This window comes from Arcanobacterium sp. S3PF19, from assembly GCF_000758825.1.
Classification (GTDB): domain Bacteria; phylum Actinomycetota; class Actinomycetes; order Actinomycetales; family Actinomycetaceae; genus Arcanobacterium_A.
The window spans coordinates 1-57,671 of the sequence record NZ_JRMX01000007.1 but is presented as its reverse complement, the minus strand read 5'-3'; the positions used below and the strand labels follow the sequence as shown (position 1 = coordinate 57,671).

Genomic DNA, 57,671 nt, shown 5'->3' with positions numbered 1-57,671 from the left:
TTTTTCGGCGCGGCACGGAATATCGAAAACGGCGGTTCGCTTACGATTATCGCTTCGGCGCTGGTGGAAACCGGATCGAAGATGGATGAGGTTATTTTCGAGGAGTTTAAGGGCACCGGCAACATGGAACTGCGCCTTTCGCGCGAGCTTGCGGACCGCCGGATCTTCCCCGCCGTGGATGTGAACGCCTCCGGTACGCGCCGCGAAGAGCAGCTTTTCAGTCCCGAAGAGCTGAAGATCGTCTGGCATATGCGCCGGGCTCTGGGCACTCTTGACGATGTACAGGATGCGTCGGACTTCCTGCTGGGCAGACTGCGCAAAACAGAGTCCAATAAAGAGTTCCTGATGGCGATCGTGAAGGGAATGCGCGGCGCCGGAGAATAAAATCCGTCGTATATGTGCCGGCGTGAAAATTATCACGTCGCCGGCACGGAAAAGACGATAAGTGGTTAAATGAATCATCGGCTTTTGGTTCACCGGCATGCCGCGGAAACGGCATCTCCCGCGTACCGCGCGGATATCCGCCGCAGACTGTGTTCCGTCCGTACGGAGGCAGACGTGTGCCGGACCCAGGGCATAAAACGATCCAAGGAGTAATTATGAAACAGGGAATCCACCCTGACTACCACAACATTCATGTCAGCTGCACCTGCGGCGCGGAGTTTGATACCCGTTCCACAATCCCGGGCGGGGAGCTGCGTGTGGATGTCTGCTCGGCATGTCATCCGTTCTACACCGGTAAGCAGAAGATTCTTGATACCGGCGGGCGTGTGGCACGCTTCGAAGCACGTTTCGGCAAGCGCACCAAATAGTTTGGTTTCGGACGCCGGCACCCGACGGTGCCGGCGTCTGCCGTATTATTCGTGAAAACCGGTATAAGGGCAAATTGTGAACAATAAAGACGTTTCCGCAGATACTGAAAAATATCCCGTGGCAGCGCAGATGCTGGAGGAATACAAACAGATAGAGGCGCAGATGGCCACGCCTAAGGTGCTCGCCGACGCGGGCAGGCTGCGTTCTCTTTCCCGCAGATATGCACAGCTGGGACGGGTGGTAGGCAAATACACGCACTGGCTGGATGCGGCGCGGGATCTGCGCGAAGCGCGGGAAATAGTGGACATGGGAGGCGAGGACGCACAGCTGTTTGCGCCCGAGGTTCCCCGTTTGGAACAGACCGAGCGGGAGGCCGCCGCTTCGCTCAGAGACGCTCTGATCCCCCGCGACCCGGACGATCTGCGGGATGTGATTTTGGAAGTGAAGGCAGGCGAAGGCGGGGAAGAATCGGCGCTGTTCGCCGGAGATCTGCTCCGAATGTATCAGCGTTACGCCGAATCAAAAGGATGGAGCACGCAGATTCTTTCGGCCACGCCCACGGATCTGGGCGGATACAAAGACGTGCAGATAGCGGTAAAGGCAAAAAACGTGCCCGAAGACCCTGCGGACGGCGTATGGGCATATCTGAAATTCGAAGCCGGAGTACACCGCGTGCAGCGTGTGCCGGTAACGGAAACACAGGGACGGATTCACACTTCGGCCGCGGGCGTGCTCGTTTTTGCGGAAGTGGACGACCCGCAGGAAATCGAAATCAACGACAGCGATCTGCGGATTGATGTTTTCCGTTCCTCCGGCCCCGGCGGGCAGTCGGTGAACACAACGGATTCCGCCGTGCGTATTACGCATCTGCCCACGGGAATCACGGTTTCGATGCAGGACGAAAAATCACAGATCAAAAACCGCGAATCGGCAATGCGTGTGCTCAGGGCGAGACTGCGCCGGATGCAGCTTGAGGAACAGGCGGCGAAAGAGGCCGATCAGCGCCGTTCCCAGGTGCGCACGGTGGACCGCTCGGAGAGAGTGCGCACATACAATTTCCCGGAAAACAGAATTTCCGACCACCGCACCGGTTTCAAAGCGCACAATCTGGATTCGGTGCTTAACGGCAGCCTGGATGACGTGATCGCTTCCCTGCGCGCGGCCGATGAGGCCGAACGTCTGCGGCATGCGGGCGAATCGCACTGATGCTGTGGAGAGAATCGGTAAACGCGGCGGCAGCCCGTCTTGACGCCGCCGGCGCGGACAGTGCGTTTCACGACGCCCTTGCTTTGGCCGAATTCTGCGGGGCGGACCGTCACGGTTTGGGTGCCCCGGTTTCTTCCCCGGCTGCCGCGCGTTACGCCCGGCTTGTGAAACGCAGGGAAAACCGTGAGCCTTTACAGCATATTTTGGGCAAAATGTGGTTTCGCTACCTGGAACTTTCCGTGCGCCCCGGCACATTTATCGTCCGTCCGGAGACCGAACTTCTGGCACAGGAGGCAATCGACGAACTGAAACGGCTGGTGCAAAACGGGCGGGAAACGCCGCTGGCGGCAGATCTGTGCGCCGGGTCGGGAGCTGTGGGAATTTCCCTTGCCACCGAAGTGCCGCAGGCGAAAGTAGTCGGTATCGAACTCAGTCCCCTGGCTTTCGCCGTGGCGCAGGAGAATAATCTGCGTTACGGAAACAGGGTACGGCTGTGGGAGGGCGATATTTTCACTCTCGGTCCGCGCCTGCGGGGCAAATGCGATGTTGTGGCGGCAAACCCGCCCTATGTGCCCCTCTCCCACAGGCTTTCTCCCGAGGTACTCTGCGATCCGCCGATGGCTCTCTACGGCGGCGGCAGGGACGGCCTGGCCTTTCCCAAAAAAACATTGGCTTTGGCTGCCGATCTGCTGCGCCCGGGCGGGCTGGCGGTGATGGAACACGCCGACGGGCAGGAACGGGAGCTGTGCGCATACGCGCAGAGTCTGGGTCTGTTTTCCGACGTGCGCACGGAATGCGATTATACGGGCCGGCCGCGCCGGATCAGTGTCCGAAAGTGCTAATGTGTAATAAGTGTCGGATAGATGTGAAAATGGAGGAAAGACCGTGCCGGTTTACAGGTGTGACGGACAGAATTCGGATGCCGGGGCTCTGAAAGCCGCGCAGGCGGCGATTGCCGGCGGGGAAGTGGTCTGTATCCCTACGGATACCGTTTACGGAATCGGCGCCGACCCGTTTAACGCGCAGGCAGTTACCCGGCTGCTGACGGCAAAATCCCGCACCAGGGCGATGCCGCCGCCGGTGCTGGTGGCGGATCTGCCGACGGCGCAGACGCTGGCGGCCCGGATTCCCGGGCAGGCACAGGAAATGATGCGTTCGTATTGGCCGGGTGCCCTGACCCTGATTTTCCCGGCGAAAGATACTTTGGGATGGGATCTGGGGGAGACCAACGGCACGGTTGCGCTGCGGATGCCGGATCACGCGGTTGCGCTGGAGCTGCTGCGCCAATGCGGTCCGCTGGCAGTGACGTCGGCAAACCTTACGGGACGTCCTCCCGCGCTGAGCGTCTCGCAGGCAGTTGCGCAGCTGGGAGAGAAAGTATCGGTATATTTGGATGCCGGACAGGCCCCCGGAGGCGTGCCGTCAACCATTTTGAAATTTTTCTCCGAAGATCCGCTGCGCGTGCAGGTAATCAGAGAGGGCGCGCTCCCAAGTGACCGGCTGCTTTCCGAATTTGGATTGGAGCGGCGCGTGTGAGGGTTTATCTCCTGATTATGGTGCTTTCCGCGGCCGTTACGTATCTGACGGTTCCCGCGGTGCTGCATTTCGCTTTGGCCACGGGTGCGATTTCCCGTGTCCGCGGCCGGGATGTGCACGTGGTGCCGATTGCCAGATTCGGGGGCGTGGCAATGTTTTTGGGCCTGCTGACGGCTTTTCTTGCCGCTGCGCATATCCCTTTTCTTGCCGATATTTTCGCCGCCGGCTCTTCCGCGTGGGGAATTCTTTACGGCGCCGGACTCATGTGCGCGGTGGGCGCACTGGACGATCTTTGGGAGCTGACCTGGTATGCGAAACTTGCCGGCGAAGTGCTGGCGGCGGGAGTCATGGCCTGGTTCGGCGTGCAGCTGCTGAGCCTGCCTCTGCTCGGCCTGACCGTAGGCTCGCAGAAACTGGCTTTGGTCGGCACGGTCATTGTGGTTGTGGCAGTGGTAAATGCGGTTAATTTTATCGACGGTCTGGACGGTCTGGCGGCCGGGGTAATCGGTATTTCGGCGCTCGCTTTTTTCGTCTACACCTATTTTCTGATCCGCGAGTCTTCCCCCGGCGATTATGCGTCTGTGGCAAGCGTGGCCGCGTCGGCACTGGTCGGAATGTGCGCCGGTTTTCTGCCGCATAATTTTCATCCCGCAAAAATTTTTATGGGGGATTCGGGGGCGCTTACTCTGGGGACGATTATCTCCGGGGCGGCGATCGTGGTCACCGGGCAGATTGATCCGGCGAATCTTACTGCCGATTATGCCATTCCGGCCGTAATGCCTCTGCTTGTGCCGGTTCTGATTCTTTTTATTCCGCTGTTTGACATGACGTGGGCCGTGGTGCGCCGGCTGGCACGGGGGCAGTCCCCTTTTGCCGCGGATGCCGGACATCTGCACCACCGTCTGCTGCGCCGGGGGCATTCACACCGTAAAGCAGTGCTTATTCTGTATCTGTGGGCGGGTGTTTTTTCTTTCACCGCGGTGTCTTTCGTAATTTTCCCCGCCCGGTACGTTGTTTTCCCCGCGCTTGCGGTCCTGGCGGTCTCGCTGCTGGTGAGCATGAAAGCACTGGAAGTGAAAAATGGCGTCGCGGGCAGATGAGATTCTTTTCCGGGTGTTCGCTTTTAATACGGTTATTTGTTTGGCGCTCGCGGTATTGGCGGCTGTTTTCGGCTATCTGTGCGGATTTCGCTCTGCGGGCCGGGCGATTGCCTGCGGGCTTGCCGCAGTGGCGGCGGGAAACGTGATCTCTTGGGCATGGGATTTTTGTGTGTGGCGTTTTTTCCCCCGCTACCGGGCGGTGGGAGCATTTGGCGGGTATGTGCTGAAATTCCTGCTGCTGCTCGCATTTTTCGTTTTTCTCCGCCTGCGGGGAGCTCCCGATATCCGCTTTGCCGCAGGAGGTTTTATATTGGGCACGGTTGTCTGTCTTGCGCTCAGCTGCCTTCTGATTCTTGGAAGTAGTACCAAAGACCCTGTTTAGTGATGTTACAGATTCATGTTTTTCATAACTTTGCTGCCATTATCGGCCTGTTGTAATATGACAGTGGACTTCGGAAGTCCGAAATTTTATTACAGTGCCGTGAGAATAGGATGATTGAGAATAGTGAATGGGGTATCTTGTAACGCCGTTCTGCAGCTGTTGAGCCGATCTTCCGCCGACGGTTTTCAGGCGCCGTCGATGGGGCATGAATTCTACCCGGCTCCGATTCTGTTTGCGGGCACACCTTTTGAAATGAACCGGATCATTTTGGTGCGCATGGTAGCCGTGATTATATTGGCTGTACTGATGGTGGTATATGCAAAACGGGCAAAAGTAGTACCTGGGCGTTTTCAGAGCGGAATAGAGTCTCTGATCGATTTTTCCCGCGTGCAGATCGGCAACGAGATTCTGGGCGAAGAAAATGCGCGTAAATACCAGCCGCTGCTGCTCACGCTGTTTTTGGGAATTTTGTTCATGAATCTCACGGGCGTTGTGCCGGGGCTGCAGATCGCCGGAACGTCGCTGATCGGAATGCCGCTGGTGTTTGCCATATTTTCCTATGTCGGTTTTATCGTGGCGGGAATAATGGCACGCGGCGGGGGATTTTTCCGGGAACAGCTGATGCCGCCGGGCGTGCCCAAGCTGCTCTATATACTGATGGTGCCCCTCGAGTTCCTTTCCACGTTTATTCTGCGTCCGGTGACTTTGGCCGTGCGTCTTTTGGTGAATATGGTTTCCGGGCATTTTATTCTGGTGCTCTGCTTTTTGGGCACACATTACCTGTATTTCTCACTTTCCGGTGCCCTGGGTGCGGGGCTCGGTTCGCTTACACTTCTCGCGGGCGTCATTTTTGTTGTCTTCGAGATATTCGTAGGTGTGCTGCAGGCATATATTTTTACGATGCTTTCCGCCGCCTATATTTTATTGTCCATTTCAGAACACTGAAATCCAAACAGAAGGAAAGAAACCCATGATTGGTAATATCGCTACAATCGGTTATGGTTTGGCTACAATCGGCCCCGGTCTGGCAATCGGTCTGATCGGTGCCAAAAATCAGGAGGCAACGGCACGCCAGCCCGAAGTGAAGGGTTATCTGCGTGTGAATATGTTCCTTTCAATCGCTTTCGCCGAAGCACTGGGTCTGATCGGGTTCGCCGCCGGATTCGTATTTGGGGCATAAGCATGTTGAATACGACTGCAATTCTCGCCGCGGGCGAAGGCGGTCACGGGCATAATATTCTTCTGCCTTCACTTCCCGATCTGATCTGGGGAACTGTTGCATTCGTTGTCGTTGCCGCCGTCATTTACAAATTTGCCTGGCCCACTTTTGTGCAAATGCTCGACGAGCGCCGGGAAAAGATTGAAAAAGGGATCAATGCCGCCCGCGCCGAGCAGACTCGGATTGCCGCCGAGCGCGAGACTCTTGCCGGGGAAACGGCACAGGCGCGCCGGGAGGCTGCCGAGATTCGGGAGCAGGCCAGGGACAACGCGAAATCCATTGTTGCCGATGCGCAGCAGAAAGCGCGTGTGCAGGCGGATTCGATGGTGCATACCGCGAAAGAACGGATTGAGGCGGACACCGCGTCCGCTACCCGTGCGCTGCGCGGCGATGTCGGACTGTTGGCAACCGAGTTGGCGGGAAAGATCGTCGGCGAAGCCGTGGCGGACAAGGATCTGGCTGCCCGGGTAATCGACCGTTTCCTTGACGAACTCGAGAATACTTTGGTAACAGGGAAAGCAACGCGGGAGAACTGATATGCGGACGGGAAGCGAAGCGGCACTGAGCGAAGCCATTTCCGCGTGGGACGGTGTGCTTGCCGGATCTGCGGGCACCGAGCTTACGGCGGCGGCGGAAATTTATGCCGTTGCCGATCTGCTGCGCGGCAATCCTTCCCTGCAGACTGCCGTGCAGGATGCATCGAGGCCTTTGGCCCGGCGGGAAAAACTGCTGCGCGATATTTTTTCGGGCAGAGTTTCCGCGCAGGTTTTGGATCTGCTGGTGAGGCTGGCAGGTGTGAAGTGGGCGGAAACCGATGACCTCGCAAAGTCTTTGGAAGCACTCGGATGCCAGAGTATTCTGCACGGGGCGCAGGCCCGCGGTGCTCTCGGGGAAGTGGAAGAAGAACTGTATCAGGCCCGTATTCTGCTCAAAACCCAACGGGATCTGCGTCTGACGCTGTCAGACGGACATCTGCGCAGCGCGGCCCGGGCAGAGCTGGCGGAGAAGATATTTCACGGCTTTTCCCCCGAAACGCGTGCTCTGCTGGTTCGGGCAACGGTGACTTCGACTCAGAGCACTTTGACATCTGCCATCCGGCGCTATGTGCGTGCGGCGGCAGAGCGGGCGGATCATCTGTTTGCTTCCGTTTCGAGCGCGGTTCTTCTTTCTGCCGCGCAGAAAGAACGGCTGAAACAGATTCTGCAAAAGTATTACGGACAGACCGTGACGGTGCATAATTATCTGAATCCCAAGCTGCTGGGCGGAATGCGGATTCATGTGGGCGATGATGTGATCGACGGTACGTTGGCGTCCCGTCTGGCTGCCGTAAAAGAAGAAATAAAGAAACAGTCTTAACAATTAGAACGGTGAAATCGGCCGTTTTGAACGAAGGAAAACAAATGGCGGAATTAACGATCCGACCCGAGGAGATCCGCAGTGCGCTGGATTCTTTTGTGGACTCGTACGAGCCGGCAAAGGCAGAGAGCGAAGAAGTGGGTCATGTGGCGCTCACCGCAGACGGCATCGCCCGTGTGGAGGGACTTCCCGGGGCGATGGCGAATGAGCTGCTGGAGTTTGAAAACGGAACCCGCGGCCTGGCGATGAATTTGGAAGAACACGAGATCGGCACGGTAGTTCTGGGCGATTTTGCGGGAATCGAAGAAGGAATGGAAGTCCGCCGCACAGGCGAAGTGCTTTCGGTTCCCGTGGGCGAAGGATATTTGGGGCGCGTTGTGGACCCCCTGGGCAATCCGATTGACGGCCTGGGCGACATCGCGAAGATGGAAGGGCGCCGTGCGCTGGAACTGCAGGCACCGGGCGTGATGATGCGTAAATCGGTACATGAGCCGCTGCAGACCGGGATCAAGGCGATTGACGCAATGATTCCGATTGGGCGCGGTCAGCGTCAGCTGATTATCGGTGACCGAAAAACGGGCAAGACTGCTTTGGCCATCGATACGATTCTGAATCAGAAAGAGAACTGGCAGACGGGCGATCCGCAAAAGCAGGTGCGCTGCATCTATGTTGCGATCGGGCAGAAAGGCTCCACGATTGCTTCCGTGCGCGCCACTCTGGAGCGTTACGGAGCTTTGGAATATACCACGATTGTGGCCTCTCCCGCCTCGGATTCGGCAGGATACAAATATCTGGCCCCCTATACGGGATCCGCTATCGGGCAGCACTGGATGTATCAGGGCAAACACGTGCTGATCGTATTTGACGATCTGTCGAAGCAGGCCGAGGCATACCGCTCCGTTTCGCTGCTGCTGCGCCGTCCGCCGGGGCGTGAAGCCTACCCGGGCGACGTCTTCTATCTCCATTCGCGGCTGCTGGAACGCTGCGCAAAGCTGTCTGATGATTTGGGCGGAGGATCGATGACCGGCCTGCCGATCATCGAAACAAAGGCAAATGACGTGTCGGCTTATATCCCGACAAACGTAATTTCGATTACCGACGGCCAGATCTTCCTTCAGTCCGATTTGTTTAACTCGAATCAGCGTCCTGCGGTGGACGTCGGTATTTCCGTGTCCCGCGTGGGCGGGGACGCCCAGATTAAAGCGATGAAAAAGGTGGCGGGCACGCTGAAAATCACGCTGGCCCAATACCGGGCGCAGGCCGCATTCGCCATGTTTGCCTCCGATCTCGACGCCGCCACGCAGCGTCAGCTCAACCGCGGTGCGCGGCTGATGGAACTGCTGAAACAGCCGCAGTTCACCCCGTTCCCCGTAGCGGATCAGGTTGTGGCCGTGTGGGCGGGAACGAACGGCTATCTGGATGAAGTTCCCGTGGAAAAGGTGCACGCATACGAAGAACAGTTTGTGGAGTATGTGCGGCACAACACCGACGTGATCGCCACGATTGAAAAAACCGGTCTGCTGGAGACGGAAACGGAAGCGGAACTGAAAAAGGCGGCCGAGGAATTCGGCAGGTCTTTTGCCGCAACATTTTCCGCAGGCGGCGAAGAGGCGGAAGACGAAGCGGACGCCGAAAAGTCGCAGGAACAGATTGTGCGTAAGAAGCGGGGCTAATCGTGGGCGGAAAACAGCGCATCTATAAGCAGAAGATCAGAGCCACCGCCACGCTGGCGAAAGTCTTCCGGGCGATGGAGCTTATCGCGGCTTCGCGGATCGGCCGGGCGCGCGACCGCGCGCTTGGCGAGGATCCCTATACGCGTGCGCTTACGGCGTCTATCGCTACGGTAGCCGCCCATGCCCATGCCGACCATCCTCTTGTTTCGGAACGCAGCGATACGGACAGAGTTATTGTGTTTGTGGTGACATCCGACAGGGGCATGGCCGGTGCCTATTCGTCCTCTGTGCTGCGCGAGGCGGATAAACTGCTCGAGGAACTGCGCGAGGCCGGCAAGAAGCCCGTGCTGTACGTATTCGGGCGGCGGGGAGATTCCTATTACCGGTTCCGGGGAGCGGAAATTGCCGGCTCCTGGATCGGTGAATCGGACAAACCGGGCGATGCCACCTGCAGGGAGATTTCCGGCGAGTTTTTGCGGCGTTTTCTGGCTCCGGCCGACGAGGGAGGCGTGTGCGAGCTGCATGTGGTATCCACAAAGTTTGTTTCCATGATTACCCAGACCGTGGAAATCAGGCGGATGCTTCCCCTGAAAGTTGTGGATGCCCCCGCGGATGCGGAGGAATCCGAGGAAGAACCGCTGTATGAATTTGAGCCTTCTGCGCAGGAAGTATTTGATTCTCTGCTGCCTCTGTATGTGTCGCAGCGGATTTTCTCGGTGTTGCTGATGTCGGCGGCGGCAGAGCTGGCGGCCCGGCAGCAGGCAATGCATTCGGCAACCGACAATGCGCAGGAACTGATTGACAAATATACACGATTGGCGAATAACGCCCGCCAGTCCGAAATTACCACCGAAATTACCGAAATTATTTCCGGTGCCGATGCGTTGGAAAAGTAGTCCCGCCGGGCGGGACCGCTTGCCGGGAACGAAAAGGAAGAAACAATGACCACTGTAAACGAAAACAAAACAGCCGCAACAGGCCGAATTGTGCAGGTGGTGGGCGCTGTTGTGGATATTGAATTTCCACCCGATGCGCTGCCCGAAATCAATAATGCCCTGATTGCCGAGGTTGATTTTTCCGGCCGGGGCGAAAAAGACTCCGTGCAGAAGATGGTTTTGGAAGTCGCACAGCATTTGGGAAACAATATCGTGCGTACGATTGCGATGAAGCCGACCGACGGATTGGTGCGCGGGGCGCCGGTCACCGACACGGGGGCCCCGATTTCCGTGCCCGTGGGAGACGTAACCAAAGGCCACGTATTCAATGTGGTCGGCGACTGTCTGAATCTGAAAGACGGCGAACATCTGGAAGTGAAAGACCGGTGGCCGATTCACCGCAAGGCGCCGATTTTTGACGAGCTTGAGCCCGAAACGAAAATGTTTGAGACGGGAATTAAGGTTATCGATCTGCTTACCCCGTATGTGCAGGGCGGAAAGATCGGTCTGTTCGGCGGTGCCGGCGTGGGCAAAACCGTGCTGATTCAGGAAATGATTCAGCGCGTGGCACAGGATCACGGCGGTGTGTCCGTATTTGCCGGAGTGGGGGAAAGAACCCGTGAGGGAAACGATCTGATCCATGAAATGGAAGACGCGGGCGTGATCGACAAAACCGCCCTGGTGTTCGGACAGATGGATGAGCCGCCGGGGGTGCGTCTGCGTATTGCCCTTTCGGGACTGACGATGGCAGAGTATTTCCGCGATGTGCAGAATCAGGATGTGCTGCTGTTCATCGACAACATCTTCCGTTTCACGCAGGCAGGATCCGAAGTGTCCACACTTCTGGGAAGAATGCCTTCGGCGGTGGGATACCAGCCCACGCTGGCCGACGAGATGGGTGCCCTGCAGGAGCGCATTACCTCGACGAAGGGCCATTCGATCACTTCCCTGCAGGCTATCTATGTGCCGGCCGACGACTACACCGATCCCGCGCCGGCAACCGCATTTGCCCATTTGGACGCAACGACGGAACTGTCGCGTGAGATTGCTTCACGCGGTCTTTATCCCGCTGTGGATCCTCTGGCGTCCACGTCGCGTATCCTGGATGCGCAGTACGTCGGGCAGGCGCATTACGATACGGCGACGCACGTAAAAGCGATTCTGCAGAAAAACAAGGAACTGCAGGATATTATTTCGATTTTGGGTGTGGACGAACTGTCCGAAGAAGACAAAGTGACGGTTGCCCGGGCGCGCCGGATCGAGCAGTATCTTTCGCAGAACACGTACACGGCGAAGAAGTTTACCGGCGTGGAAGGCTCCACGGTTCCCATCGACGAAACGGTGGAAGCGTTCAGGAGGATCTGCGACGGCGAGTACGACCATATCCCGGAGCAGGCATTCTTCAATATCGGCGGAATCGAAGATATTGAACGGGCATGGCACCGGATCCGGCAGGACGAAAAATAATGGAACTGCAGATAGTAACCCGCTCCGGCGAGGTGTTCAAAGGCGCGGTTGAGGCAGTGACGGTTACGGCGGCAGACGGCGAGCTGGGTATTCTGCCCGGCCACACGCCGTTGCTGGCTGCGCTTGTACCGGGTATGGTGAAGTTCTCGAGCGCTGCCGGGGACGAAAAAACACTGCGGACTTCGGCGGGGTTCGTCACCGTGGATTCCGATACGGTAACGGTTGTGATCGAGTCCCTTGAAGAAAACTGAAACGCCGGCAAAAGCGGCAGAAAAGAGGGACGGGTGCGGGTTTTAATCGCGCGCTGCGCTGTGGATTATTCCGGGCGTCTGGACGCGCATCTGGAACCTGCCACGCGTCTGATAATGGTCAAGGCGGACGGGTCTGTGCTGATCCATGCCGACGGGGGATCATATAAGCCGCTGAATTGGATGAGTGCTCCCTGCACGTGCGAGGTGCGTCCCGCAGAAGGCGAAGAATCCGCAGCCGGAATCCGCGAAATATGGGATGTGCGCTCCGACCGCAGTGACGATAGGCTGGTAATTTCGCTTTACGGCGTGACCGAGGATTTTTCGCATCCTTTCGGTCCCGAGCCGGGGCTGGTGAAGGACGGCGTGGAAGCGCATTTGCAGGAGCTGCTGGCGGGGCAGATACATCTGCTGGGTGCGGGCGTTACGCTTTTGCGCCGGGAGTATCCCACGCCAATCGGGCCTGTGGACATTATGGCTTTGGATACCGACGGCACACACCTTGCCGTGGAGATTAAACGCCGCGGGGAGATAGACGGCGTTGAGCAGCTTACGCGGTATTTGGAGTATCTGAACCGGGACAGATCGCTGCAGGCGGTGCGCGGAATTTTCGCTGCCCGGGAGATTAAACCGCAGGCACGGGTGCTTGCCGAGGACCGCGGAATAGAATGTCTGATTCTTGATTATGATGCGATGCGCGGTTTCGACAATCCGGAAGACCGGCTGTTTTGATGCGCCGCGCGAAAAAATACCTGCGTCCCGTGAAACCCCTTGATTCATACCGTCTGATGGGCTGCACGCGTTACGAAACGGGCAGCGACGGTCTGCGCTATAAGGTGCATCATATTCGCGCGGCGGCAAAAGAATACCGCTGTCCCGGATGCAACGGAATTATTGCCGTGGGGACCGCGCACGAAGTGGCCTGGACGGAAGAGGGATGGTTCGGTGCGGCCGCGGGCCGGGACGAACGGCGCCACTGGCACACCGGGTGCTGGCGGGCACGTGGACATCGGCGTTAACCGGGTGTAATTTGGTGAGTATGAGTGAAAAGAAAACACTGAAGTTTTACCGTTCGGGTGTGAAATCCGATTTGCCGCTGGTTTTGCTGCACGCTCTTCCGCTGGATGCGTCCATGTGGAACGGAGTGCTGCGTGAAATGCCGGACATGGATGTAATTACCGTAGATGCGCCGGGATTTGGCGGATCTGCCCCGGCAGCCGAGTTTTGTGCGACGCCGGATCTGGGCGCGTATGTAGATGCGCTGAAGGCGACGCTGGATTCCCTGGGAGTGACGCAGATTCTGCTGGGCGGCCTTTCGATGGGCGGAGCCGTGGCGGCTGATTTTGTGCTGAAATATCCGCAGACGGTAAAGGCGCTGGCACTGATGGATACAAATATCGGCGCGGATTCCGATGCTTCGCGCGCCGGGCGGATCGCAATTGCCGAAAAAGCGGAGGCGGGTAAGGGCTACGAAGCCGTGCAGGGATGGACGCGGAAAATGGTTTCGCCCAATGTTACGCAATCCGTGCGCGAATCTCTTGACTGCCGTCTGCGCCGTCTGCCCAATGAGAGTCTGGCATGGATGCAAAGGGGGATGGCTGCCCGCACGGATGCCACACAGGCTGTGCAGCTGATCGACGGTCCCGTGTATTTTGTGCGCGGTGAAGACGACGTAACCTGCTCTCTTGAAACACTGCTGAAATGGTCGCTGAAGGCAAAGCATCCGCGGGTGGAGGAAATTCCGAACGCGGGGCACTTCAGTGCCGACGAGCAGCCCGCCGTACTTGCCGGGATACTGACCGATTTCGTAAAAGCGGCAAAGGGAGACGGTAAGGACTGAGTTTGCCGCCGGCCACGCTTAAATGCGTGTTTGGGAAACCGGAAAAAGACGGGCGGGACCGGAAGGTTATTCCTGCCCGTCTTTTGTTCCCTGCATTTCCTGTGTTCCTTCGGCGTGTGCCTGACCGTTTTCCACTATCGTCTGCAGCGCGATCGACTCTCCCGTATTGTCGAGCAGACGGCGTACGTCTTCCAGATAGCCGGTTAAAGCGTTCTTCTGTTCGCTGAGAGCCGCTATGTGATCGTCGGCGGACTGTTTTGCGGCGTTGGCGTCATCTTCGGCACTGCGCCGGATTGCCTGTGCCTCGGCCTGTGCCTCCGATATCAGCCGGGCAGCCTGCTCGCGTGCTTCCTGCACGGTCTGCGCCGCCTCTTTGGCTGAGTCGGTGTTGAGTTCGGTTGCCCGCCGGGTTGCCTGCGATACCCGCGCTTCGGCATCGTGAGTCTGCGTTTTGGCCTGTTGGATCAGCTCTTCCGCTTTTGCCCGGATTTCATCGGCGTACCGGGAGAGTTCTTTTTCGGTGTCTTCCTTTAACTGCGCCATCTGCGCTTCGGTTTGGGCTTTCAGCTCCGCGCTCTGCCGCTGCGTTTGTGCTTTCACTTCCGCAGCCTGCTTATCCGCCTGTGCCTTCAGTTCCGCCGCTTCCTGCCCCGCCTGCGTTTTCAGTGCCGTAATCTCGGTTTCGGCCTGCGTTTTCAGCGCCGATATTTCGGTTTCGGCTTTGGCTTTCAGTTCCGCGGTTTCCGTTTCCGTGCGCATGCGCAGTTCGGTGGTTTCCGTTTCCGCCCGTGCGCGGAGTTCCTGCGCGTATTTTTCGGCTTCGGCGCGCAGCAGAGCCGTTTCCCGCTCCGCGGCACTGCGCATGCTTTCTATACTCTGTTCGCTTTCGCTGCGGTTCATCTCAGCCTGCCGGTGTGCCGAAGAAAGCATTTCCGCGCTCTGCAGTTTTGCGTTTTCCACTTCCGCGTTTGCCTCACGCTCCGCCGTTTCGCGCAGTTCGGTAACTTCCAGGCGTGCCTTGGAGAGCATCTCCCGGCTTTCGTGTTCCGCAGAAGAGACAAGACCCTCCGCTTTTTCCCGGGCGGAGGAAACAATTTTTTCCGCTTCGTAACGCGATTTCGTCATTACCTCCAGAGCCTGTTCCTCTGTGGCGCGCAGCAGACGTTCGACGCGCGTCCCCAGACCGGAATAGGACGGGCGTTCTTCTTCGTTCAGCTCGGACTGTGCCTGTGCAAGCCGGCCCGAAAGGGAAAGGATCCGGGCATCCAATGCGGAAATTCTGGAACGCGCCTGTGAAAGCGTTTTTTCCAGATCCGCGATTTTTCCCTCTACCTGTGCCCTGTCGTATCCCCGCATTACAACCGGGAAAATAGGCTGATTTTCGCTCATCGTGACCTCCGTGCCAAACTTATGTTTTCAGTGTGCGGCTACTTATAAACAATATCCGAATATGGGGGCAAAATAGTATTTCTATGAATATGGTTACAGGCACCGGGTGCGCCTGTGGGCGGAATCGTTATAATTGTCTGCGAAAAGGATCATTCCCGGATGGTACACCGAAACACATTAACGGGTAAGATGGGGATGGAAAGACCGCCGGCAGAATGACCCGATCGGGAGTGGCACAGTGGATATGAAAGCGTTGTTGGCAAATCGGACAAAGAAGAAAACGTTGGGCGCGATTCTTAGTGTGCTGGGGATTGTGCTTGCTTTGTGCACCCTGCTTTACGGGAATCTGAGGAACAATGTCACCGTTAACGAAGCCCATTCTCCCGCCGGCACAGGCGCGCCGTTTTTTTACACCGCCCCCGGCCTGTTGGATCTGCCGGAGACGGAAACGGAAGTGGAGATATATGCCCCAAAAACAAAAATTTTTTGGGCGGTGGCAAGGTCTTCCGATGTCAGGGCTTTTTTGGGTAAAAGCGCGGCGGCGCAGATCCGCGGTATCGGCGGGGACGGACTGAAGATTGTTCTGCACAAAGGCGATCCCCGGGCAACGGCGCGGGATGCGGATGCGCTGAAGGACGGCACTTTGAAGTTTGCTAACTCCGATCTGTGGGAGAAATCGGGGTGCAGGAGCGGCCGGATAAAGCTTCGGCTCAAGCCCTCGGACGGATCTTCGCGATCTTTGGCGGTAGCCACGGCTGCGGGCACTGCGCCGAAAATAACGCTGAGACAGATCAGGACGGCCCGTGATTTTCCGACGGTAAAACTGACGCTGTGCGCGCTGGCCGCGGCTCTGATCGGGGCCTATCTTCTGTATCGGGATACCGAGGAGCGCAACCGTGCCGATTTTTACCGTGCGCGTGAAGAAAACAGAAAAATGCAGCGGGAAAATATTTCCGCGGCGCAGACCTCCGTGATTCCGATATTCCGGGCAGAGGGGGACCCGTCCGGGGGAAAACGGGAGCTTTCCGAGGGAAAGCAGGACAGTCCGGCCGAAAATCAGGATGATTCCGGCGGAGAGCAGAATGATTCGGCCGAAAATCAGGAACCGCCGGAGGATGCGGAAAAAGAGGGGGAAGAAAGAGAAGGGGAAGACGGAAAAGATTTTGCCGATGCGCAGGCTGCCGATTTGGATTTCGCGTGCGCTGCTTCCCCGGTGCAGGATACCTCTTCCCCGCAGCAGGAACAGGACAGCGCTGCTGCCCCGGCAGAGAATGACGGGCAGGGCAGAAAAGAAGACGGTGCGTCCGATGACAGCGAATGGAAGTCGCTGTGGAATTTTGAACAGCCGAAACAAGGCGGGCACTTTGTGCGAAGCGAAGAGCGGAACGAAGAAGGGGCAGAAAATGAGTGAGCGGAAGATACGTAAACTTTCCGGGCTGCTTTTGTGCGCCGCGATGTCTGCGACACTGTTCGGCTGTGCGGGAAGAGCGGCGGATTCGCCGCTGCCGAAAGCTAAATTCACCGCCGAGGAAATAGTGGGCGCGGACAGATTCGCCGCCATAGCCTCGGACACGGAAAAGAAAATTGCGGCCGCCGACAGCGCCGGCGACGGGGAAAAAGCACGGGGGCGTGCCTGCGAATCTTTCTTGGCTGTGCGCGGTGCGCACTACCGGCTGAAAAAACTGCTTGGCGACGGGTATAAAATTCCTTCTGCCGGTATTTCGCCAAAGTCCGTCCCGGTTGTTTCCGGCACCGACTTTCCGCGGACGATGGCCGCTGTTGCCCGCCCGGCGGGAAATCGGAATTTCAGTACACTGAGTATGTGGAAACAGGACAGCGCGCGTGCGGACTACAAACTTTGCGGACAGACTTTTCTTTTCCCCGGGCTGCGCATTCCCCGCCTGAAAACTGCCCTCACCGACAGGAAACGGGCGGAAAACAGGGATTCGAAATACTATGCCGCCGATGCGAAAGATGTGCTCGGCGCATATGCGCAATACCTTAACGACGGAAAGCAGGGAAAAATAAAGTTTGCGCCGCATGATCGGGTGTTTACCGAAATTACGGAGCAGCGTTCCGCGCTGAAACAGGCGGTCGGAAACCTTGCGGAAGTAAATACGCTCACTTCTCCCGGCAGCAAAGACTATATGGCTGTGCCCACGGAAAACGGCGGCCTGGTGATGCTCGGGGAGCTGTCATACAGCATTGAGGTGACGCGCAAAGCCGAAGGGGCCACGCTGCGTCTGGGAGATCAGATCGGGGCATTGGCCGCGGGCGCGGCAAATCAGGTTGCGGACGTGAAAAACAAACTGAGCGCAAATTATCTGATGTTTGTCTCTTTTTATATTCCACCCGCAAAAACAGGGCAGCCGGTGCAGGTAGTGGGCGCGGCATCTCCGGTTTTAAACAGCGTAACGAACGGACAGTGAAAATATGAATCAGGATAATTTAATAAACGCAATGCGCGGAGCGGTGGATTTATCGGTTTTTAACCGGGATTCCGGGCAGCGGGAAAAAGACAGACCCAATTCGGCGCCGGCGCAGGACGCGCTGCCCGCGCCTTTAATCGATACGGTAACGGAACAGACTCTGCCGGATGCACTGGCGCTTTCCGTGAAAGTTCCGATTGTCGCGGTAATTCACGGCGCGGATTCCGATTCTTCGCGCAAACTTACGGAGCTGATGAAAAAACTGGCGGCTGAGTTTTCCGGGCGTTTCGGTGTGCGGCTGATATCTGCCGATACACAGCCGCGGGTGGCGGCAATGCTCGGTGTGCAGGCTGTTCCGGCGGCAGTCGCTTTTCTGCAGCAGCAGCCCATTGCACTGTTTCAGGGCGTGCCGGAAGAAAATGTGCTGCGGCAGACGCTGGGCAGGCTCCTGGAAGCGGCCGCGAAGTACGGAATTACGGGTGTGCTGGCAACCGATTCCGATTCGGGGGAAGAAGCCGCGCAGGGCGAAGCCGAACTTCCTCCTTTGCACAAAGAGGGATTCGCCGCTTTGGAAGCGGGTGATCTGCGGCTTGCACATGATAAATTTGCGCAGGCGGTATCGGAAAATCCGCACGATACGGAAGCCCGGCACGAACTGCTGCGTGTAGAACTGCTGCAAAGAGTGGGGAAGATCGGCGCGGAGCAGGACGTAAAACTGTTTAGGAAAATTTTGGCCGAGTCAAAAAATGTGCCGCTGAGCGAATTTGAAACACATCTGCAGGCAGCGGATATTGAAGTTGCCTGCGGGCATCCGGAGGCAGGTTTCCGGCGTCTTACAGACGTGATTCGGGAACTTTCCGGAGACGAACGGGAAACAGTGCGCAAACGTCTGCTGGATTTATTCTGCGTGGCGGGAGAAAACACCCCGCAGGTGCGCGAAGCGCGCAAAGCGTTGGCAAACGCACTGTTTTAGCGTTATTCCGCGGGAGAGAGGTAAACGACTCCGTAAGGGGGAAGCTGGACGGGAACCGAATAGGGGCGCCCGTTCCAGGTAACTTCTTTGGCTTCCACACGTCCCATATTTCCCACGCCGGAACCGCCGAATTCCACCGCGTCGGAGTTGAAAATTTCGTTCCACGCTCCCTTCCGCGGCAGACCTACACGGTAGTCGTTGTGGGCAATGCCCGAGAAGTTGCAGATTACGGCAACAACGTCCTTTCCGTCTCTGCTCTTACGCAGATAAGACAGAACGTTGTGGTCCCCGTCGGAAACATCGATCCATTCAAATCCGGAACTGCGGAAATCGTCGGACCATAAAGCAGGGTGTTCCAGGTAGACCCGGTTCAGCGCTTTAACGCAGCTCATCACACCGTCATGGTCCTTGCGGTCGGTCAGCCACCAGTCCAGGCTGCGGGCCTCGGACCATTCGTCCGTCTGCGCAAATTCCTGCCCCATAAACAGCAGCTGCTTTCCGGGATGCGACCACTGATAGGCATAGAGCAGGCGCAGACCGGCCAGTTTCTGCCAGTGATCGCCCGGCATTTTCGCATACAGGGATCCTTTCCCGTGCACTACTTCGTCGTGGGAGAGAGGAAGCAGGAAATGCTCGGAAAAAGCGTAAACGAGGGAGAATGTAAGCTCTCCGTGGTGCCACCGGCGGTTGATCGGCTTTTCGGCGAGATACCGCAGGGTATCGTTCATCCAGCCCATATTCCATTTCAGTCCGTAGCCCAGACCGCCATGCTCGGTGAGTCCCGTAACTCCGCCCCACGAAGTGGACTCCTCGGCAATCATCATAATTCCCGGATGGCTGCGGTATGCCGTGGCGTTGGATTCCTGAATAAAGGAAATCGCTTCCAGATTCTCGCGCCCGCCGTAGATATTCGGCTGCCATTTGCCCGGTTCGCGCGAATAATCCAGATACAGCATGGAAGCTACCGCATCTACGCGGATTCCGTCGATATGGAACTCCTCGAGCCAGTAGAGGGCATTTGCCACAAGGAAATTGCGCACTTCGTTCCGGCCGAAGTTGAATACGTACGTACCCCAGTCCGGATGCTCTCCGCGAAGCGGATTCGGGTCTTCGTACAGCGCGGTACCGTCAAAGCGCGCCAGTGCCCATTCGTCTTTCGGGAAATGCGCCGGAACCCAGTCCATGATAACGCCGATTCCCGCTTTATGCAGTTCGTTTATCAGATAACGCAGATCGTCCGGGGTGCCGTAACGCGCGGTCGGCGCATAGTAGGAAGTGACCTGATATCCCCATGACGGCCCGAAAGGATGCTCGGCGAGCGGAAGAAATTCCACGTGGGTGAAACCGAGATACTTTACGTGCCCGATCAGCTGCCGGGCCAAATCGCGGTACCCGAGCCCTTTTCTCCAGGAACCGAGATGAACTTCGTAGACGGAAACCGGGCCCGCGTGAGGGTCCTTCTGCGCCCGCTGTTTCATCCACGCCGAATCGTCCCAGGTGAAATCGGAATCGGTAATGATGGAGGCCGTGGACGGGGGAACTTCTGTCCGCCGGGCGAGAGGATCGGCTTTTTGGTGCCAGCTGCCGTCCTGATACAGGATTTCAAACTTGTATCTGTCGCCCGCTTCCGCTTCGGGAACAAACAGTTCCCAGATTCCCGATGTGCCCATGGTGCGCATCGCCGAGGATATCCCGTTCCAGCCGTTGAAGTCGCCTATTACGCGCACGGCCCGCGCATTCGGTGCCCATACGCAAAATGACGTGCCCGTTACCGGGCCGAAATCGGATTCGAATGTGCGCACGTGGGCGCCGAGCACTTTCCACAGCTGTTCATGCCGTCCCTCTCCGAAGAGATACTCGTCCATTTCCCCCACTGTGGGAAGGAAACGGTAGCCGTCGTCGGAAATGTGCTCGGAACCGGTATAACGGGCACGGATCCGGTAGTCGCATATCTTTCCCGTGGGCAGGGTGCACACCCAAATTCCGTTGAATTCATGCGTGGCGGGGTATTCTCCGTCTTTGGTAATGACGGAAACGGCATCGGCAAACCTTCTGATCACCCGGATTACCACGGTGTCGCCGTCCGTGTGCGCACCGAGTATATCGTGCGGCGAATGGTAGGCTCCGTTGGAAACGGCATCAAGAATTTCAATTGCGACCGGGGCTGTGTTGTGTTCCATAGTTATAGTTTGTCACGTTTTGAGGCGTAACGCACATTTTTTCCGGATTTTAGTAAATTTAAATTGCCGCAGCCTTACCTACGGTTATCTTTGCAGAGGTCGTACGCTCATGATATGCGCCACCTGTCCGTGCGGGTCGAGACGGACATACGGACGCGCGTTCCACAGGTAGGTATTGCCCGACATTTCGTCGTACACTTCCATAACCGGTGCCGGATCCGGGCGCGGGCACAGGCCGAGAGCCTGTATGTTCAGTTCGATTACGGCCTCGCGCGAAGCATAGGGGTCGAGATTGACGGCAACAATCACCCGGTCGGCCTTACCGCCGTTTTCCTCCGGACGGCATGTTTTGGAAAAACATAAAATTTTATCGTCCGACGTGGGATGAACGGTCACATTCCGCAGCCGCCGCAACGCCGTGTGCCGGGAGCGGATATCGTTGAGCATGGTAAGGAGAGTTTCCATTCCGTTGTACTTTGCCACAAGGAAATTGCGCAGCTTAAATTCGTATTTTTCGTTGTCGATCGGTTCTTCGGCTCCCGGCCGGGCGATATTTTCAATCAGTTCGTATCCGGAATATATTCCCCATGTGGGCGAACCCGTGGCGGCAAGAACCGCCCGGATGGCGTATGCGGGAATCCCTCCCCGCTGCATATAGGGAGTGAGAATGTCGTGGGTCGTGGGCCAGAAGGCCGGGCGCATCTGCGGGGAAGTCTGATGGGAAACTTCCCACAGATAGGATTCCAGTTCGTGTTTTTCGTTCCGCCACGCAAAATACGTATATGACTGGTGAAATCCGATCTTTCCCAAAGTCTGCATCATCGGGGGCCGGGTGAAGGCTTCGGCAAGGAAGATAACATCCGGGTGCGTTTTGCGAAAATCGCCCAGCAGCCGCTGCCAGAAATTCAGCGGCTTTGTATGGGGATTGTCCACACGGAAAATCGTCACGCCGTGCTTTATCCACAGTTCCAGAATTTTTTTGATTTCCCGGTAGAGTCCCTCGGGATCGCGGTCAAAATTCAGCGGATAAATATCCTGATATTTTTTCGGCGGATTCTCCGCGTAGGCAATCGTGCCGTCGGCGCGCTGCGTGAACCACTCGGGATGCGATTTCACCCACGGATGGTCCGGCGAACACTGCAACGCCAAATCCAGGGCCACTTCCATGCCTTCTTCCCGTGCGCGGGAGACAAAGAAATCAAAATCCCCGAATGTGCCCAGTGCGGGATGAATGGCGTCGTGCCCGCCGTCTTCGGAGCCGACCGCGTAGGGTGAACCGGGATCGTCCGCCCCGGCTTTCAGGCAGTTGTTGCGTCCTTTGCGGTAGGTGGTTCCGATTGGGTGAATCGGAGTCAGATAAATGACGTCAAATCCCATTGCGCGGATTCGCGGCAGATCTTCGGCCGCGGTGCGCAGCGTTCCGGAAGTCCACTGTTTCGTCTGCGGGTTATACTTTGCGCCCACTGTCCGGGGGAAAATTTCGTACCATGAGCCGACCAGTGCACGGATCCGGTCCACATTCAGCCGGAAGCGCGGGGAAACCGACACGCCCTCGGGCAGCGGATACCGGGCCAGGGCGGCAGCTACCTGCCCGGAAGTGGCTGCCGCAAACCGGGTTTCGGCGGAGGAGCGCTTTTTGCCGACCTGCGCGGCCGCCTCACGTACGATCCGGCGTTCTTCGCTTCCGCGGGGCATTGACTTCAGGGCGCGTTTGAGAATCTGTTCCGCTTCGAGAAAGATCAGAGGCAGATCGGTGCCCGTTTCCAGTTTTATCTGTGCGTTGCGTTTCCATGTGCCGTACGGATCGAAGCGGGCGCGGACGAAAAATTCCCAGGAACCGGGCGCGGTGGGGGTAAGCCATCCTTCGTAACGGTCCAGGCCGGGGGATACATCGCGCATCTCCGCGCACTGCACTTCTTTTCCCTGCGGATTGACCAGCACGCATTCTGCGGTAAGCAGATCGTGCCCCTCGCGGAACACGGTTGCCTGCACGGGAAAGGACTCTCCCACGGTTCCCTTGGCGGGCCAGGAACCGTTTTCAATGCAGGGAGAAACATCCACAATGGGAATCCGTCCGATAGGCCTAAAAGGCGCCGCATCTGCGGCGGGAAACGATTCTTTCGCCATGTTCTGTGCTCCTTTATGCGGATTTTCTGTTTTTAAGCATAGCCGACCTGCGCGGAATTTGAAACGGGTTTTGCCGGCTCGATATGCGTGCGGGCGGCAGTTCGCAGATGAACCGCCGCCCGCACGCATATTTTCCGTCAGAATCTGTTTTCAGACAGACTGTGCTTTGATCTTCCACACCTCGCGCGCATAATCTCCGATCGTGCGGTCGGAAGAGAAGCGTCCGGACTCGGTGATGTTCTTCCAGCACATCCGGGCCCACTGCGCGCGGTCGGCAAAATAATCCTCCGCCATCCTGTCGCGCGTTTCGCGGTAAGCGGCAAAATCACCCAGCACATAGTAGACGTCGGCAGGATCCCAGCCGCCGGAATCCAGAAGCGAGTTCACAAGGTCATGGAACATTCCCGTGCCGTCGTCGCTGAGCGTGCCGTCCGTCAGGGCGTCCAGCACGCGCCCGAGACCCGGAGTCTGTGCAACCGTGCGCCGCGGATCATAGGATTTGCGCAGTTCGGGCAGCTCTGTTTCCAGCGCGCCGAAAATATAGGCATTATCTTCGCCTACCGCGTCGAGAATTTCCACATTGGCACCGTCCATGGTTCCCAGGGTAAGGGCTCCGTTCATCATGAACTTCATATTGGAAGTTCCCGAGGCTTCCTTTCCTGCCATGGAAATCTGTTCGGAAACATCGGCAGCCGGAATAATGTGCTCTGCGGGGGAAACGTTATAGTTCTCCACAAACACAACCTTAATCGTTTTCGCCGCATCCGGATCGTTGTTCACCAGGCGCGCGATCTCGTTGATCAGTTTGATGATCGCTTTTGCGCGCACATACCCGGGAGCCGCTTTTGCGCCGAAAATAAATACCCGTTTGGGGAAAACGCGCTCCGGATTATCCTTGATCCGGAAATACAGATCCAGAATATACAGCGCATTCATCAGCTGGCGCTTGTATTCGTGAAGCCGCTTGATCTGCACGTCAAAAATTGCCTCCGGATCGACCGTGATCCCCTGACGGTTTTCGATCCACTTTGCAAAATCAGCCTTGTTTGCGTGTTTGATCGCGTTTAGGCGCTCCAGCACGGCAGCGTTTTTTCCGTACTTTTTCAGTTTCTTCAGTTTCTGCAGGTCCCGCACCCAGGCATCCGATCCCAGAAGTTCGGTGAAAAGGGCGGAAAGACGGGGATTGCACTGGTTGAGCCAGCGGCGGGGCGTGACGCCGTTGGTTTTGTTGTTAAAGCGTTCCGGCCAGATATCGTACCAGTCGTGCAGGGTGTCTTTTTTGATGATCTCCGTGTGCAGCGCGGCGACACCGTTGATCGAATATGAGGCGTAGCAGGCAATCCATGCCATTTTTACGCGGTTTCCCTCGATCGGGGCCATATAGTCTATCTTCCCCGGGTGGTATCCGGCCTCGGTGAGTTCGGCGCGGAAACGGCGGTCAATTTCGCGGATAATTTCCATTACGCGGGGGAAGAGACGGTCGAAAATTGTGATTTCCCATGTTTCCAGGGCTTCGGCAAGCACGGTGTGATTCGTGTAGGCAAACGTGTGCGATACAATCTGCCACGCCTTTTCCCACGTCAGGCCGTATTCGTCGAGCAGAATCCGCATCAGTTCCGGAATTGCCAGTACCGGATGGGTGTCGTTGAGCTGAATGCAGTTGAATTTATCGAACTTTTCGATTCCGCCGCGCTGCTTCACTTCGTTTTCCACGATTGCCTGCAGTGAAGCCGAGCAGAAGAAATACTGCTGACGCACGCGCAGCACCTTTCCTTCGTAGGAGGAATCGTTGGGGTAGAGCACGCGGCAGATGTCGTTTACACGCTCGCGCTCCACGATTGCGTCCGTAAACCGCTGGGAATTAAAAGCGTTGTAGTCAAATTCTTCGATAGGTTCGGACTTCCACAGGCGAAGCGTGCCCACGTTGTCTGTGCCGTATCCCGTGATCGGCATGTCGTAGGGGATGGCGCGCACGGTCATATCGTTGTAGCGCACAAGACGCTGTTCTTCCTCACGGCGGATTACAAACGGGTAGCCCTCTTCCATCCAGGCGTCCGGTTTCTCCTGCTGATACCCGTTTTCAAAGTACTGCTTAAACAGACCGTAACGGTAGAGAATGCCGTAGCCGCGCACCGGCAGATCCAAAGTGGCGCAGGAATCCAGGAAGCAGGCGGCCAGACGGCCCAGCCCGCCGTTGCCCAAAGCGGCGTCGTTTTCCGCTTCCAGCACATCGGTAAGATTCTGCCCGTATTTGGCAAGGGCTTTTCTTGCCTGTCCGACCAGCCCAAGATTATTTAGGTTGTTGAGCAGTGCCCGTCCCATCAGGAATTCGGCGGAGAAATAGTGCTGCATACGCGAAGCGTTGTATTTCTTCTCCGTTTTTTCCCAGTTGTCGGCTATTTTGGACATGACTGCATTAGAGGATGCAGCCCAAAATTCGGCGTGGGTTGCGGATTGCGGGGTACGCCCCGAAACAGTGCGGACTTGTTCACCAATGGCTGATGTCAGTTCTGCATGTGTCATAAATCATCCTAAATGTGTAGAGGGTAAAATAACCCGCGATTCTAACACTATAAAGGATAACCGATTTTTCCGAACGTGACTATCTGCCCTGAATACGTCGGTTTTTCACCGAAAACCGACACGGGGAAATCCGGCTAAAAGACGATATCCAAAGCCCGGTGAACCTCACGCAGCGTCTCTTGGGCCTGCTCCCGTGCCTTTGCGATTCCCGCTTTCAGCACGGTATCCAGATAATCCCGGTTATCCTGCAGCTGCCTGCGGCGCTCGCGGATCGGGGCAAGATGTTCGTTCAGTGCCTCGGTGAGCATGGATTTGAGCATACCGGCTCCTCCGTTGCCGATCTCTTCGGCAATTTCTTCCGGTTTCCCGCCCGTGGCGAGAGCCGTCAGCAGCAGCAGATTTGCCACTTCGGGGCGGTTTTGCGGATCGTAGGTGATAAACCGCTGCGAGTCGGTAACGGCCCGGCGGATCAGTTTTGCGGTCTCGTCCGCGTCCATCCGCAGCTCGATTGTGTTTCCGCGGGATTTGCTCATCTTGTTTCCGTCCAGACCGAGCACGGTTTCCGCTTCCGACAAAAGCGCCTGCGGGCGGCGGAAAATGGGAGCCGGCAGGCTGCCGTGCCCGTAACGGGACTCAAAGCGGTCGGCAATCACCCGCGCCTGTTCCAGATGCGGCAGCTGGTCTTTTCCGACCGGCACGATGTTTGCCTTGCAGAATAAAATATCGGCCGCCTGATGAACCGGATACGTCAGAAGCAGGGCGGACATCGGGCGTCCGTGCGTGGCGTCCAACTCCGCCTTCACCGTCGGGTTGCGGCGCAGCTCGGCATCGGTGACCAGAGAAAGGAACGGAAGCATCAGCTCATTGAGTTCGGGCAGCTGGGAATGGGCAAAAAAAGTCGTTTTCTGCGGATCAAGTCCCACGGAAAGATAATCTGTAAGCAGGGAATAGGTGCGTTCGCGGATCGGTCCTGCCGAATCGCGGTCGGTGATCACCTGATAATCGGCGATCAGAACCCACGAATCCACTCCCGCCCGCTGCAGTTCCACACGGTTGCGCAGAGAACCGAAATAGTGCCCGATATGCAGATTTCCAGTGGGGCGGTCTCCGGTGAGCATTCTGAAATCGCCCGGGTCGGCGGCAATGGCCGCCCTGATCTTTTTGCTTACTTCCCGTGCGTGGCGCAAAGAAGCATCGGAAACCGCATTGTTCGGATTGGTGTTTACGTCAAAGGAGTGTTGTATCATCGTTTTTCTTTCCTGTGAGCCTGCCTGCAAATTTCTTTCTGTGATCCTGTGTGCCAAGCAGGTAAAATTATGGTTTTTCCGGATCGTGGGTGAGGTAAATGCGCATACTCAGGGCACTGACCGATGTGCTTGCCCCCGCCCTGTAGGAGGGGAGGTTCTGCCGCGGTCTTTCCCAGTCGCTGCACCAGACCAGACGGTAGGGGCGGTCCCCGGCGGGAAGCTTTATCGGAGTATCGTGCAGATGCCCGTTGAAAACGACCAGCGCGTCCGGGCTTTCGTCCCCGCCCGCGCGCAGCATCTGCAAAGTACGTACCGAGCTGTTAAACCATTTGTATTCCGCCATCGGCTGCCCGTCGGCGTCAAACCATCCCAGATCGGCCGGGCCGCCGTCGCGGGATTCCCCGCGGTAAAAACAATTCGGGCGGAACACGCTGTTTTCCCGCCGCAGTTTTAGCAGATATGCGGCCGTCTCGCACATACTGCGGCTGTGTCCGTCTTCATTTTCCCAGTTCAGCCAGGAAATTGGGGAGTTTTGGCAGTATGCGTTGTTGTTGCCGTGCTGTGTTTTCAGTATTTCGTCCCCGCCGCGCAGAAGGGGAGTGCCCGCCGAAATAAGCAGTGTGGCCAGCAGATTGCGCACCGATTTTCGCCGTTTTGCCTGAATTTCCTCCGACGCTTCGCCCTCGGTGCCGTGATTCCAGGAGTTGTTGAAATCGGAGCCGTCCCGGTTGTCCTCCAGGTTCGCACTGTTGTGTTTCCCGTTGTAGGCAGTCAGGTCGCAGAGGGAAAAACCGTCGTGGACGGTCACGAAATTAACCGAGGAATGGATTCCCCTGCCCTCCGGGATCCGCCCGTGGCCGAACAGATCCGCCGATCCGGCCAGACGCGTGGCAAAATCGCGCAGATCCGATCCGCTCCCCCCGGCAGCGATCTGCGCCGGCTCGGAAAGCCAGAATGCGCGCATTGCGTCGCGGAAACGGTCGTTCCAGTCTGCCATCGGAACCGGGAAATTTCCCGTCTGCCATCCGTTCGGCCCCACATCCCAGGGCTCGGCGATCAGTTTTACGCGGCTCAGAACCGGGTCGGTGGCAAAGGCCCCGAACAGGGCATGATGCGGATTGAAGCGGTCCCCTTCGCGGCCCAAAGTGGCGGCAAGATCAAATCTGAATCCGTCAACGCCCACGTTTTCCACCCAGTATCTGAGGGAGTCGAGAGTCATCCGCAGCACCGGCAGCCGGCGGAAATCGAAAGAATTCCCGCATCCGGTGGTGTTTTTCAGCTGTCCGGGCCGGGCCGGGTCGTACAGATAGTATTCGGAGCTGTCCAAACCGCGCCAGCACAGGGAGGGACCGAAGATACCGCCTTCGCAGCTGTGATTGTAGACCACGTCCATAATCACTTCGATTCCCGCTTCGTGCAGCCCGGCCACCATCTCCTTCACTTCTTTCAGCACGGCCTGCGGGCCTGCCCTGCGGCTTGCCTCGGTGGCATAGGAAGGCTCGGGCGCGAAATAGGAAAGAGTATTGTATCCCCAGTAGTTTTCCAATCCTTTTTGGACGAGAAAAGGCTCGCTCCATTTTGCCTGAATCGGCAGCAGTTCCAGGGCTGTTATTCCCAGATCCCGCAAATGGCGGATCGTTTCGGGATGTGCCAAACCGGCGTAGGTTCCCCGCAGCTGCGGGGGGATCGCGGTGAATTCGCGGGTCTGCCCGACCACGTGGGTTTCATAGAACACGGTTTTGTTCCACGGTGTATACAGCGGAGCGCTTCCGGGAGTGTCCGGCTGCGCAACCATCCCCAGTGCGGCAAACGGAGCCGAATCGGTGTGATCCTGTTTCATCTGCGCAAGAGGAATGCAAGCCGGGCGATCCGCGTCCCCGTCGCCGCGCTGCGCACTGTAAATCGCATCGCAGTGGACCGGTGCGCGGCCGATCAGACGTGCGTAGGGATCCAGCAGAACTTTCGCCGGGTTGTGGAACATCGCCAGTTTCGGATCCCAGACACCGTATACCCGATATCCGTAAAGCTGTCCGGCGCAAATACCGTCCACAAATCCGCGCCAGTAGCCGTGCAGCGAGCGGTGCAGCCGAAACCGCCGCTCATGCAGCGTTTTTCCGTCTTCTTCGAACAGGCAGACTTCCACCGATTGGGCGTGCCCGGCGAAAACAGAGAAATCACAGCCGCCGTCTGTCAGATGTGCTCCGGGGCGCATCGGGTTGCCGCGGGGCTGCCCGGCAGGAGCGCAGTCGGATATCCCAAAATCTTTCACACCGTTCATTGTCGCAGGTTTCGCCCGTTCTTTCAGCTTCGTTGCGTATTTGAGGTGAAATAGATAGAGTATTGCCGGCTTCGGCCGGAATTTGGGGTAAATTTGGTGTATCCCTTTGGGGTAGACTTTGGGTGGATCTGTGCGGAAAGGAGACGGACAATGGACGTGAACCCGGCATTTCTGCTTTCCGCACTGGACCCACATCAGCGCGAGGCGGCGACCTGCCTTTCGGGCCCGGTGCAGATCCGCGCCGGTGCGGGAACCGGCAAAACACGCGCAATTACACACCGTATTGCCTATGCGGTACACAGCGGGGCGGTGCCGGGAGAGCATATTTTGGCGCTTACGTTTACCGAACGCGCCGCGGGGGAACTGAAATCGAGACTGCGTGCCCTGGGTGTGGGAAATGTGCAGGCGCGCACTTTTCATTCGGCCGCATTGGCGCAGCTGAGATATTTTTGGCCCGAAGCCGTGGGCGGGTGTGTGCCGCAGATCAGGGAGAATAAGGTGACTTTGGCGGCGCAGGCGGCACACAGACTGAATATGCCCACGAATATCGACGCGGTACGGGATTTCTGTGCGGAAATAGAATGGGCGAAATCGGCAATGGTCGCCCCCGAAGACTATCCCCGGGCGGCCCTTGCCGCACGGCGGGAAGAACCGGCGGCCGGTTCGCACAGGGAAATTGCGCGGCTGATGAAAGCCTACGAAGAGGTAAAATGCGAACGCGGTGTGATTGATTTTGAAGACGTGCTGCTTGTGCTGGCGGGAATCATCGCGGACCGCAAAGATATCGCCGCGCGCATCCGCAGCCAATACCGGTATTTCATCGTGGACGAATATCAGGACGTCTCCGCGCTGCAGGAGTGTCTGCTGCGGCTGTGGCTGGGCCGCAGAAACGATATCTGCGTGGTGGGGGACGCGGCACAGACTATTTTTTCCTTCGCCGGGGCGGAGGCGAAATTCCTGCTGTCTTTCCCGCAGCGCTATCCTTCGGCCGCCCAAATCGTGCTTGACCGGGACTACCGTTCCACGCCGCAGATAGTGGCATTGGCAAATGCGCTGATCGGTGCCGGCGACGGCGGGAGCGTGCGGCTGCGCCCCGTGAAACCGCTCGGGAATCCCGTGGGCTTTGCCGTCTACCGGGACGACGCGCAGGAAGCCGAAAAAATAGCGGCGCATATCGGAAGAAAAATCGTAGAGGGAAGGAAGCCCGCGGACTTTGCGATTCTGTATCGGACGAATATGCAGGCAGATCTGTTTGAACGGGCACTGGCCGAAAAGGGAATTCCATGCCGGATAAACGGAAACGAAAAGTTTTTCTCCCGCCGGCAGGTGCGCGAGGTAATGGCTGCGCTGCGCGGGCAGGCCGGCAGCTGCGCAGATCTGCCGCTGACGGACGTAGTGGAGGAAACTCTGAGGCTGTGCGGCTGGCGGCCCACGCCTCCCGCGGAAAGCGGGGAAAGCTTTGCCGTGTGGCAGGCGCTGCGCGGAATTTTGGACCTCGCGCGGCAGTGGGCGCAGGAGGAAGGAAACACGCTGCGCGGATTTGCCGAAGACCTGGCGGAACGGGCCCAGACGGACAACCCGCCGCAGCCGGATGCCGTCACGCTGTGTTCCCTGCACAGCGCGAAAGGTCTGGAATGGCCGGTTGTGTTTCTGACCGGTATGAGCGAGGGCCTGATGCCTGTTTCGCGGGCAAAAACCGAGGCGCTGCTGGCAGAGGAGAAACGGCTGCTGTATGTGGGAATCACGCGTGCCCGGGAGGAACTGTATCTGTCTTATGCGCAGGGCAACGGGCAGCGTCCGCCGCGCAAAGTAAGCAGATTTCTGCGTGATCTGTGGCGGCATGAGGCCTCTGCCGCCACCCGCAAAAGGCGTGCGCAAAAGGCAGCGCAGGCCGATTTTCCCGTGCGTCACCCCAACGACACGAAACTGTTTGCGGCTCTGTGCGCGTGGCGCGGGGAAGTCTGTGCAGAATCCGGGAAAACGGAATCAGCGGTTATGCATGATTCCGTGCTGCGCAGCATTGCCGTGCTCAGACCGCGCACGCTCGAAGAACTCGGCCGGATCAGAGGTGTCGGGATGACGAAGATTGCGCGTTACGGAACCGATCTGCTGCGGATTGTAAATTCGGATCGCGGCATCCGCACTCCGGATGCGGCGCAATAGTGCAATACTGCGGAAAATCCCCGTCCGGGGAAATTTTCCGGCTGCCGGTGAGAGTGTTTTCGCCCCTGTCGAGAAAATCGAGAACCGCCCGCGCGCCGAGAGCGGCAGCGAGCGTAAGGGTGGCATATTCCTGCGGATAGGGAGGGTGCAGAAGCGTCTGCGGATAAATTTCATCCCACTGCGGGCACTCGTCGCGGCGGTAGAGAAACAGACATTGCGCGCACGCGGTTTCGTGTGCCTGGCTGAGAGGGCCGACGTATACGTCTATTTCTTCGCTCCAGCACAGCAGCACGGGAATATCCAGGCTCATCAGTTCCGCGGCGACGATCGGGTTTGGAATCTGCACGCCGCTGAGAACCGCGATATGGGCATCTTCGGTTTCGCATACCCGTATTTTTGCGTTTATCTGCCGAAACCGGTTCAGAAAATACCGCCGCCGTTTTTCTTTTTCTTTCTCCGAAGGTGCGGTGTAAAGAAGGGAATCGGCGTGTGCCGGGAGCGAAAAACGGGTGATCCCGGCCCTCATGAGAATTTCCGCAATATGCACCGACAGCGGATCCAGCTGCGCCAGATGTACCGCACACCGGGCGCGGTGTGCGGGAAGTTCGCCGCGGATTCTCAGCCATGCCGATTCTTCCGCGCACGATGCGCCGCAGTCGGTGAGTACCCGCGCATCTTCCAGCAGGGCGAGAATTTCCCCGGCCCGGGCCGCGTTTATGTGCAGTGCGCGTGCCAGCTGCAAAAATTCCGTTTTTGTGTGCTCGGCGGTTAAAGCGGAAACGAGGCGCACTTCCCTCTGCGAAAGACCGCAGAGTGAAACTCCGCGCCGGGTATCGATGCCGATCTGCGCCCGAAAGGACGGGCGCCGGTAAAACCCCAGGCCGGGAACAATCCGCATATGTTTTCCTTTCCCGTGCACGGCGGGCAGAACAGATACCGCCGTAATCCGTAAAACAGGAACAGGATAATAAATGCGGGGAATTGGGGATGGCGGATATGCACAGCTGTGGAAGAATCAGTCTTCGCTGCCGTCTTTGCGTTTATCCTCGGAGTTGAGCAGATCCTCGAGAAACGAATCCAGCTCCGCTTCCAGTTTGCCGGCGGGGGCGTTTTCGAAAGCCTTTTCCGGGGTTTCCAGGTCGCTTTCGCCCGGCAGCAGATCAGGATGCTGCCACATTGCGTCCCGTCCCTCCGGGCCCAGTTTCGTTTCCGCCAGCTGCCAGTAGCGGGCCGCGTTGCGCAGCTGGCGCGGTTCGAGACGCATTCCCAGCTGGGATTCCCAGACGTGTTTCGCCGGATTGTCCGTTGCATAACGGCGTACAAACATTTCCCGCAGCGGTACGGCGTGCGGCAGGTGGGCGGCAACGGCCCGGGCCGAGATCTCGGTTACCCACCCTTCGACCAGCGAAATCAGATGCTCCAGTCGGCTGAGAGCGTCCTGCTGGGCGTCGGTCAGTTCGAGCGTGAAAATATCGGAGAGGTCAATTTCCCTAATCTGCCGCGGATCTTCAATTTGCAGTCCGCGCAGCTGCTCTTCGATTGCCCCGGTGTCGATTTCAATTCCCTTTGCGTATTCGGAAACGGTGTCCAAAATACGCGGGCGGAGCCAGGGCACGTTGCCGTAGAGACGGGCGGCGGCAGCTTCGCGCACCGCGGCGTACGTCAGTACTTCGCCTTCTTCCGCCTCCAAATCCTGTCCGAAACCGGAGATGTTTGCGGGAACCAGGGCGACGGCGGATTCTTCCATCAGCGGCAGACCGGTGTCGGCGGTGCCGAAAGAGGAATCCGCCAATTCGGCCAGTGCGCTGCCGTACTGCATTCCCAGCATTGACCCCGAGACTGCGTGCAGAAGCTGCGTCGGGTCCGGAATAAGGGAACGTATCTCTTCCGGCATCCTGCCGGCCTGTTCGGCAAAAGCGTCGGACATCGCGCGCGTGATGTTCTCCCCGACGGGATTGAGCAGACGCCTGAATGTGGGCAGCGAACGGCTGACCCAGTCCTGCCTCGTCCAGGCCTGTGCCGCCGAGCCGGCAGGCATAAATTCGGTCACGGCGTCAAGCCACAGCGAAGCCGTGCGCAGTGCGCTCCGGGCTGCGTCTGCCTGCGCGGCGGAAAGCATCTCCGTTTTCTGCCGGCTCACTTTTTCCTGTGCTACCTGTGCGGCAATTTCCCAGTTCACCGGGTCGTTCCCGGAGGACTGAAGCATCTGCTGCATCTGCCGGCCAACCATCATAAAGTTTTTTCCGTGCAAAATTCCTTCGAAAATTTCGCCCGTCTGCCCCCCGCCCATCTGCCGGAGAATTTCTTCGGCAGCTTCGTCTCCCAACACGGAGCGCAGCATTTCTTCCCAATTTTCCGGCTGGTGTGCCTCGTCTTCGGCCATTGTTTCCTCCTTGCCCGTATCTCTAGCGTAATGTCTGTTGCGGCAAAGCTACAATCGGCTGCTTCCGCAGATGGCGAACGGCCGGCAAAAATACTTTTCCCGCGGCGGGGAACTATGTACCGTGGAACTGCGGAAAAGAACAGGAAAACCGTGAAATGCAATATCCGAACAGCGAAAGAAGAATTAAAATGCCGCGTTTTACCCGTAAAACGGCGGCGGGTCTGTGTTTTGGCGCAATGGTGGGGCTGTCCCTCCTGCTGCCGACGAATTATCTGACGGAAGACGCCGGACCCGCCCTTGATGTGAACGGGAAGATAAACGGTGTTCCCGTGGTAAGCGTAAAAGGCGTGAAAACCTATCCCACTTCCACAAAACTTTATATGACTACCGTTTCCGCATGGGGCAGTGCGGACGGCGGAGTGCCCGGAATATCTGCTTTGGCGGCCCTGTTTTCCAAAGACAGACAGCTCATTCCCGTGCGGGCAATGTATCCGAAGGAGCTTTCCGCCTCCCAGGTGAACACACAGAATTTGGAGCTGATGCGCTACTCGCAGGACGCGGCTGCGGTTGTGGCCGCGGAAACAGCCGGTCTGCCCGTCTCAATGGACGTGACGGTGGCCGGAACGTCTGCCCGTTTTCCTTCGGGAAAATACCTGCGCAAAGGGGATATTATCCGTGCTGTGGGCACGGACGCGAAGAATATGAGGCAGGTGCGTTCGCATTACGCTCTGACCGCTTTTTTGCGCACGGTCGCCCCGCGTACAGAAATTTTTCTGCGTGTGCGGCGGGGAAAGGACACACTTACGTTTTCTTTTCCGACTCTTCCCTATTCCGCCGGCGGTTTGGCCCCGCATCCCGGTTCGCTGCTGGGCGTGGAAGTGCGGATGGAAAACGTAAAGCTGCCGGTGCGGGTGAAATACGCGGTTGAAGGAATTGGCGGTCCGAGCGCGGGGAATATGTTTACCCTGGGGATCTACGACAGACTGACCGCGGGAAGCCTGGGCGGAAACCGGCGCATAGCAGGAACGGGGACTGTGTCCTGGAACGGAGACATCGGTCCGATAGGCGGAATTGAGCATAAAATGCGCGGTGCCGCACGTGCGGGCGCGCGGCATTTTCTGGCTCCGGCGGAAAACTGCCCGGAAACGATCGGATACGAGCCGGAAGGAATGGGCGTGTGGGCCGTGCGCAGCGTGGACGAATCCATAGCGGCGGTGAAGGCAATCGCCGCGGGCGACACATCGGGCCTGCGCACGTGCAGGCAGACTGTGCGCGGCGGGCACGGGTAATTTTCCGAAAACGCACGTTTGCCGAAAAACCGTCCCCGTTTCGCCGCACGCGCGCCCCGCCGGGAATCAGGGGGCAAAAGTGGCACGCAGTGCCTGCGTCAGTCCGGAAACGATATTTTCTCCCGAAAGCACCATGTCGTCGCTGTCGTGTGCCTTCATTCTGACGGCATTCCACGAAGTGCCGTCGCGAAGAACGGCGCAGACAATCCGCACTTCCTGTTTCAGGGGGTGGTTCGCGGCTTTTTTCAGTGCCGCCGGTGCGTCTTCGGGCAGTTCGTTCTCGGCTGCGGGCGGCAGCACGATTCTTTCCATGCTTACGGCGGCTCCGTCTATGTCGGCGGGCCACATAATCTGTGCCAGCAGTTCGCCGATGCTCTCGAATGCGGGCAGCGCGTCCTGCTCCACCGAAAAAAGACTTTCCGAATCCAGCCGGGCTTTTTCCGCCGTGGCCGGGGGAAGCTCACTGCGCAGGGCGGGGTTTTCCCGCAGTGCCTTTTGGGTGTTTACAAGCGCAAACAGACGCACGGGACCGTCCCAGCCGTCTTTTGCCACATATTTTTCGATTTCAAGGGCCGCTTCGCGCAGCGCGTGCGATGAACTCATGGTTTTATTCTGGCATATTTTCTTCCGGCCGAAAAAAGGAAAGGGGAGTGCGGAAACAAAGATGTTTCGGCAGGAGAATGTTTGCTAACATCTATCTTAAGAGATACCGGTTTTAAAAATAGGATGTAAAAGTTGTCGACGACGTCTGAATCAAAAAAGAAAAAAGGCACGAAGAACGTCTTTATCCACACGCTGATTATATTGGCGCTGCTGCTGGGCGGGGTTGTTGCGCTTTCCGCTTTCTGGACCGAGCTGCAGTGGTTCGGCCAGCTGAAGGCGGGCAGCGTGTTTTGGACGCAGTATCTTGCCCAAATAGGATTCGCGCTGATCGGAATGCTGGCCTGCGCGGCGGCCGTGGCCGTTTCGCTGCGGATCGGACTGGGCCGAAATACGGGAGGGGAAACGCAGTATCCGGCAGAACCGGGGGAGAAAAACAGACGTCTGCGGCTTGAAATTCTGCGTAAAAAATGGCTGTCGCTGTTCGTTGTGCCGCTTGTGGCGGGCATATTTTTCGGCGTCCGTTTCGGCTCCTACTGGCAGGAAATTCTGCTGTGGCTGCACCGGACCGATTTCGGGCGGAAAGATCCGGAGTTCGGGAAAGACATCTCGTTTTATGTGTTCTCCCTGCCGGTAATACAGACCGTTATTTCCGCTGTATTTGTTCTCCTTACGCTCGCGCTTGTTGCCGGTTTGGCCGGCTACGGGGTTTCCGGAAGGCTGGGCTTTGAGGGAAACAGGCTGAAGATGGACCGCTCGGCGCAGCTTTTTGTCGGTATTGTCTGCGGGCTTGCGGCTTTGACGGTAGCGGCCGATTTCTGGATCGCCCGCTACAATCTTCTGCTGGGCAACAACGCGCGTTTTTCCGGGGCAAGTTTTACCGATATCAATGCCTCCAAGCCGGGGCTGACCATTTTCGCCGTTTCGGTGTTTCTCATCGCCGGCCTGTTTGTTTTTGCCGGTCTGAAGCGGAATTGGAAACCGGCGTTTGTGGGGATCGCCGCCACGGTAGCCTCGGGTCTGGTACTCACCGGTCTGTATCCGTTCTTGGTGCAGAATTTCAAGGTTGACCCGAATGCCGCGGAATTGGAATCCGAATATATTCAGCGCAATATCAATGCCACGCTTGCCGCTTACGGGCTCGACAAGGTGGAAAGCAGACAGTACAAGGCGCGTACCGATGCCAAGAGCGGTCAGCTGAGACAGGATTCGGCTACGGCGGCGCAGATCAGGCTTTTGGATCCCAGCGTTGTTTCCCCTTCTTTTAACCAGCTGCAGCAAAACAGGCAGTACTATAAATTTTCCGACCGGCTTGCGGTGGACCGCTACAAAATCGGCGACGAAATGCGCGATACGGTTATCGCAATGCGCGAACTGAATCTGGCGGGACTGGACAATTCGCGTCGTTCCTGGGTGAACGACCACACCGTATATACGCACGGTTTCGGTGTTGCCGCGGCTTTCGGAAACACCGTTACCACGAAAGGCGATCCCTCTTTCTGGGAGGCGGGCATTCCTTCCACCGGAGAGATGGGCAAATACGAATCGCGGATTTATTTCGGACAGAATTCCCCGGAGTATTCCATTGTGGGTGCACCCCGGGGAACGGAGAAATGGGAGCTGGACTATCCGGACGACACCTCGCCAAACGGCCAGGTCAATACCACCTATAAGGGTAACGGCGGACCGAAAATTTCAAATATCTTCGCCAAACTGATGTTTGCGATCAAATTCCGTTCCAGCGAACTGTTTTTCTCCGACCGCGTCACGGACAAATCCCAGATTCTTTACGACCGCGATCCGCATGTGCGCATTGCGAAGGTTGCACCCTATCTGACATTGGATTCAAAGGCCGTGCCGGCGGTTGTGGACATGGACGGCGATCCGTCCACGCCAAAAGAGCTGGTGTGGATTGTGGACGGATACACGACGTCAAACAACTATCCCTATTCGGCGCGGGAAACGCTGGAAACGGCGACGCGCGATTCCCTGAACCGCAACGGGTCCGTTGTGAACGCGCCCGATCAGGTAAATTACATCCGCAATTCCGTAAAAGCGGTTGTGAATGCCTACGACGGCTCGGTAAAGCTCTTTCAGTGGGACAAAAAAGATCCGATTATCAATGCGTGGAAGAAAATTTTCCCCGGTCAGATTATCGGATTGGACAGAATGTCCGGGGATCTGATTGCGCATATGCGTTACCCGGAGGATCTGTTTAAGGTGCAGCGTACGCTGATGGCCCGCTATCACGTGAAAGACGCAAAGTCTTTCTACTCGGGCGGGGATTTCTGGCAGGTTCCGCGCGAACCGACGATGAAAGCCTCCGCGGGCACGCCCGCGCAGCCTCCGTATTATCTGACGCTGCAGATGCCCGGGCAGAAGCAGGCATCGTTTTCCATCTCCACTTCGTATATTCCGGGCGGAAACACAAACAGAAACGTGATGACGGGTTTCCTTGCCGCCGACTCCAACGCGGGAAACGAACCGGGGAAGATTGCGGAAAGCTACGGAAAGCTGCGCCTGATCGAAACTCCGCGTGATTTGACAGTGCCCGGTCCCGGGCAGGCGGAAAATACGATGCTGACCAACCCCGATGTATCCACTGCGCTCAATCTGCTTCGCCAGGGCGGAACGCAGGTACGGGAAGGAAATCTGCTGTCTCTGCCGGTCGGCGGCGGTCTGCTTTACGTGCAGCCGATCTACGTGCAGGCGGCATCCGGAACGCAGTATCCGACGCTGCAGTACGTGCTGGCGCTCTTTGGCGATCAGGTGGGATTCGCGCCCACTTTGGATGAGGCGCTGGATGAGGTATTCGGCGGAAATTCGGGGGCGAAAGCCGGGGATGCCAAGATTGCGGGAAATAAGAAAGCTCAGGTTCCCGGGAACGCAAAGAACGGAAAGAAGAATTCTTCGCCGGCCGGTGCGGATAAGTCTGCAGATAAAGGCAAGGCGGAGAAAGACGCCGCGCCAAATCCGCAAAAGGCGTCGCTTGACGCTGCCCTGCACGAAGCCGGGCAGGCTCTGCTGGAGAGTGAGAATGCGCGCAGAAGCGGTGACTGGGCAGCTTACGGAAAGGCGCAGGAGAAGCTGGCGAAAGCAATTAAGGATGCGACAGCAGCGCGGCAGAGCACGGCGGGCGAAGATTCTGCGAAGAAGTGAGACGGAGGGTGCCTTTGCCCGCACGTGAGCAAGGGCACCCCGGTTCGCATTGAATTTGGGAACGGATTCCGTTTAGAGTAGATGTGCCGACGCGGGGTGGAGCAGTTCGGTAGCTCGCCGGGCTCATAACCCGGAGGTCGCAGGTTCAAATCCTGTCCCCGCCACTGAACCGGATCCCGGGCTCACCGAGTCCGGGATCTGTTTTTCCTCCGCAGCGGGCCGCCCGCGCGGTGTCTTCTTTTCCGCATGGCCGGCGCTGTCTCCCGGCGGGGAAATTTTACTTTTATGTGCATACTTATTCACAGTTTCACGTTTCGCGTAGGCTTTTTCCGACATATAAAATATACTGGAAACACCACGTTTTAAGCTGTTTATTTTCATTGTATTTATGCATATAGGCGGCGTATCGGATGAAAAGAGGGATGTGGATTTGCCTCAGACAAAACAAAAAGCACCTCAGAGCGGTGTAAAAGAACTTACTCTTCGCGCCGTCATTATCGGCGGAATCATTACTTTAATTTTTACGGCTGCGAATACGTATCTCGGACTGAAAGTCGGCCTGACTTTTGCCACGTCGATTCCGGCCGCCGTTATTTCGATGGCGGTACTGCGTAATTTTGCCGGCCACACAGTAGTGGAAAACAACATTGTGCAGACTATTGCCTCTGCGGCCGGAACGCTTTCCGCTATCATTTTCGTTCTGCCCGGATTGGTGATGATCGGCTGGTGGAGCGGTTTTCCCTATTGGGTAACAATGCTGATCTGTGCCATAGGCGGCACGCTCGGCGTTATGTACTCCATTCCTTTGCGGCGGGCGCTGGTTACCGGTTCCGATTTGCCTTATCCCGAGGGCGTTGCAGCGGCCGAAGTGCTGAAAGTCGGCGACGAAAACGGCTCCGCGGAAGAAAACAAACGCGGGCTTGCTGTGATTATCCTGGGCTCGCTTGCTTCGGCCGGATATTCTCTTCTTACCGCGTTTAAGACGGTTGCCGGGTCGGTTTCTGCGGCATTCCATGTGGGTGCCGGCGGCACAATGTTCGGTGCCTCGCTTTCGATGGCTTTGATCGGCGTGGGGCATTTGGTCGGTCCGGCTGTGGGAATGTCGATGATTGTGGGACTTGTGATCTCATACGGAATTCTTTTGCCGACGTTTACGGCCGGAATGCTCAGCGGTCCGGAATCCGTTGCGGATGTTGTCGGCGGGGTATTCTCCTCGGATGTGCGTTTTGTGGGTGCCGGCGCAATGGCGGTGGCCGCAATTTGGACATTAATCAAAATTATCGGTCCCATTGTGCGCGGAATGAAGGAATCCCTGGCTTCCTCAAAGGCGCGCACGGGCGGCGAGGAAGTTCCGCTTACGGAGCGCGACATTCCCTTTAAGTGGGTTGCGGGCGTGACGATTGTTTCGATGCTTCCGATCGGTCTGCTGCTGTGGAATTTTTTGCGTAATTCCGCAATTGCGCACCATACGGTGTCGCTGCTGCTTCTGAGCGTAATTTTTGTGCTTCTTGCGGGACTGGTGATTGCCGGTATCTGCGGCTACATGGCCGGTCTGATCGGGGCCTCCAATTCCCCCATCTCGGGTGTGGGAATTATCGTGGTCATCGTTTCTTCGCTGCTGGTAATGCTGGTTACGGGAGACGAGAAAAACACGAATGCAACCGCGCTGATCGCCTACACGCTCTTTACCACGGCCATCGTATTTGGCATTGCAACCATTTCAAACGACAATCTGCAGGATCTGAAAACCGGGCAGCTGGTGGAGGCAACTCCGTGGAAACAGCAGGTGGCATTGGTGATCGGTGTAATTTTCGGTTCGCTGATTATTCCCCCCATTCTGCAGCTGATGATGACGGCCTTTGGTTTCCAGGGCATGGAAGGCGCGGGACCGGACGCACTGGCGGCTCCGCAGGCGGCACTGCTTTCCTCGGTTGCGAAGGGCATCCTCGGAGGCACCATCAACTGGTCTTATATCGGATTGGGCGCTTTGATCGGCGCGGTTGTGGTGATTGTCAATGAAATCCTGACCCACACCACCCGTTATTCCCTTCCTCCGCTTGCCGTGGGAATGGGTATGTATCTGCCCGTTACGCTCACGATTGTGATCCCGATTGGGGCCCTGATCGGCGTGCTCTACGACCGGTGGGCGCTCCGGCAGCGCAACGCGGAACGCGCAAAGCGTCTGGGAGTGCTGCTTGCTACGGGTCTGATAGTCGGAGAGTCGCTGTTTGGTGTGCTTAATGCGGGCATTATCGGCGCAACGTCGAATTCGGACGCACTGGCGATTATGCCCGAGTCCTTTGCCGGCGCGGCAACGCCGCTGGGCGTGATTGTGTTCGTGGTTTTGCTTGTTTTCGGCTACCGCCGTGTACAAAAGAAGTCACTGCAGCCCGAAGCATAATTACAAATCCGCGCGCCCCGCTCTGCCGTTTCCCGGAAAAGAGCGGGGCGCCGCCGTATCCGCGGCCCGCCTTTGCCGGCGCCGCAGGCAGCCAAAATGGGATAAAGCGGGTATGTTTGTGTTTGTTATGCGAAAACGGCTACCGGGAAATACCGTAAAACAGAAACCGGTATCTGATTCCGGTGCGGGAAGTCTGCCAGGGGCCGCACGTTTCGCACCGCCACTGTGTCCCGATTTTGGGCGCAAATGCGTCGGCGTCGGGTACGCGCAGATCAACCTGCGTTACGGCAAGTTTTTCGGCAAGGGGCAGAGCCTGCCGGTATATACTCGCCCCGCCGATAATCCAAACCTGCCGATCGTGCCCGAGCGCATAGGAACAGGCGTCGCACAGATCGGTGCGGACAGCGGCACCTGCGGCGGAAAACTGCCGGCTCCGCGTAACAACAACATTCAGTCTGCCGGGCAGCGGACGAAACTTTTCCGGCAGCGAATCCCATGTGCGTCTGCCCATAATCACCGGATGGCCGGCCGTTATCTGTCTGAAATGTGCCAAATCTTCGGGCAGACGCCAGGGCAGAGCCCCGTTTGTGCCGATTGCCCCGTCTTTGCCCTGTGCCCAAATTAAACCAATCATATTTCCTGCCGTGATGTGTCTGTGCGTCCCAAACGGAGGGTTTATACGGAAACGGGGGCGTGAATCGCCGGGTGGTGCCGATATCCCCGTGAAGCACGGATATCGTCCATTTCGTAGGTGAACAGGGAGGAAGCCTTCTTCAGTTCCAGCGTCGGGAAAGGATAGGGGGAACGCGAGATCTGTTCGCGCACCTGATCCAGGTGGTTGAGATAAATGTGGCAGTCTCCGCCCGTCCACACAAATTCCCCGACTTTTAGGCCGCACTGCTGGGCAAACATATGCGTAAGCAGTGCATAGGAAGCTATATTAAACGGCACGCCGAGGAACAGGTCTGCGGAGCGTTGGTAAAGCTGGCAGGAAAGAGTTCCCCCGGCAACGTAAAACTGGAAAAAAGCGTGGCAGGGCATCAGGGCCATTTTGTCCAATTCGGCCACATTCCATGCGGAAACAATAATGCGCCGGGAATCGGGATTGCTGCGCAGCATCTCCAGAACCTGCGAGATTTGGTCGATATGCCGCCCGTCGGGAGTCGGCCAGGAACGCCACTGCGCACCGTAAACGGGCCCCAAATCGCCGTTTTCGTCGGCCCATTCGTCCCAAATCGTGATCCCGTGTCTGTGCAGCCATCCGATGTTTGTCTCTCCGCGCAGAAACCAAAGCAGTTCCCCTTTCACGGATTTCATCGGCACAAATTTCGTGGTGATCCGGGGAAATCCCTCTTCGGCAAGATTAAAGCGCATCAGACGTCCGAACACGGAAATCGTGCCCGTGCCCGTGCGGTCGGCTTTCCGCGTTCCGTTTTGCAGCACGTCCGCCAGTAAATCCTCGTATTGTCGGTTAATCACGGTCATTGTCCGTTTCCTTATTTTCCGTTCCGTTTCCCGCCAGCTCTTCTATCAGGCGTTCTTCGTGCCGCAGTGCGCCCTGCAGCACGGATACAATTTTAGCTTCTACTGCCCTGCCGACAAACGGCACCCGCACTTCTGCCTTTCCCGTATATCTGACCGAAGTGACGTTTTCCCCGACTTGCGTGACCTGCCCCGACAGCTGCAGCGTAAGCGGAAGACCGGGCAGTTCGGGCGCAAAATCTATTTTTCCCGAAGGAAAGTAGGAAATACGGATACTGCCCTGCACGTGCGGCAGGCCGATAAAAGCGGCTGCGGCGGCGGGAAGCCTGTCGGCGGGAACCAGAAAGCGCGTTTCCGTGCATTTCGGTTCGGTGCCGGCAGCGGGGATGAAATCGGCGTATTTATCCGCGCCGAAGTATTTTATCCGCGCCCTGCCGAGTTCGCCGCCGCTGAGAATATCCATCACCCGGGCAAAACTGCCGTCGACGGTTTGCGACACTGAAATTTCCATATTTCCATTAAACACCAAAACGGCTTAAGGTGAGTATGTGCCAACATTAAACAACATTCTGAACCGTCTTCATACTTTTGCCCCGATGCAGGTCGAATGGCTGCATCAGCTTATTCGTGACTGGCAGGTCATTGCGGATCTGTCGTTTGCGGATCTGATGCTGTGCATTCCCGCCCGCGATACTTTCATTGTTGCCGCCCACGCCCGGCCCGCCACGGCGGGAACGCTGATTGAGCATGACGTTGTGACGGAAAAAGTCGACGGTGACATTGCGCGCTTCCTGGAGGAAGCGATCTGCGGAGACAAAATTACGCAATACCGTTCGCAGACGATTGCCCATGAATTTGTTCCCGTAAAATGCGGGGGAAAAAATATTGCGGTGCTCCATGTTCTGCGGGCCGTCCGTCCGGATCTGGTGCCTGCGCAAAATCAGCAGAATTACCACGATATTGTGCATGCGCTGCTGAAGATGGTCACTACGGGTGAATTTCCGATGGAAGACACCCCGACCGGTTACCGGCACGGCACGCCGCGCGTATCCGACGGCGTGCTGCATCTGAACGAAGACGGGATGGTGCTTTACGCGAGTCCGAATGCGGTGTCCAATTTTCGGCGGCTGGGAATAGACAAACCTTTGGCAGGCGCTGTGCTGGCCGAAGAAGTGACGGAGCTGATCGAGGATTACGCGGTGCCCGATGAGGCGCTCCCCTTGGTACTGATGGGCAGACAGGCCTGGATTGCGGAGTTTGAGGCGCATCAGGTGATTGTTTCAATGCGTGCCATTCCGCTGCTGGAAAACGGGCGTCGGCTGGGAGCGGTTCTGCTCACGCGGGACGTAACCGAAATTCGCCGTCATGAGCAGCAGCTGCTCTCAAAAGACGCAACGATTCGGGAAATCAACCACAGAGTGAAAAACAATCTGCAGACAGTCTCTGCTCTGCTGCGGCTGCAGGCGCGCCGGGTTGTAAACGAGGAAAGCCGCAAGGCACTGGAACAGGCACAGCGCAGAGTGTCGATGATTGCGATCGTGCACGAGGGGCTGTCGCAGAACATAAACGAAGTCGTTGAGTTTGACGAAGTGTTCGGCTCTCTGCTGCGTACCGTGCGCGATATTGCCGTGACCGACGAACAGGTGGAGATCCGTTTCCTGGGTTCGTTTGGAAAAGTGCGTGCCGAGCAGGCCACGGCATTGGCGGTAGTGCTCAATGAAATTATTTCCAACGCGATTGAGCACGGTCTGCGCCGGGGAGGCGAAGTTGAAGTCTGTGCCGGGCGCGAGGGCAATATCCTGGATCTGAAAATAAAAGACAATGGGTGCGGGATGACGGACGGCGGCCCCGGCAACGGTCTGGGGACGCAGATTGTGAAAACGCTTGTGCGCACCGAATTAAACGGAAAAATAGAGTGGCTGCAGCCTCCGCAGGGTGGCACGTGCGTGCACGCCGTCTTGCATCTGCGTTAAATCGGCAGTAAGCCGCCCGGCGCGGACCGACGGGAAAATTTTTACGTGCGGGAAACGGGTGCGGATATCAGGCGCGGCGGCGCAGCGCACGGCGTCGGATAACGCGGCGTTCCTCTTCGCCCAGACCGCCCCATACGCCGGCGTCCTGGTTGGTGTCCAGGGCCCATTTCAGGCAGGTTTCGATTACATCGCAGGTGCGGCAGACGGCTTTCGCGTGTTCGGTCTGTTTCAAAGCGGCACTGGAGCTGCCAATCGGGAAGAACAGTTCCGGGTCTTCATTCAAACACGCTGCCTTGTGACGCCAATCCATTTTCAGCTCCTTCGAATACGCCGTAAAAGTATTCGCTTTTTAGATTTTCCTCTTCTGTATCTATCCACTGTTTCAGGTTTGACGCCGCTTGTAAAGAGAAGGAGGGAGGATTATCGGTAAGGTCACAGTTCTTCCTGAACAGCAGGGTCTGCGGGGCGGATTTTCCGCAGATAAAACGTAATGCAGATGTTTACGGTCAGGGCGGAGAGAAACAGAACCGCAAAGACCCATTTCCACGGAAGAATCCAAAACCATGAGTGCCTGTAGGCGTCCGTGAAATACCGTGCGAGAATTATCCCGGAGAAAATCCCTGCCGCCAAACCGAAGACCACCGGGATGAGCGCGGTACGCACAACCCTGCTCCTGATTTTGCGGCGCAGCCGGCGCGGCGTGAGCCCGCACAGCTGCAGAGTCATTATTTCGTATCGGGACAGCCTGCAGTGCGCGCCAAGAACAGCTGCGGTGTAGATGAGGGAAATCCCAAGTACCGCGCACAGCACGGTCAGCGTCAGCAGCGTGACAAGATGGTTGTTTATTCCCGTGGGCGTATTTTCCGCGGTGAGAATAAATTCGGGGGAAATGCCTGCCGGCAGGCGCCTTTTCAGATTCTGCACGGTCCGCGCCGGATTCGTCCGGGCTTTTTCCGTAAACTGTACCAAAATTTTATCGGGAAGGTGTCCGCCTGCCGCCTTCCCCAAATCGGCGGGATGTATCGTATGAATATAGAATTCACGCCCGGCTGCGCCTGCGGGAAAATCGGGGGCGGCGGCCGCGGCGGAGACAGACAGAATTCCCGAAATGTCGGGATCCGCCGCCACGGATTTTAAAATCCGCGGCCCGATTTTTCCCTTTCCCTGCGCGGACTGAATCAGAACGTCGTAGGAAAACGGGCGGTACTCCGGTTCGCGGGCGCCGTGGCCGGAGACGGAAATAAAAGTTTCCAAAGCAAATACTGCCGCCGTAAGTCCGATAATCAAAATTGCACCGAAATGAATGCGGAAAAAATGTGTTTCGGTAACGCGCAGGCGCCGCAGAAAGGAGCGGGGGAGTTTGGGCCCGGGTGTCTGCCGGCGCGGAAATTTTTTGGGATGCAGATAGACCAGCGCGGAGAACAGCGTAACGGCAGTTAAAAATACCGCCGCCAGCATTCCGATCAGCGTAAGGCTGTCCGCCGTGTTTTCCGGGGATGCCACGAAGAGCAGATTCTCGCAGATAATCAGTGCGTAATAGATAAAAACCGCAAACAGCAAAGTGCCCGATATGTTAATTGCAGCCAGCGCGGGAATTCGCGGTTCGCGCGCCGGACTTTCCGTTCCCTGCGGCAGCGGGCGCAGATAAAACAGCCGGTGGGAAGAAAAGCATTTCAAAACCGATACGGAAAGCACGGCAAAAGCAATTCCCGTGCCGCAGAGGGTGCAGAGAAGCGCCGCTGTCGGATAATCGTATCCGCTGAGCATCCCGGGGCGCGGGCGGCCGGCGGAAATAATGAAAGATCCGCCGGGAAGAGAGGAAATGAGTGAAAACAGTGCCTGTTCAAATCCGCGGGCGAGGGCGATTCCCAAAGCCGTGCCGGCAAAAGTACATAAAAACGCCCGGGCCATTTCGATTTGCACAACCTGTGTGCGCCGCGCGCCGAGCAGAAGCATCTGCTGCGGAAAACGGAATGAGTTTCGCTGCAGGCAGCAATATGCCAATATCACAGAGAACAGCGAAAGCATGAGCGGCAGAGCCAAAATCCAGTGCAGCGAGGATTTCAGGTATGCCTGTGTGCCGTGCTGCGCGGAGAACAGCCGGGCCCGGTATTGGGATGCTGTGGTTATGTCCGTGCCTCCGAGGGCGCGGATTTTTGTTTTCAGTGTTTCCCCCGCAACCGTGTTTTTGGCATGAACCACAACCGCGTATGCCGAAGAGGATTCGGCCGCGCGGGAAATATGCGGACGGAGAAGGGGGATTTGCGTGGTGAGGATTTCGGCTTCGCGCGGCCGCGCGGCAAGCGGGCTGCGTGTGTAGATCCCGGAAACGGACATTTTTTGGGCATGGTGTTTCGGCCCCCGGGCGGGGAAAAGCATCAGGGTATCGCCGGGATATATTTTGAATATCCGCGACACCGCGCGCGAGATTAAAATTTCATTTTGTTTTTTGGGATATTTCCCTGCCGTGATTTCTATGGTCCCGTCCTGCCCGGGAACCAGGGACGAAGCCTTTATGTCCAGCACGCGGTTCCGGGCGGCTGCCGATACGGGGACGGACTGACGGATATATGCCCGGTCTGTCTGCGGGAGTGCGGAAACGGAGCGCAGACATTCCGCTGCGGAAATTTTGGGGCAGGAAACGCGGAACGTGAAATTTTCCGCGGTTTTGTGCACCGAATTTATCAGCGCGATATGCAGGAAAGGGGAAACGGAGAGATAAAGCAGCAGAAAGAAGGCGAGGGAAACCGTGGAGAGGAAGGTGAAAAAATATTTTTTTCGGATTTTGGCCGGCATTTTTGCCATGGAAAAAATCATGGCGTTCCGTCCTTAGCCGCGTCCATGGCCAAAATGACCGAGTTCAGTGTGGGATTTTGAATCTGCCCGTAAATTTTCCCCTCGGAAAGCAGATATACGGTGTCGGCCGCCACCGCGAGGAAGGGGTCCGAAGTTGCGGCAAAGACGGTCATGCCGAAATCGCGCACGGCCAAACGCAGATATGAGGCAATTTCGTTGACTTCCCGCTCGGAGAGGTGCCATGTGGGGTCGTCGCACAGAAGAAGTTTTGTGCGGGCGATCAACGCACGCGCAATTGCCGCGGTGTAATGGGTTTTTGGCGCAAGCGTATCCGGCATGGATGCGAGGAACGGACGGAGACCGAAGAAGTCGGTTATTTGTTCGGCCTGCTGCCGCTCCGGCTGTTTTTTTGCCAGCAGGTACGGCAGGAAAAGATTTGTTTCCAGATCGAGAGTGGAAATGAGATTTCCGGAAGGGAAAACGGCAGACAGAACGGTTCTTCTGAATTCTGCCATTTTCGCGGCGGGAAGGGAGAAAATGTCTGTGCCGAAAATTTCTGTCTGCCCCCGGTCAGGTTTCGCCACTCCCAGAAGAATTTCGGTCAGAGCCGTTTTTCCCGAACCGGAATTCCCCAAAAGGGCGGTGAAACTCCCGGGCGGAATTTTCAGACCGATATTTTCCAGCACGGAAATTTCTTTCTCGTCCGAAAACACCGATTTTCGCACGCCGTGGCAAAAAACGGCTTCCTGCGCAAAAATGCCCATCCTGTGGTTCCTGCCTATTTCCCGTTTGCTCCTGCCGTTTTACTCTTCGCCGGGCCGTACCAGACCCGCCTGATAGGCGATCACAACCGCCTGGACGCGGTCGCGTGCGCCGAGTTTGGCGAAAATCCGGCTGATATGCGACTTCACCGTCGCTTCGGCCAAAAACAGCTTCTGTGCAATCTCCCTGTTGGAAAGGCCTTTTGCGGCTAAAGTCAGCACTTCCTGTTCCCGTTCGGAGAGCCCGGCGACCAGCTGCGGATTAATCATTCTGGCCTGCACCGCCTCCGCGGCCAGATAGTCCACCAAACGTTTCGTGGACGAGGGCGCAATCACGGCTTCTCCCCTGTGCACGGTTCTGATTGCGTGCAGCATTTCGTCCGGCGGGGCGTCTTTGAGCAGAAAACCGGATGCGCCGGCTTCGATCGCGCTCATCATATATTCATCCAGGTCAAAAGTAGTGAGGATAATAATTTTCGGCGTGACTCCGTGGGGAAATTCCGTTTTTGCGATTTTTGAGGTGGCCTCGATTCCGTTCATGTGCGGCATACGCACATCCATCAGGATGATATCGGCCGGCACCAGCGACAGACGTTCCAAAGCCTGGGCTCCGTCTCCCGCTTCCATCACCACTTCCATGTCCGGCTGCGAATTGATCACGAGAGAAAAACCGTTGCGGACCAGTGCCTGGTCATCGGCAAGCGCAACCCGGATTTTTGCGGGATTTTCTTTATTCATCGTTCTCCTTTTCCCTCTCGGGAGTCTGTGATTTCGGCAGGGGGATAAAAGCGCTTACTTTAAAGCCGCTTCCGGTCAGCGGTCCCGCCTCCACGTTGCCGCCAAACAGCGCGGCGCGTTCCTGCATTCCCATTATCCCATGTCCTTTCCCGTCGTTATGCGCTGCCGCTCCGCGTCCGTCGTCCGTAATTTCCAGGATGATGCTGCCTGTTTTCCATTTTAGCAGTACGGAAATATTGGCGTACGGACCTGCGTGCTTCAGTGCGTTGGTGACGGCTTCCTGGCATATCCTATACAGCGCGTTGCCCAAACCGACGGGCAGCGGCTGCGGAGTGCCGATCTTTATGAAGGATATCCGGGCGCCGGAGTGCCGGACCGTTTCCACAAGATGTTCGAGGTCGTCTGCGGCCGGCTGGGGGCGGAGCGGTTTGCGGGTTTCCTGCGGATCGCGCAGCACGCCGATGATCGAACGGATGTCCGCAAGTGCCGCCCGCGACATTTCGCTGATTGTTTCGAGTGCGGTCTGCGCGGCGGCGGGATCCGTCTGCGCGGCGTATCTGCCTCCGTCTGCCTGTGCGATCACGACCGAGAGTGTGTGGGCTACGATATCGTGCATTTCACGGGCGATGCGGGTCCGTTCGGTGTTGACCGCGAACTGGGCGTCGCGCAGCTGTTCGTTTTCGCGCTGTCTGGCCACGAGCAGCCGGGTTTCTTTTTCGGATATCCGCATCCGGTGCACGGTGGCCGCGGCAAACGTGATCAGTACCAGCAGTTCGGGGAAAATGCAGAGAGTAATGTTGCCAAAATCGCGGTAATACAGAATTCGGGGCACGGCAAAGAGTGCGGTGAGGGTGCCCGCGCCGAAAAGAGTGAAATACCGCATTGCGCGCCGCGCATTTAACGCGGCGGCGTAAACAACGAAAAGAAGTGTGAAATCGCAGGGAAAAATATCGAAAGGAGCAAAGAGATAGCGCAGAAACAGAGTGGAAAACATCAGCAGGAGAGCCGGATTTAAGAATTTTCTGTACAGAAGAATTCCCGCGGTGTTGCAGATTCCCAGAATGCATACGATACCCGGAAGAAAATCCATATACAGCGCGTACTGCAGCGTGAGCACCCAGAGAAAAAGACCGATTAAAGCAAAGAGCACGTCTATGGGCTGAAACCATAACGTATTTTTTGCACCTGTGTTCCGCATACTGTAAAGGATACTGTGTTTGGGCGCGGCGCGTAACCCGCTTCCGGGCAATCCGTATCCGCGGCGGAAAAAGGAGGAAAAAATCGGGGGAGGAATTCGGTAGAATACAGATATGTGCGAGAATTTGGATCCGACACAGGCGCGCGGGGAATGGGAACGTCTGGCAAAGCTGCTCAGTGCGGCACAGACTGCATATTACGGCGGCGGCGAGCCGATTATGGTTGATGCCCGTTACGACTGCCTGATTCACAGGATGAGAACATTGGAAGATATGTTTCCCCGGCTGTGGACGCCGGAATCTCCGACGATGAAAGTCGGCGCGAAACCGGCAAAAGCCGATTCCTCCACACTTAGGCACAGGGAACGGATGTATTCGCTGCAGGATGTGTTTTCAAAATCCGAACTGCGTGCATGGTTTGAGTCTATCCGCGCGGAAGTGCCGGAAAACAGCAAATATACGGTTGAGGTAAAAATCGACGGTCTGGCATTAAACCTCACCTACCGCGACGGAGTATTGGATACGGCCGCAACGCGGGGAGACGGCGTAACCGGAGAGGATGTAACGCGCAGTGCGCTCGCTATTTCCGCCATTCCCCGGCGTCTGAAGGGCGATGATTTCCCGCACCTGATCGAAGTGCGCGGAGAGGTATTTTTCCCGATTGCGGCGTTTCGTGAATTTAACGAAAACGTGGCGCGCCGCAATGCGCAGACTGAAGCGCGCCGGGAGCGGATACGGGAAAAAAATAAGCAGATACGCAGGGAAAACGCCCGGATCAGAGCGCTGAACGAAACGCTGCCCGAGCAGCGGCGTCTGCCTGAGCATCCGCTGATCCGCGCGGAGCGGAAACTGAAGGTGTTTGCCAACCCGCGCAATGCGGCGGCGGGATCTCTGCGTCAGGACGACGTTACGGGCTTCGCGATACGTTCGCTGTCTTTTATAGCGCACGGTATCGGTGCCGTTGAGGGGGCCTCGGAGGATCTGCTGCGCACACTGTCGCGTCAGGAGCAGGTGTATGCGCAGTTTTCGCGCTGGGGTCTGCCGATATCCCCGCAGACCAAAGTGGTCTCCTCAATGGAGGAAATCGGGGATTTTCTGGACTTTTACGAACACCGGCGGATGAGTCTGGCACATGAATTCGACGGTGTGGTGATTAAGCTGGAAGACCGCGCGCTGCAGAAACGTGTGGGATTTACTTCGCGCGTGCCCAAATGGGCCGTTGCCTATAAATTTCCCCCGACGGAAGTGCAGACGCGTCTGTTGGATATTCGCGTTCAGGTAGGGCGAACGGGGAGAGTAACGCCGTATGCGGTGATGGAGCCGGTGCAGATAGACGGCTCGACGGTTTCGCAGGCGACGCTGCACAATCCGACGGAAGTAAAACGCAAAGGCGTACTGATCGGAGATATCGTAATTTTACGCAAAGCGGGCGACATCATCCCGGAAGTGGTCGGGCCTTTGAAATCCGCCCGAACCGGGAGCGAGCGTCCGTTTGTGATGCCTTCGCGCTGCCCGGAGTGCGGATCGGCGGTACGCCCCGCCAAAGCCGGAGATGTGGATCTGCGCTGTGAAAACGCCAAATCGTGTCCCGCGCAGCTGGCGCAGAGGATCGTGCATATAGGTTCCCGGGGAGCTTTGGACATCGAGGCGTTGGGCGAGGAAACCGGGCAGTGGCTGGCCCGCCCGGACCGTTTCCGCTCCGATGCGCTGCTTGCCCTGGCTACGGGTCGGAGCATTTCCTATGAGATCGGCCCGGGGGAGATACGTGAGCTGCGCTTCACTCCCGAGAAACTCATAGAATTGGGAATCACGGACGGCGGGGGCGCGATTTTGCATCCGCAGCAGATTATTCCCCCGGAAGTTTTGGAGAAATACAGGATTCCTTCTCCGCAGAAAGCGGTATTGGACTCCGAAGCCGGACTTTTTGAACTGGACGCAAAAAAGCTGGAGCATTTGGCGCAGTGGCAGGAAATCCGCAAAGACGGGGAAGCGACGGGCGATTACCGTTATGTTCGCACGGCCTGGACCGCTCCCGGGGCAAATGCCGTTTCCGGGCCCACCAAGACCACGCTGAAAATGCTTGGGCAGCTGGAAAAGGCGAAAAAGAAAGAACTGTGGCGCAAAATAGTGGCGTTAAACATCCGTCATGTGGGTCCGGTGGCCGCCAAGTCTCTGGCGGGGCAGTTCGGATCCCTGGATGCGATGCGCGCCGCGGGCGTCGACGGACTCTCCGCGGCAGAAGGCGTGGGAGAAATTATTGCCCGTTCTTTTATCGGCTGGTTTTCCCAAGACTGGCACCGGGAGATCGTCAGCCGCTGGGAAAACGCGGGAGTTGTGTTTGCGCAGCCGGATGTGCCCCGCAAGCCGGAAGAAAAACAGACGCTGAAAGGAATGACGGTCGTGGCTACGGGCACACTGCAGGGCTTTACGCGGGAGACGGTGAAAGAGGCGATAGAAAGCCACGGAGGAAAGGCAACGGGATCGGTGTCGAAAAAGACCACGGCGGTTGTGGCCGGCGAAAATGCCGGTTCCAAAGCGGCAAAGGCCCGCGATCTGGGAATTCCGGTGCTCACGGAAGAACAGTTCGTGCGGCTGATGGATACGGGCGTGCTGCCGGATTAAGCGCTCTGCCGGCCGATTAACCGGCGCGTCGGTTCGCTCAGAGCAGCGGCCCGAGAGGACGCAGAATTTTTTCCCCCAGCCGGGGCCAGAAGCCGCGCCGTTCCCACTGCCGTAAAGTAAGCTCCCGGGAATTGGACATGTCCACGGCAAACGCCGCTTCCATGGCGGAAGCCATCTGCTGTCCGTAGATTTCGAGGTTTACCTCAAAATTTCCCGACATCGACAGCCGGTCGATATTGGTTGTGCCCACGGTCGACCACTGCCCGTCGGCAGTCATGGTTTTGGCGTGAACCATTGCGTGACGGTAAAGAAAAATACGCACTCCCGCCTGCAGCAGTTCGGTGTAGTGCGGGCGGCTGACCCAGTCGGCGACGATATGGTTTGAAAACTGCGGCACCAAAATCCGTACGTCCACGCCGCGCCGCGCCGCCTGTATCAGAGACCGTTTCAGGCCGTCGTCGGGAATAAAATACCCCATTGTGATCCAAATGTGGTGGGAAGAACGGTCGATTGCCGCCAAATATGCCGAGCGTACGGGATAGGAGTTAAAGGCCGGTGTGTTTGTCAGTGCCCGAAGTTTCGGATTCCAGGTGCCGGAGCCGGAATCCGTCAGCTCCGGCTGCCGTTTCGGACTGCGGTAGAGATTCCACATATCGACAAACGTATTCTCCAGCTCCCACACCTCGGGTCCGGCAATTCTGACGTGGGTGTCGCGCCAGTGTCCGGCGTAGAGTTTTCCGATATTGTATCCGCCCACGAATCCCACTTTGCCGTCGATACACAGAATTTTGCGGTGGTCGCGCCCTTTCTGGCGCGGATTTCCCGTCAGGATTCCCGGGCGGATCAGGGGGAACCTAATTACGTGCAGATTTTCCAGCGGCGGGTAGCGGTAAAACTTCCGCCGCTGATTCAGATTTCCCCACGAGTCGATCAGAATATACACCTCTACGCCACGGATGGCGGCCCTGATCAGCGCTTCTTTGAACCGGTGCCCGATCGGGTCGTCTTTCATGATAAACATTTCAAAGAAAATATATTTTTTTGCCGATTCAATCTCTTTCAGCTGCGCCTCGTACAGATGTCCGCCGTAGGTGAACAGGGTGATATTTGTTTCCCGCAGCTGAAAACTGCGCGGCTTTTCGTAGGGAAACAGACCGCTTTGCGGGTGGCGGCGTTTGCGGTGTTCGTCAATCGCCAAAATTGTGCCAATCGCCGTCGACTGCGCGGCGAACAGTGTGAGCACACCCAGTTTAAGAACGTGTTTCAGTGATTTTGTGCCTGTTCCGCGCACATTTTCAATCCACCCCATAGCCACAGTTTAATGCAATGCCGGCAAAAAAGCAGTGCCCGCGGTGTGGGGGGGGGAAGAGAACAGGTAACGGACCGGATAGCGTGCCCGGTTGGAGAAGAAGTGTTTAACGCATAGAATGTAGGTATGTCGTCATTTTCTAAAGAAGAGGTCGCCCGTGTGGCAGACCTAGCACGTATTGCCCTGACGGAAGAGGAAATTGCGCAGTTTGCAAAGGAACTGGACGTGATTTCCGACGCCGTCGCAAAAGTTTCCGAGATTGCCGCCGCCGGCGTTCCGGCCACGTCGCATCCCATTCCGCTTGTGAATGTGATGCGCGAAGACGTTGTCGGCCCGTTGCTGAACCGTGATGAGGTTCTGGCGGGTGCTCCCGAACAAGAGGACGGAAAATTCTCTGTACCGCAGATTCTGGGGGAGGAATAAATGAAGGACTTTCTGCGTAAATCGGCACGTGAACTGGCACGTGCCCTACAGACGGGCGAGCTGTGTTCCACAGAGCTCACCCGGGCGTATCTGGACCGGATCGATGCGCTTAACCCGAAATTGAACGCGTTCCTGTATGTGGACAGGGAAGGGGCCCTGGAAGCGGCAAAGCAGGTGGACGCGGACCGCGCCGCGGGCAGGGATCTTCCCGAATTTGCCGGCGTGCCGATTGCCCTGAAAGACAATATGTGCCAGCGCGGTATTCCCACCACCTGCGGCTCGAAAATGCTGGAAGGCTGGAAGCCGCCTTACGACGCCACGGTTGTAAAGCGTTTGTATGCGGCGCGGATGCCTATTTTGGGGCATACCAATATGGATGAGTTTGCAATGGGTTCGTCCACCGAACATTCCGCTTTCGGCGTTACCCGCAACCCCTGGGATCCGCAGAGAATCCCGGGCGGAAGCGGCGGCGGGTCTGCGACTGCGGTCGCTGCCCTGCTCGCGCCCTGGGCGCTTGGTTCCGATACCGGCGGATCAATCCGCCAGCCGGGGGCAATGACCGGAACGGTCGGCGCCAAACCGACTTACGGTGCCGTTTCGCGTTACGGCCTGATTGCGATGGCTTCCTCGCTGGATCAGATCGGCCCGGTCACGCGCACGGTGGCCGACGCCGCCGCGCTGCAGAAAATTATCGGCGGTCACGATCCGCTGGATTCCACATCTCTGCCGGATGAGAAATCCTGCCTGCTGCAGGCGGCGAATGAGGGGAGCGCAAAGACTGATCTGAGCGGAATGCGTTTTGGTCTGGTGACGGAGATGATGGGAGAAGGGTATTCTTCCGGAGTGCTGTCCGTATTCCGCCGGGTGGTTGAGGAGATTAGGGCGCGCGGCGCGCAGATTACGGAAGTTTCCTGTCCTTCGCTGGATTATGCTTTGGGTGCGTATTATCTGATTATGCCGGCGGAGGTGTCTTCGAATCTGGCACGTTTTGACGGCGTACGCTACGGCAACAGGGTTTTGCCGAAGTCCGGCCCGGTTACGGCGGAGACGATGATGCGTGCCACGCGGGAAACGAATTTCGGCACCGAGGTGAAGCGCAGGATTATTTTGGGCACGCATGCGCTTTCGGCAGGTTATTACGATGCGTATTACGGTTCGGCGCAAAAAGTGCGCACGCTGGTGCAGCGTGATCTGGCGGCGGCTTTCGGCCAATGCGATGTGCTTCTGTCTCCGACTTCCCCCACAGTCGCTTTCAGGTTCGGGGAAAACACACATGATCCGATGGCGATGTATATGAACGATATTGCCACCATTCCGGCCAATCTTGCCGGCGTGCCGGCGATGACCGTGCCGGGAGGTCTGTCCGAGGGGCTTCCCGTGGGTGTGCAGATTATTGCGCCCGCACACGAAGACGCGCGTATGTATAAGTACGCCGCCGTTGTGGAAGCGCTTGCGCACAGCGATGGGATACAGTGCCCGATTGACGCTTTGGAGGAAAACGCATAATGGATGAGCTGCTTGAATATGAAGATGCGGTAAAACATTTCGATCCCGTTTTGGGTTTGGAAGTGCACGTGGAGCTGGCCACCGTAACGAAAATGTTTGATGCCGCCCCGAACGCATTCGGGGGAGAGCCGAACACCTACGTCACGCCCGTTTCTCTCGGTATGCCGGGCGCACTGCCGGTGGTAAACAGACGCGCAATCGAATATGCTATCCGTCTGGGTCTGGCACTGAACTGTAAGATCGCCAAATCCTGCCGTTTTGCCCGGAAAAATTATTTTTACCCCGACCTGTGCAAGAATTTCCAGACTTCGCAGTCCGACGAGCCGTTGGCCTACGACGGCTATCTGGATGTTGAGCTGGACGACGGCACCGTTTTCCGGGTGAACATCGAACGTGCCCACGTGGAGGAAGATGCCGGGAAGAATACCCATGTCGGCGGGGAAGGCCGGATTCAGGGCGCAAGGTATTCGCTGGTAGATTACAACCGCGCAGGTGTTCCGCTGGTGGAAATCGTTACCCGGCCGATCGAAGGCGCCGGCGCGCGCGCTCCCGAAGTGGCTGCGAAGTATGTGCAGGCAATCCGCGATATTGCGCGGGCCATCGGAGTTTCCCAGGCCCGCATGGAACGTGGGAATGTCCGTGCGGATGTAAATGTTTCGCTTCGCGATACGCCGGATTCGCCGCTTGGTACGCGTACCGAAACAAAAAACGTGAATTCTTTCCGTGCCGTGCACCGAACCGTGGAGTACGAAATCTGCCGACAGGCCGCTGTTTTGCGCCGCGGGGAAAAAGTTTTGCAGGAAACCCGGCATTGGCAGGAGTCTAATTCGACAACGCTTTCCGGGCGCGTGAAATCCGATGCCGACGATTACCGCTATTTCCCCGAACCGGATTTGGTTCCGATTGCCCCGGCAGAGGAATGGGTAGAAGAGATTCGCAAATCGCTGCCCGAACTTCCTGCGGCGAAGCGCAGGCGGCTGCTGGAGCAGTGGGGTATTTCCGAGCTGGAAATGCGCGATGTGGTCAATTCCGGTGCCCTGGATCTGATCGAGGAGTCGGTCCGCGCAGGGGCCTGCGCGGCCGGTGCACGCAAGTGGTGGATGGGTGAGCTGTCGCGATATGCCAAAGACCACGGGACGGAACTGTCTGATGTGCCGATTTCGCCTGCGGCCGTTGCCGAGCTGGACGCACTGGTGAGGGATGGGAAACTGACCGACAAACTTGCCCGCCGGGCGCTTGAGGGAGTGCTTGCGGGAGAAGGCAGCCCCGCCGATGTGGTGCGGGCCAGAGGTCTGGAGGTTGTTTCCGACGACGGCAGTCTGCTGGCGATTATCGACGGCGCCCTGGAGCAGCAGCCGGATGTTGCGCAGAAGATCCGTGACGGAAAAGTTCAGGCTGCGGGCGCGATTGTGGGCGCGGTGATGAAGGCTACGCACGGCAAGGCAGATGCCGCAAGAGTGCGTGAGCTGATTATGGAACGTGTGAAGTAGGCAACCCGGCGCGCCGCATAGCGTGCAGAGAGAGTCAAAACCCGGTGGGCGGGCGGATTTTCCGCCCGCCCGCTTCGTTGTTTTTGCCGGGCCGTACAGGGAAAAGAGTGCCTGTTTTCTGTATCCTGCGGCACAGTTTTTTCTGCGTGTGAAGAGGTGTTTTTGCGGAAAATCCCGTAATTTCGGGGAAAACCGAAGCCGGCGGAAACACGGGCGCAAAGGGTGTGAGCGGCAACACCCGCATGCGGTTTGACGCAGGTGGGAAAAGTACGTAAAGTTTTTGTTTGTCGCCAAGAGCGAGTCGGAAATCGGCTCAAAGGGTGATACGGTTTGAATCCTTTTCGAGATTCGATTTGAATTCTTGAAAAAGAGATGGTAAACTGGTTAAGTTGCTTCTGCGGAAGCGCCTCTCCGGTGGCCTGTTTTTTGTGGGTTGTTGGGTGTGGGTGTGTTGTTTGG

48 protein-coding genes and 1 tRNA gene (1 of these 49 running past the window's edge) are annotated in these 57,671 nt (G+C 57.3%); 31 read left to right on the top strand and 18 right to left on the bottom strand.

Annotated elements, in window-relative coordinates; genetic code table 11:
* From rho to HMPREF1631_RS01645, 18 genes are all read left to right on the top strand, one after another.
* Positions 1-384, top strand: partial view of a transcription termination factor Rho gene (rho, locus tag HMPREF1631_RS01730; protein WP_034231659.1) — the final stretch only. It extends 1,257 nt beyond the left edge of the window; the window shows 384 of its 1,641 coding nt (coding positions 1,258-1,641); its start codon lies beyond the left edge, outside the window; its stop codon occupies positions 382-384.
* Between the two features lie 215 nt (positions 385-599).
* The gene (gene rpmE / locus HMPREF1631_RS01725) at positions 600-812 is read left to right on the top strand and encodes a 50S ribosomal protein L31 (RefSeq protein WP_034231657.1); all 213 of its coding nucleotides are present in this window, start codon (positions 600-602) and stop codon (positions 810-812) included.
* A 130-nt stretch (positions 813-942) separates the two neighbouring features.
* Positions 943-2,019 (top strand): peptide chain release factor 1, encoded by a 1,077-nt coding sequence (prfA, locus tag HMPREF1631_RS01720; RefSeq protein ID WP_034231770.1) that lies wholly within the window; start codon positions 943-945, stop codon positions 2,017-2,019.
* Positions 2,019-2,861 (top strand): peptide chain release factor N(5)-glutamine methyltransferase, encoded by an 843-nt coding sequence (gene prmC, locus HMPREF1631_RS01715; RefSeq protein WP_034231655.1) that lies wholly within the window; start codon positions 2,019-2,021, stop codon positions 2,859-2,861. Before prfA ends, prmC begins: the two co-directional genes overlap by 1 nt.
* A 43-nt stretch (positions 2,862-2,904) precedes the next feature.
* A complete protein-coding gene (locus tag HMPREF1631_RS01710; protein ID WP_034231653.1) occupies positions 2,905-3,555 on the top strand; it encodes an L-threonylcarbamoyladenylate synthase in 651 nt (216 codons plus the stop codon).
* Positions 3,552-4,655, top strand: a complete 1,104-nt coding sequence (locus HMPREF1631_RS01705) for an MraY family glycosyltransferase (protein ID WP_052046941.1) — start codon at positions 3,552-3,554, stop codon at positions 4,653-4,655. Before HMPREF1631_RS01710 ends, HMPREF1631_RS01705 begins: the two co-directional genes overlap by 4 nt.
* Positions 4,636-5,037: a hypothetical protein gene (locus HMPREF1631_RS01700; protein WP_034231651.1), complete on the top strand. Its 402-nt coding sequence runs from the start codon at positions 4,636-4,638 to the stop codon at positions 5,035-5,037. Before HMPREF1631_RS01705 ends, HMPREF1631_RS01700 begins: the two co-directional genes overlap by 20 nt.
* 159 nt (positions 5,038-5,196) lie before the next feature.
* Positions 5,197-5,982, top strand: coding sequence for a F0F1 ATP synthase subunit A (gene atpB / locus HMPREF1631_RS01695; protein ID WP_232215394.1), 786 nt, complete (start codon positions 5,197-5,199; stop codon positions 5,980-5,982).
* 25 nt (positions 5,983-6,007) lie between these two features.
* On the top strand, positions 6,008-6,217 hold the full coding sequence (gene atpE / locus HMPREF1631_RS01690) for an ATP synthase F0 subunit C (protein ID WP_034231649.1): 210 nt from the start codon (positions 6,008-6,010) through the stop codon (positions 6,215-6,217).
* Positions 6,218-6,219: 2 nt separating this feature from the next.
* Entirely contained in the window at positions 6,220-6,792 is a 573-nt protein-coding gene (locus HMPREF1631_RS01685) for a F0F1 ATP synthase subunit B (RefSeq protein ID WP_034231648.1), read from the top strand.
* A 1-nt stretch (position 6,793) separates the two neighbouring features.
* Entirely contained in the window at positions 6,794-7,612 is an 819-nt protein-coding gene (locus HMPREF1631_RS01680) for a F0F1 ATP synthase subunit delta (RefSeq protein WP_034231646.1), read from the top strand.
* A gap of 44 nt (positions 7,613-7,656) precedes the next feature.
* Complete coding sequence (gene atpA, locus HMPREF1631_RS01675; protein WP_034231764.1) at positions 7,657-9,285, top strand: F0F1 ATP synthase subunit alpha; 1,629 nt, start codon at positions 7,657-7,659, stop codon at positions 9,283-9,285.
* A 2-nt stretch (positions 9,286-9,287) separates the two neighbouring features.
* Positions 9,288-10,181 carry a F0F1 ATP synthase subunit gamma gene (locus HMPREF1631_RS01670; RefSeq protein ID WP_034231644.1) on the top strand — a complete coding sequence of 298 codons (894 nt, stop codon included), beginning with the start codon at positions 9,288-9,290 and terminating at the stop codon, positions 10,179-10,181.
* Positions 10,182-10,226: 45 nt separating this feature from the next.
* Positions 10,227-11,687 carry a F0F1 ATP synthase subunit beta gene (gene atpD / locus HMPREF1631_RS01665; protein WP_034231641.1) on the top strand — a complete coding sequence of 487 codons (1,461 nt, stop codon included), beginning with the start codon at positions 10,227-10,229 and terminating at the stop codon, positions 11,685-11,687.
* Complete coding sequence (gene atpC, locus HMPREF1631_RS01660; protein WP_034231638.1) at positions 11,687-11,938, top strand: ATP synthase F1 subunit epsilon; 252 nt, start codon at positions 11,687-11,689, stop codon at positions 11,936-11,938. The genes atpD and atpC overlap by 1 nt, the downstream gene beginning before the upstream one ends.
* A 33-nt stretch (positions 11,939-11,971) precedes the next feature.
* Entirely contained in the window at positions 11,972-12,667 is a 696-nt protein-coding gene (gene nucS / locus HMPREF1631_RS01655; RefSeq protein WP_034231636.1) for an endonuclease NucS, read from the top strand.
* 29 nt (positions 12,668-12,696) lie between these two features.
* Entirely contained in the window at positions 12,697-12,954 is a 258-nt protein-coding gene (locus HMPREF1631_RS01650) for an ATP/GTP-binding protein (RefSeq protein WP_369794719.1), read from the top strand.
* A gap of 20 nt (positions 12,955-12,974) precedes the next feature.
* Entirely contained in the window at positions 12,975-13,775 is an 801-nt protein-coding gene (locus HMPREF1631_RS01645; RefSeq protein WP_034231631.1) for an alpha/beta fold hydrolase, read from the top strand.
* A 66-nt stretch (positions 13,776-13,841) separates the two neighbouring features.
* Here the strand turns inward: HMPREF1631_RS01645 and HMPREF1631_RS01640 are convergent, their stop codons facing one another.
* Positions 13,842-15,164 (bottom strand): hypothetical protein, encoded by a 1,323-nt coding sequence (locus tag HMPREF1631_RS01640; RefSeq protein WP_052046939.1) that lies wholly within the window; start codon positions 15,162-15,164, stop codon positions 13,842-13,844.
* A 238-nt stretch (positions 15,165-15,402) separates the two neighbouring features.
* Between HMPREF1631_RS01640 and HMPREF1631_RS01635 the strand changes: the two genes are divergently transcribed.
* The 3 genes from HMPREF1631_RS01635 to HMPREF1631_RS01625 are packed head-to-tail and all read left to right on the top strand — an operon-like array spanning position 15,403 to position 18,566.
* Complete coding sequence (locus HMPREF1631_RS01635) at positions 15,403-16,575, top strand: hypothetical protein (protein WP_156956187.1); 1,173 nt, start codon at positions 15,403-15,405, stop codon at positions 16,573-16,575.
* Entirely contained in the window at positions 16,568-17,593 is a 1,026-nt protein-coding gene (locus HMPREF1631_RS01630; RefSeq protein WP_034231626.1) for a hypothetical protein, read from the top strand. The genes HMPREF1631_RS01635 and HMPREF1631_RS01630 overlap by 8 nt, the downstream gene beginning before the upstream one ends.
* A 4-nt stretch (positions 17,594-17,597) precedes the next feature.
* Positions 17,598-18,566, top strand: coding sequence for a tetratricopeptide repeat protein (locus tag HMPREF1631_RS01625; RefSeq protein WP_052046938.1), 969 nt, complete (start codon positions 17,598-17,600; stop codon positions 18,564-18,566).
* Positions 18,567-18,568: 2 nt separating this feature from the next.
* On the opposite strand, the gene glgB is transcribed toward HMPREF1631_RS01625, so the two are convergent.
* The 5 genes from glgB to glgX all read right to left on the bottom strand — a co-directional run bounded on the left by glgB (position 18,569) and on the right by glgX (position 28,921).
* Positions 18,569-20,746, bottom strand: coding sequence for a 1,4-alpha-glucan branching protein GlgB (gene glgB, locus HMPREF1631_RS01620; RefSeq protein WP_034231623.1), 2,178 nt, complete (start codon positions 20,744-20,746; stop codon positions 18,569-18,571).
* 84 nt (positions 20,747-20,830) lie between these two features.
* Positions 20,831-22,873: an alpha-1,4-glucan--maltose-1-phosphate maltosyltransferase gene (locus HMPREF1631_RS01615; protein WP_034231621.1), complete on the bottom strand. Its 2,043-nt coding sequence runs from the start codon at positions 22,871-22,873 to the stop codon at positions 20,831-20,833.
* 150 nt (positions 22,874-23,023) lie between these two features.
* The gene (locus HMPREF1631_RS01610; RefSeq protein WP_034231619.1) at positions 23,024-25,396 is read right to left on the bottom strand and encodes a glycogen/starch/alpha-glucan phosphorylase; all 2,373 of its coding nucleotides are present in this window, start codon (positions 25,394-25,396) and stop codon (positions 23,024-23,026) included.
* 134 nt (positions 25,397-25,530) lie between these two features.
* Positions 25,531-26,643: a tryptophan--tRNA ligase gene (gene trpS, locus HMPREF1631_RS01605; RefSeq protein WP_052046951.1), complete on the bottom strand. Its 1,113-nt coding sequence runs from the start codon at positions 26,641-26,643 to the stop codon at positions 25,531-25,533.
* Positions 26,644-26,710: 67 nt separating this feature from the next.
* Entirely contained in the window at positions 26,711-28,921 is a 2,211-nt protein-coding gene (glgX, locus tag HMPREF1631_RS01600) for a glycogen debranching protein GlgX (protein WP_052046937.1), read from the bottom strand.
* A 150-nt stretch (positions 28,922-29,071) separates the two neighbouring features.
* Here glgX and HMPREF1631_RS01595 point away from each other — a divergent pair, with 150 nt between their 5' ends.
* Positions 29,072-31,084, top strand: a complete 2,013-nt coding sequence (locus tag HMPREF1631_RS01595; RefSeq protein WP_034231617.1) for an ATP-dependent helicase — start codon at positions 29,072-29,074, stop codon at positions 31,082-31,084.
* Here HMPREF1631_RS01595 and HMPREF1631_RS01590 read toward each other — a convergent pair.
* Entirely contained in the window at positions 30,984-31,982 is a 999-nt protein-coding gene (locus HMPREF1631_RS01590) for a hypothetical protein (RefSeq protein WP_034231615.1), read from the bottom strand. The two genes, HMPREF1631_RS01595 and HMPREF1631_RS01590, sit on opposite strands and share 101 nt — an antisense overlap.
* Before the next feature lie 117 nt (positions 31,983-32,099).
* Positions 32,100-33,467 (bottom strand): zinc-dependent metalloprotease, encoded by a 1,368-nt coding sequence (locus HMPREF1631_RS01585; RefSeq protein ID WP_034231613.1) that lies wholly within the window; start codon positions 33,465-33,467, stop codon positions 32,100-32,102.
* Between the two features lie 155 nt (positions 33,468-33,622).
* Here HMPREF1631_RS01585 and HMPREF1631_RS01580 point away from each other — a divergent pair, with 155 nt between their 5' ends.
* On the top strand, positions 33,623-34,756 hold the full coding sequence (locus tag HMPREF1631_RS01580; protein WP_052046936.1) for a PDZ domain-containing protein: 1,134 nt from the start codon (positions 33,623-33,625) through the stop codon (positions 34,754-34,756).
* A gap of 66 nt (positions 34,757-34,822) precedes the next feature.
* Here HMPREF1631_RS01580 and HMPREF1631_RS01575 read toward each other — a convergent pair whose 3' ends face one another.
* Complete coding sequence (locus tag HMPREF1631_RS01575) at positions 34,823-35,359, bottom strand: PPA1309 family protein (RefSeq protein ID WP_034231611.1); 537 nt, start codon at positions 35,357-35,359, stop codon at positions 34,823-34,825.
* A 132-nt stretch (positions 35,360-35,491) separates the two neighbouring features.
* Here HMPREF1631_RS01575 and HMPREF1631_RS01570 point away from each other — a divergent pair, with 132 nt between their 5' ends.
* The 3 genes from HMPREF1631_RS01570 to HMPREF1631_RS01560 all read left to right on the top strand — a co-directional run bounded on the left by HMPREF1631_RS01570 (position 35,492) and on the right by HMPREF1631_RS01560 (position 40,916).
* On the top strand, positions 35,492-38,515 hold the full coding sequence (locus HMPREF1631_RS01570; RefSeq protein ID WP_052046935.1) for a UPF0182 family protein: 3,024 nt from the start codon (positions 35,492-35,494) through the stop codon (positions 38,513-38,515).
* A gap of 90 nt (positions 38,516-38,605) precedes the next feature.
* Positions 38,606-38,679 (top strand) — tRNA-Met (locus HMPREF1631_RS01565).
* Between the two features lie 266 nt (positions 38,680-38,945).
* The gene (locus tag HMPREF1631_RS01560) at positions 38,946-40,916 is read left to right on the top strand and encodes an OPT family oligopeptide transporter (protein WP_034231749.1); all 1,971 of its coding nucleotides are present in this window, start codon (positions 38,946-38,948) and stop codon (positions 40,914-40,916) included.
* A gap of 139 nt (positions 40,917-41,055) precedes the next feature.
* Here the strand turns inward: HMPREF1631_RS01560 and HMPREF1631_RS01555 are convergent, their stop codons facing one another.
* From HMPREF1631_RS01555 to HMPREF1631_RS01545, 3 genes are read right to left on the bottom strand one after another with little or no spacing between them, the layout of a single operon-like run.
* Entirely contained in the window at positions 41,056-41,550 is a 495-nt protein-coding gene (locus HMPREF1631_RS01555) for a dihydrofolate reductase (protein WP_034231610.1), read from the bottom strand.
* A 41-nt stretch (positions 41,551-41,591) separates the two neighbouring features.
* A complete protein-coding gene (locus HMPREF1631_RS01550) occupies positions 41,592-42,401 on the bottom strand; it encodes a thymidylate synthase (RefSeq protein ID WP_034231608.1) in 810 nt (269 codons plus the stop codon).
* Positions 42,388-42,909: a DUF2505 family protein gene (locus HMPREF1631_RS01545; RefSeq protein WP_034231606.1), complete on the bottom strand. Its 522-nt coding sequence runs from the start codon at positions 42,907-42,909 to the stop codon at positions 42,388-42,390. Before HMPREF1631_RS01545 ends, HMPREF1631_RS01550 begins: the two co-directional genes overlap by 14 nt.
* Positions 42,910-42,946: 37 nt before the next feature.
* Here HMPREF1631_RS01545 and HMPREF1631_RS01540 point away from each other — a divergent pair, with 37 nt between their 5' ends.
* Complete coding sequence (locus HMPREF1631_RS01540) at positions 42,947-44,371, top strand: sensor histidine kinase (RefSeq protein WP_034231603.1); 1,425 nt, start codon at positions 42,947-42,949, stop codon at positions 44,369-44,371.
* Between the two features lie 67 nt (positions 44,372-44,438).
* On the opposite strand, the gene HMPREF1631_RS01535 is transcribed toward HMPREF1631_RS01540, so the two are convergent.
* The 5 genes from HMPREF1631_RS01535 to HMPREF1631_RS06725 all read right to left on the bottom strand — a co-directional run bounded on the left by HMPREF1631_RS01535 (position 44,439) and on the right by HMPREF1631_RS06725 (position 49,864).
* Positions 44,439-44,681 (bottom strand): WhiB family transcriptional regulator, encoded by a 243-nt coding sequence (locus HMPREF1631_RS01535; protein WP_034231600.1) that lies wholly within the window; start codon positions 44,679-44,681, stop codon positions 44,439-44,441.
* Positions 44,682-44,803: 122 nt separating this feature from the next.
* Positions 44,804-47,176: an FtsX-like permease family protein gene (locus HMPREF1631_RS01530; protein ID WP_232215393.1), complete on the bottom strand. Its 2,373-nt coding sequence runs from the start codon at positions 47,174-47,176 to the stop codon at positions 44,804-44,806.
* Between the two features lie 8 nt (positions 47,177-47,184).
* Positions 47,185-47,931, bottom strand: a complete 747-nt coding sequence (locus tag HMPREF1631_RS01525; protein ID WP_034231596.1) for an ATP-binding cassette domain-containing protein — start codon at positions 47,929-47,931, stop codon at positions 47,185-47,187.
* Between the two features lie 39 nt (positions 47,932-47,970).
* Complete coding sequence (locus HMPREF1631_RS01520; RefSeq protein ID WP_034231595.1) at positions 47,971-48,666, bottom strand: response regulator transcription factor; 696 nt, start codon at positions 48,664-48,666, stop codon at positions 47,971-47,973.
* The gene (locus HMPREF1631_RS06725; RefSeq protein WP_052046933.1) at positions 48,659-49,864 is read right to left on the bottom strand and encodes a sensor histidine kinase; all 1,206 of its coding nucleotides are present in this window, start codon (positions 49,862-49,864) and stop codon (positions 48,659-48,661) included. Before HMPREF1631_RS06725 ends, HMPREF1631_RS01520 begins: the two co-directional genes overlap by 8 nt.
* Positions 49,865-49,976: 112 nt before the next feature.
* Between HMPREF1631_RS06725 and HMPREF1631_RS01510 the strand changes: the two genes are divergently transcribed.
* Complete coding sequence (locus HMPREF1631_RS01510) at positions 49,977-52,484, top strand: NAD-dependent DNA ligase LigA (protein ID WP_034231592.1); 2,508 nt, start codon at positions 49,977-49,979, stop codon at positions 52,482-52,484.
* 37 nt (positions 52,485-52,521) lie between these two features.
* Here the strand turns inward: HMPREF1631_RS01510 and HMPREF1631_RS01505 are convergent, their stop codons facing one another.
* Positions 52,522-53,793: a phosphatidylserine/phosphatidylglycerophosphate/cardiolipin synthase family protein gene (locus tag HMPREF1631_RS01505; protein WP_052046932.1), complete on the bottom strand. Its 1,272-nt coding sequence runs from the start codon at positions 53,791-53,793 to the stop codon at positions 52,522-52,524.
* 126 nt (positions 53,794-53,919) lie between these two features.
* Between HMPREF1631_RS01505 and gatC the strand changes: the two genes are divergently transcribed.
* The 3 genes from gatC to gatB are packed head-to-tail and all read left to right on the top strand — an operon-like array spanning position 53,920 to position 57,212.
* Positions 53,920-54,216 (top strand): Asp-tRNA(Asn)/Glu-tRNA(Gln) amidotransferase subunit GatC, encoded by a 297-nt coding sequence (gatC, locus tag HMPREF1631_RS01500; RefSeq protein WP_034231590.1) that lies wholly within the window; start codon positions 53,920-53,922, stop codon positions 54,214-54,216.
* On the top strand, positions 54,217-55,722 hold the full coding sequence (gene gatA, locus HMPREF1631_RS01495; protein ID WP_034231587.1) for an Asp-tRNA(Asn)/Glu-tRNA(Gln) amidotransferase subunit GatA: 1,506 nt from the start codon (positions 54,217-54,219) through the stop codon (positions 55,720-55,722). It begins immediately after the preceding gene.
* The gene (gene gatB / locus HMPREF1631_RS01490; RefSeq protein WP_034231585.1) at positions 55,722-57,212 is read left to right on the top strand and encodes an Asp-tRNA(Asn)/Glu-tRNA(Gln) amidotransferase subunit GatB; all 1,491 of its coding nucleotides are present in this window, start codon (positions 55,722-55,724) and stop codon (positions 57,210-57,212) included. The genes gatA and gatB overlap by 1 nt, the downstream gene beginning before the upstream one ends.
* Positions 57,213-57,671 lie beyond the last annotated feature (459 nt).

Excerpts from the sequence above, each read along its gene's own strand:
- HMPREF1631_RS01505 (WP_052046932.1), bottom strand. The coding sequence starts at position 53,793 with ATGGGGTGGATTGAAAATGTGCGCGGAACAGGCACAAAATCACTGAAA.
- HMPREF1631_RS01700 (WP_034231651.1), top strand. The coding sequence starts at position 4,636 with ATGGCGTCGCGGGCAGATGAGATTCTTTTCCGGGTGTTCGCTTTTAAT.
- prmC (WP_034231655.1), top strand. The coding sequence starts at position 2,019 with ATGCTGTGGAGAGAATCGGTAAACGCGGCGGCAGCCCGTCTTGACGCC.
- HMPREF1631_RS01610 (WP_034231619.1), bottom strand. The coding sequence starts at position 25,396 with ATGACACATGCAGAACTGACATCAGCCATTGGTGAACAAGTCCGCACT.
- trpS (WP_052046951.1), bottom strand. The coding sequence starts at position 26,643 with ATGATACAACACTCCTTTGACGTAAACACCAATCCGAACAATGCGGTT.
- HMPREF1631_RS01585 (WP_034231613.1), bottom strand. The coding sequence starts at position 33,467 with ATGGCCGAAGACGAGGCACACCAGCCGGAAAATTGGGAAGAAATGCTG.
- HMPREF1631_RS01630 (WP_034231626.1), top strand. The coding sequence starts at position 16,568 with ATGAGTGAGCGGAAGATACGTAAACTTTCCGGGCTGCTTTTGTGCGCC.
- glgX (WP_052046937.1), bottom strand. The coding sequence starts at position 28,921 with ATGAACGGTGTGAAAGATTTTGGGATATCCGACTGCGCTCCTGCCGGG.
- HMPREF1631_RS01575 (WP_034231611.1), bottom strand. The coding sequence starts at position 35,359 with ATGAGTTCATCGCACGCGCTGCGCGAAGCGGCCCTTGAAATCGAAAAA.
- HMPREF1631_RS01550 (WP_034231608.1), bottom strand. The coding sequence starts at position 42,401 with ATGACCGTGATTAACCGACAATACGAGGATTTACTGGCGGACGTGCTG.
- gatA (WP_034231587.1), top strand. The coding sequence starts at position 54,217 with ATGAAGGACTTTCTGCGTAAATCGGCACGTGAACTGGCACGTGCCCTA.
- glgB (WP_034231623.1), bottom strand. The coding sequence starts at position 20,746 with ATGGAACACAACACAGCCCCGGTCGCAATTGAAATTCTTGATGCCGTT.
- HMPREF1631_RS01680 (WP_034231646.1), top strand. The coding sequence starts at position 6,794 with ATGCGGACGGGAAGCGAAGCGGCACTGAGCGAAGCCATTTCCGCGTGG.
- rpmE (WP_034231657.1), top strand. The coding sequence starts at position 600 with ATGAAACAGGGAATCCACCCTGACTACCACAACATTCATGTCAGCTGC.
- HMPREF1631_RS01520 (WP_034231595.1), bottom strand. The coding sequence starts at position 48,666 with ATGAATAAAGAAAATCCCGCAAAAATCCGGGTTGCGCTTGCCGATGAC.
- HMPREF1631_RS01555 (WP_034231610.1), bottom strand. The coding sequence starts at position 41,550 with ATGATTGGTTTAATTTGGGCACAGGGCAAAGACGGGGCAATCGGCACA.
- prfA (WP_034231770.1), top strand. The coding sequence starts at position 943 with ATGCTGGAGGAATACAAACAGATAGAGGCGCAGATGGCCACGCCTAAG.
- atpD (WP_034231641.1), top strand. The coding sequence starts at position 10,227 with ATGACCACTGTAAACGAAAACAAAACAGCCGCAACAGGCCGAATTGTG.
- HMPREF1631_RS01535 (WP_034231600.1), bottom strand. The coding sequence starts at position 44,681 with ATGGATTGGCGTCACAAGGCAGCGTGTTTGAATGAAGACCCGGAACTG.
- HMPREF1631_RS01615 (WP_034231621.1), bottom strand. The coding sequence starts at position 22,873 with ATGGCGAAAGAATCGTTTCCCGCCGCAGATGCGGCGCCTTTTAGGCCT.
- HMPREF1631_RS01685 (WP_034231648.1), top strand. The coding sequence starts at position 6,220 with ATGTTGAATACGACTGCAATTCTCGCCGCGGGCGAAGGCGGTCACGGG.
- atpE (WP_034231649.1), top strand. The coding sequence starts at position 6,008 with ATGATTGGTAATATCGCTACAATCGGTTATGGTTTGGCTACAATCGGC.
- gatB (WP_034231585.1), top strand. The coding sequence starts at position 55,722 with ATGGATGAGCTGCTTGAATATGAAGATGCGGTAAAACATTTCGATCCC.
- HMPREF1631_RS01625 (WP_052046938.1), top strand. The coding sequence starts at position 17,598 with ATGAATCAGGATAATTTAATAAACGCAATGCGCGGAGCGGTGGATTTA.
- HMPREF1631_RS01510 (WP_034231592.1), top strand. The coding sequence starts at position 49,977 with ATGTGCGAGAATTTGGATCCGACACAGGCGCGCGGGGAATGGGAACGT.
- HMPREF1631_RS01525 (WP_034231596.1), bottom strand. The coding sequence starts at position 47,931 with ATGGGCATTTTTGCGCAGGAAGCCGTTTTTTGCCACGGCGTGCGAAAA.
- HMPREF1631_RS01545 (WP_034231606.1), bottom strand. The coding sequence starts at position 42,909 with ATGGAAATTTCAGTGTCGCAAACCGTCGACGGCAGTTTTGCCCGGGTG.
- gatC (WP_034231590.1), top strand. The coding sequence starts at position 53,920 with ATGTCGTCATTTTCTAAAGAAGAGGTCGCCCGTGTGGCAGACCTAGCA.
- HMPREF1631_RS01580 (WP_052046936.1), top strand. The coding sequence starts at position 33,623 with ATGCAATATCCGAACAGCGAAAGAAGAATTAAAATGCCGCGTTTTACC.
- atpA (WP_034231764.1), top strand. The coding sequence starts at position 7,657 with ATGGCGGAATTAACGATCCGACCCGAGGAGATCCGCAGTGCGCTGGAT.
- HMPREF1631_RS01530 (WP_232215393.1), bottom strand. The coding sequence starts at position 47,176 with ATGGCAAAAATGCCGGCCAAAATCCGAAAAAAATATTTTTTCACCTTC.
- HMPREF1631_RS06725 (WP_052046933.1), bottom strand. The coding sequence starts at position 49,864 with ATGCGGAACACAGGTGCAAAAAATACGTTATGGTTTCAGCCCATAGAC.
- HMPREF1631_RS01640 (WP_052046939.1), bottom strand. The coding sequence starts at position 15,164 with ATGAGCGAAAATCAGCCTATTTTCCCGGTTGTAATGCGGGGATACGAC.
- atpC (WP_034231638.1), top strand. The coding sequence starts at position 11,687 with ATGGAACTGCAGATAGTAACCCGCTCCGGCGAGGTGTTCAAAGGCGCG.
- HMPREF1631_RS01590 (WP_034231615.1), bottom strand. The coding sequence starts at position 31,982 with ATGCGGATTGTTCCCGGCCTGGGGTTTTACCGGCGCCCGTCCTTTCGG.
- HMPREF1631_RS01645 (WP_034231631.1), top strand. The coding sequence starts at position 12,975 with ATGAGTGAAAAGAAAACACTGAAGTTTTACCGTTCGGGTGTGAAATCC.
- HMPREF1631_RS01595 (WP_034231617.1), top strand. The coding sequence starts at position 29,072 with ATGGACGTGAACCCGGCATTTCTGCTTTCCGCACTGGACCCACATCAG.